We start from the raw sequence: 57,671 nt of genomic DNA, 5'->3' as shown, positions 1-57,671 counted from the left end.
GCGATTACGTAAATTGAAAGCCATAAATCTTCCTTGGGTATTGCCGGTGCGTTAAAATCTACTTATACATATAAATTCACTTTTTGTGAATGATTATTTTTGTGTAATCAAAAAAAGGTTGATGCGCATAGCATCAACCTTTTCAGTTTAGCAGCCCAATTATTAGTCAGGCTAAGGAGAGCGGGTATATCAGATTCCATCTCTTTCGATTGGGCAGCTCATGCAACGAGCGCCACCACGACCACGACCCAGTTCATTGCCAGGTATGGTTAAAACTTCAATGCCAGCTTTGTCGTATTTTTCGTTGGTGTAAACATTGCGTTCATACGCCACAACCACACCCGGTTTCACCGTCAAAACGTTGTTAGCATCGTTCCACTGTTCACGTTCCGCTTCGTAGTTGTCACCACCTGTTGTGATGATTTTTAACTGATCCAGACCAAGCGCCTGCTCTACGGCGTGGATATAGTTAGGAACTTGCTCAACGTTCATGGCTTTGCCGCCATTAGGAGTAAGACGCCAGGTTTCCAGATCGTTTCGCATGATTTCCGGGTAAACGGAGAATGTATCGACGTCCATATGCGTCATCACCGTATCTAAGTGCATGCAGGAGCGATGTTTCGGCAGATTAATAGCGATCACTTCCGTGGCCTGACCCGTTTCAAACAAGCCAGCCGCCAGATTTTCTACCCCTTGAGGAGTGGTACGTTCAGACATACCAATCAGAACCGCGCCTTTACCAATAACCAGTACGTCGCCGCCTTCAATGTTTGCGTTATCGTAGTGCAGATCTTCGTTACCGAAGTACTTAATAAAGTCCTGCCCGGCAAATACTGGGTGCCAGCGATAGATTGCGCGCAGATGGTTGGTCTCACGTTGGCGCGCAGGCATCATCATAGGGTTCAGTGACACACCGCCGTATACCCAGCAAGAGGTATCACGGGTAAACAGATGGTTAGGCAAAGGCTCAATCACAAAATCCAGTGGCTGATGCATTTTAGGCAGCATGGAAGAAGAAGCGATGGGCAACTCTGAATAGGCTAAACCACCCAGCAATACGGTTGCGAGATGTTCGTCATCCATTTCACTCAGGTAGCTACGCAGCTCACGAGCAAAAGTAGGACCGTATCTAAAGTCAGAAATCTGAGTATTCAGCAGCCATGTTCTCGCTTCAGGTACGGCAAGTGTCTCGACCAGAAGATCGTGCAGCAACAGAACTTCTACACCTTGATCTCGCAGAGTCTGGGCGAACGTATCGTGTTCTTCCCCAGCGGCTTCTACAGCTAGAACGTCATCAAACAACAGTTCCTGGCAATTAGAAGGGGTAAGGTGGGTGAGTGCGCGCTCGGGACGATTTAACAACACTCTGCGCAATTGACCGACTTCAGAGCCGACATACAGCTTACTCATTGGGTGTCCTTTCTTATATATCCATAACTGATCCTCGGGCTTAATTTGGCTTCCAGTACAGGAAGGTAGCCAGAGGATGACCTGCATTAAAATGAGGTCGGACTCACATTTATGGCAAGGATGAGAGCAAGATGCAAGTCGGTAATATAGTGATAATATCGAAGATAACCGCGTTTTTTCGGAATATATGCCTTTAAAACTTTAATTTGATAAATTTTACTTTCGTTTAACGGCGTGTTGTTACATTCGAACAGATGCCTGAATATTCATCGTGCTCTCACTCAGGCGAATGAGAATGTATGAGCTGGTGTGAATGAAGATGCATGATTCGAGCAATATGTCATAAAAAGCGTTTGTTTTATTCATTTTGACGCCATTCTGCTCTATGCACATTTGCATCATAATTTGGCGGAATAACCAGAAATTGACGTTTTAACCTTCACCTGACTTTGTTCTGTTTCAAAATTTCATTACCCAATTGTTAATATTTTGTTTATGTGACTTAGGGTCAATTTTGAAGTGCAGAAAAAATGCACGGGAATTGGGTTTGTCGGTGGTAATTTTTTACGATCCATGCCATATTTCACGCGTTTTATAACTTTGAGAGCGGAGCAAGCGAATGTCTCAACAAGATGAATACCTATCGGTAGAAGAGTTACTTGAGATTCAGAAAGAAGAAACTCGTGAAATCATCAATGCGTTACTTGAAGACGGCAGTGAGCCCGATGCTCTTTATGACATTGAACATCACCTGTTTGCGGAAGATTTCGACAAGCTGGAAAAAGCCGTTGTTGAAGCCTTTAAAATGGGCTTTGAAGTGCTTGAAGCTGAAGAAACGGAAGACGAAGACGGCAACAAGCTGCTTTGTTGTGACGCCACGATGGAGTCAGCGCTAAACGCAGAAGCCATTGATGAGCAGGTAGAAAAGCTGGTAAACCTTGCTGAGAAATACGACATCATCTACGACGGATGGGGCACGTACTACGAAGGCGAAGATGCCGCCTATGACATTGAAGACGACGAAGAATAACGTCTAACTCACCCAATTTTAAACGCTGGCTTATGCCGGCGTTTTTTATGAATTGTGGTCGGGGACTTTTCATGTACAAAAATCGCGTGCTGGTCAGACTATTGAAATTTCATTAGAAATTATGTGTCTTCTTTCATTATAATGCCCCCAAACTTGATCTGGCTCAATTTATCCATGCAACTTTCACTCGCAGGTCTTTGGCAGGTTTCTCCACTGACCGACCTTTCCATCCCGCAGGATGACATTACTTTCCCCGCGCCGCTTAGTCAGGTGTTGCCAGAATCATTGTCTGAAGAATCTATTCGCCAGCAAGAATGGCATTTAATGCACGATATCGACGTTGACGATGCAATGCTGGCTTTTCCTGCGGTAGATTTAGTGATGGCAGGGGTGGATTACTACGCAGAGGTGAGAGTAAATGGCGTTGCAGTATTTGATTGTGATGGTTCACAAAACCGATACAAGAAAGACATTCGACCTTATTTGCAGCCAGGCAGAAACCGATTTGAGATCCTGTTTCTAGAGAAAGACGACGACTGGCTGTTGGAAGAAGAACCGGAAGTGTGTGCGTTGAATCAGGAACCTGTTGTAGAAACCGATTCACGAATTGGCGTCTGGGAGATTCCTTATCTTCAGTTTATTCGCCATCTGAGACTCGACCACATTACAACAGAGCAGATCTGGCACCACGGCGGCGGCTGTGAATTCAAAGTTGATCTTTATTATCAAACCTTTGCAGCGGGACTGATTTCTGCGTCGGTGAAGTTTGACGGCATGACTTACCACATTCCAATTGATGTAAGAGCGGATCACGCCACAGCGCTGTTTCAGGTTGAAGCACCGCGCTATGCCAACCCGATTTTCCCAAGTGACAAGGATTTGTATCAGTTGGATGTGGCTTTAGACGGTCAAAGCCAACAGATGCGAATTGGTCTGAGCAAAGACTTATGCGTTACCCACTTTCCGGTTTAGCACCCAAGTATCCTCTTGAGGTTACTTGGGGATGTTTGAAGTGGTTAGATCGCCTTTGCCATAGCCACTTCGCAGGCATCATGCCCTGTATTACCCCACGGAGCATCCAGATGTTCAAATCCGAGTTTTTCATACAAAGCGATAGCGGCTTTTAAGCAAGCCGTGGTTTCCAGATAGCACTGTGAGAAGCCATTCTGGCTGGCGTGTTCCATTGCCATTTTAGCGATGGTCTTGGATAAACCTTTCCCCCTTGCTTCTGGCAAAAAGTACATTTTCTGTAACTCACACACTTCTTCCTTACCTTGCAGTGGCGCGTATCCTCCGCCACCAATCACTCTGCCATTACTCTCAATCACCCAGTATTGAGAGCGAGGCTGAGAGTAGGTGTCGTAAAGAAACTCAAGCGTTGGGTCAGCAACACTGAAACCCTCTTTGGAAGACAGCCCATGTTCTTCCGATACCTGACGAATAATGGTTGCCAGTGCCGCATTGTCGCTTTTTCGTATAGGGCGAAGTGTCAGTTCAGAGCTTGCTTCAGCTGTTTCTAAAGCGCGAGTGTAGCTTTCCAGAGCCTTATGTAATACCGATTTCTCTTCTGCCGATAACTGGTTTAGCGCAGCCTGATAACGTGCATTTTGCTGGTGGTTCAACTGAGCAAGTTGCCTTTCTCCTTTGGGAGTCAGTGCATAAAGAATGCTGCGCTTATCTTCTTTGTTGGTCGACACCTCGATACATTCTTTACTCGCGAGACTTTTCAGAGTCCGGCTGGCATTGGATTTGTCGACATGAAGCTTTTGTGCAACCTGATTAACCGTGAGAGGACATTGCTCCAGTTCAATCAGGCAGTGTGCCTGCACTGGGGAAAGTTCAACATCACCGCACTGTTTGTCTAACATGCCGAGCTGACGGACAAGATCGCGTGAAAGGGTTCGTAGAGTAGAGACATTCATAAGGCTGATTAAATTTAGTTGCGAATAGCAACTAAATTTAATGGTCAATGATTACTAGATCAAGTGGTGCATGATTACGTTAGTTAAAAGCTGTGATCCGACTCTTCTTTAGCTTGCGTTCTAATGATCAGTTTCTGATAGAACAAGTGGCTTTAGCGCTACGAAATGTCCTTTCCTTAAATAGTCATAGAAGATTGTTTTCGGTTTTTTGATTGCTTTTCCCAATTAAAAGACTTCTATCTAGTTCGCAAACATGAAATTAACTCGCATTTAGTGATCAAGTAAGTGGCTGAAAAAGCGTCATATTGGTATTTTAGTCACGCACTTATGTAAGTGTTTGTATATCAACTTAAGAAAACGTGAGGAAGCGTGAAGTTTCTTCACTTAGCTACAAAACAAATCGCTGACTTTTCGCCCCACATTTCACAATCGAAAAGCAGCTACGTCAGAATGGATAATTATGGAAGATAAAAACAAAAAGAACCCTTTCAAATTTGAAGGGGAAGGCTCTGAATTTTTTGGAATTTGGATTGTAAATATACTTTTGTCGGTGATTACGCTCGGAATCTATTCCGCCTGGGCAAAAGTGCGCACTAATCAGTATTTTTATGGTAACACTAAGTTAGATAATGATGGTTTTGAATATCACGCCAAACCCATGCAGATCTTAAAAGGACGCATTGTTGCGGCGGTGTGTCTTGTCGCCTGGAGTATCTCAAACCAATTTTTCCCAATCGTTTCATCGGTACTCATACTTGCATTTCTGGTCATATTGCCTTGGCTAGCGTGGAGCAATGCTCGTTTTGATGCAGCCATGACCAGTTACCGCAACGTACATTTCTCGTTTGCGGGCACATTAAAAGAGGCTTATATCGCGCTGTTTGGCAGAGGTTTGGTCGTGTTTGCACTCTTCATGGTGGGCACAATGTCCATACACTTTGACATTGTTCCTCTCGCAGCGGTCTTGCTACTGAGTGTCCCTTTTGCTTTTGTTTGGGTAACTGTCGGTATATCGAACTATTTTGCTAACGGTTATCGCTATGGCAAACGCCAGTTTTCAGCGGAATACACCTTGGGCGACTACATGAAGATCTACCTTAAAGCCATGCTGTTTGGCGCGGTAGTAATGATTGCTATTGGGGCTGTGGTTGCGGTTGTTGCTGGTTCTACCATCTTTACCTCGGGCTTTGATTTTGGCAATGCAAATATCTTCGGTTCAATCATTGTTATCTACATCGGTCTCTTCTTTGGTGGTGTGGTAGTGAACGCTTATAAAGCGGCACAAATTCGCAATTACACCTTTGCTGAACTATCCGTAAAAGATGCGGATAATCAAAACGATGAGTTTAAATTCGAATCTACTCTGGATACTTGGAGTTACGTTGGTTTGATCGTGACCAACTTCCTGCTTCAACTGGTGACTCTGGGCATTGCAAGACCATGGGTGATGGTTCGAACCAGCCGATACCTTGCAGACAACACGTATGTAATCGGTGACCTGTCTAACCTTGTGGTTGAAGGTGAAGAGCAAGACATGAAGTCAGCGATTTCTGATGAAATCTCCGAAGCATTTGACGTCAATATCGGGATTGGCTAATGCGTATTAAGGGGATGGCTCATCCACCTCTCAGCTCCGCAAAATCAGACGCGGAGCTGGATTTATCGCAACGCGACTTTATGTACCTTCATGTAGATGGACAGATCGTGAGTGCGTCTATCCACGACATAGAGGTCACTTCCTCACCGGGTAAACTTCCCCCTAAGATTCGTTTTCCATCTGGCTGGCTTTTTGTGCCAGAGCGAGCGGATGAGGTGAACGCGTACCTCAAGAAACACGGGCAGAAAGGGCTCCTTGGCAAGCTAGAGACCAATCTCACCGCGATTCTGGTGAGTGCTTTGCTGATCATCGGGCTGACGATTGGCACCTTCACCCACGGTATTCCCTGGTTTAGCCAGCAAATGGTGGACTGGGTACCCGACGAAGCACATGAAACGCTGGCAGACTATGTGCTTAAGTCGATTGATGAGGAATGGCTGCTGCCCTCGGAGTTGCCTGAAGATGAACAAGCGCGAATCCGGGAACGTTTTTACGCTCAGGTTCAAAGCTTGCCGCCAACAAAATTTCAGCCGCAGTTAGAGTTTCGAAAGTCTGGTGACTTTCCGAATGCGTTTGCTCTGAGCGGTGGCGTGATCATCATGCTGGATGAGATGGTAGAACTGGCCGAATCGGATGAAGAAGTTGACGCCATATTGCTTCACGAACTTGGGCATATTCATCATCAGCATGTGATGAAAAGGCTGATTTCTTCCAGTCTGGTATCAGCCACGGTCGCACTCCTGACCGGAGAAAGTTCCGGCATGATTGACACCATGGTCGGTGCTGGTGTGTTTATAATGCAGAGCGGTCATTCCAGAGAAGCCGAGCGCGAAGCGGATGAGTATGCCAAAGCTTCGTTAATCACTTTGCATGGCAGCAGTGAGCCGCTGGCGAAGATTTTTGAGCGTCTGCACGAGTCTGCAATGGACATACCCGAATGGTTAAGCACCCATCCAGATATGGAAGAGCGGATAGAAGAGGCAAGAGAGCCATAGCTGGCGCTTATCTCTAGCTCAGGCTAAATAAAAAACGAGTGCAATCGCACTCGTTTTTTAATGAAATTATACTCAAACCACCTCAAGATGCAGGATTCAGAGCGTTATCTCCTGCTTCAGTTCAAGGAAAAGAATGCAGTGGAATGACGAGTCCTTTCCAAGTTCTTTGACGATGAAATGAGGCAGGAGATACGCTCCCAAGGGCGAGTTTGCTTGGCTTTCATACTGCGTTATCGATTCTCGATTTAGAGCCACTAGATCTTCAAATCGATGTCTTGTCTGAAAACCAAGCAACTCTCGCTGAAACTAGCACCTTGAGGCGGTTTGAGTATATAGCAAATCGTTACTTACGAACGGCAATCGCTTCAATTTCAATTTTTACGTCTTTTGGCAGACGAGCCACTTCTACACAAGAACGTGCTGGGTAGTTTGCTACGTCGTGTTCGTCGAAGAATTTGCCGTACACTTCGTTTACCGTACCGAAGTCGTTCAGGTCTTTAACAAATACAGTCAGTTTTACGATGTCAGCTACAGTCAAACCTGAAGATTCAACCACTGCTTTTACGTTTTCAAGAGACTGACGCGCCTGAGATTCGATGTCTTCTGGCACTTCACCCGTTGCCGGAATTACAGGGATCTGACCTGATGTCAGTACCATGTTGCCTAAATCAACACCTTGTACGTAAGGACCAATTGCAGCAGGGGCAGAATCTGTATGTAGAACTTTCGTCATTGTTTTCGTTTCCACGTTGTTCAAAAGGTGTTTCAGTTTGCCTTGTCGTTCTCATGACGTAAAGATATTCATTGTGATACAGGCGTATGTTTTAGAACTGAGTTTCCACCAGATGCGTTACTTGATAGTCATCGTCACACACACATACATAGCGCCACTTATCAAACGTTAAGCAAGGGTGAGAGGTAGAAAACACCACAATATCGCCCACTTTCAGGTTACTGTCTTCTGGAGTCGATATATAAGTATGTTGATCCATGATATCTGTTGCTTTTAGCTCCGTGATATCCAGCAACTCGCCGTTGCGATAACGTCTCACTGGGGTTGGCAGACCGGCATCAAATGCCACGTCCCGTTTGCCTAGCCCTACGATGGCTTTTCCCGGTTCAGGAGTAGAAATCACATACGCCCACATTTCCAGTGAAGAAGTTAAGTCGCTTCCCATGTGACACGCTACACTGTTGTCCCGCGCGCTGCGGTCGAGTACTTTTTGCTGCGCATCCTGATAGATGCCTGTGTCGTGGATAAGGTAGCACCCAGGGCGGATAACCGTGGTCAAGTAGGACTGATGCATAAAGCACTCGGAAACCACGTCATACCAGGCAGACCCTGCACCTGTAAGAATCGGGCACTGACGTTTAATTAACCCTTGCTGCTTGAAAGACAGAGCCAGTTCCACAGCACTGCCAATAAAGTAGCGAATGCGGCGTTCAGAATCTTCACAATGATGAATTGCTCCTTCATAGAATTCGACACCATGAAGTTCAACGCCCGGTAACTCGTGGATCAATCCAGCCAGCTGCTGCATGGTTTCTGGGTGGCGAACGCCACAACGTCCTCCTGCCATGCCGTATTCAATAAGCAAATTAATCTCTTGCTGGCGACCGTTGAAATACTGGCTCAACTGCTCGATGTTGTCTTGTGAATCGACGCAGCAATACAATTCTATGTCTGGATTCTCAAGTAGCTGAGAAGCACGCGCCATGTTTGCTTTTCCCACTAACTGATTCGCAAGCAGGATGCGTTTCGCTCCGGCTTCAAATGCGACCCATGCCTGCTGAATGTTTGCGACAGTAATTCCCCATGCACCTGCTTCCAATTGTTGTTTGAACAGTGCAGGGCTCATCGTCGTTTTTCCGTGAGGTGCCAGTTTCACCAAATGCTGATCAGCGAAGGACTGCATCCATTGAAGATTGTTACGAACAGCAGAATGCTTGATAACGGCAGCAGGCAACATGATCTCTTCGTCGATCAGGCTGTATTTTCCAGATTCATTGGATTGAACCCAAACCCCTTTAGTACCGACGTTATCCAGTATGTCTTGGTAATTTGTAACACTCTTCATGATTTCTCTTTCCGCATCCTATTTTTTCTAACAAGGTCAAAACACCTGTGAGAACTTTACGTTATCGCGATCTTTGCTTTTTGTTGTGATAGAAAGTATCACACAAGCTTTAATAAACTGTGCGTATTCTCACTGTTTGGTAAATTCATTACTCCTAATATCGGATTCATACTGAGGCGAGTTCATTGATATTCACGTATTAACCTGAATGTTGGTGTTGATTTAACTTGCTGTTTTAACTTTCTATTTTTTGTGTGCAGAGCGTAAGTGCCAGAAGACGTAGCAAATCGATATGGTCTCTTCGTTTCACTGTATTCGGAATGTTAGAAATAAACACGGAGCCTACAGGGGAACCTAAATGCACTACGATGTGGTGTTCAGAAATGTCCATCTGATCGACGGGACAGGAGCGGATGGATACAGCGCTGATGTCGCCATACATAACGAGAAGATCGAAGCGATAGGCGATCTTGCCAACGCACAGGCGATCACTCTGATCGACGGACAGAATCTGGTGTTGTCACCCGGATTTGTGGATGTTCATACCCATGATGATACCAACGTGATCCGCTACCCGGATTGCCTGCCAAAGATCAGCCAGGGTGTCACAACGGTGATTGTGGGCAACTGCGGTATCAGCGCATCACCAGCTGTATTAAGTGGCGAGCCGCCCGATCCAATGAATCTTCTGGGTAAGCAGTCAGACTTTGTCTATCCCACATTTAAATCCTACGCCGAAGCCGTAGAGGCTGCGATTCCTGCGGTTAATGTGGCGGCACTGGTTGGTCATACAACGCTTCGCAATAATGTGATGGATGAACTTCATCGCCCTGCGTCTGGTGATGAAATTACCGTGATGAAGAATACGCTTCATCAAGCCATGGCAGAAGGGGCTATAGGGCTCAGTTCTGGTTTGGCTTACGCCAGTGCGAAACAGGCGCCCACGGAAGAAGTGATGGCATTGGCTGAAGAGCTAGCGGAATTTGGCGGCATTTATACGACACACATGAGAACCGAGTTTGAGCTGATTCTGGAGGCGATGGACGAAGCTTTTCGCACCGGGAAGCATGCCAAAGTGCCGGTGGTGATTTCTCACCTGAAATGTGCTGGGGCAGGCAACTGGGGTCGCACGGTTGAGGTGCTAGAACTGATGGACTACACCGCGAAACATCAGGATGTGTGTTGCGACTGTTATCCATATTCTGCCAGTTCTTCTACCCTCGATCTCAAACAGGTGACCAGCGACTTTGATATCTTTATTACTTGGTCGGATCCACGTCCGGATTTAGCAGGGCGAATGCTGAAAGACATCGCCAGTGAGCTGGATCTGTCTCTGATGGATGCGGCGAAAGCCCTTCAGCCAGCGGGTGCAGTTTATCACTGCATGGATGAAGATGACGTTGAGCGCGTGCTGAAATACCGGTTATCTATGGTGGGATCAGACGGTTTACCTAACGATCCTCACCCGCACCCAAGACTTTGGGGGACGTTCCCTAAAGTGCTGGGTCATTATTCTCGCGAGAGACAGTTGTTCTCGCTGCCCACCGCTGTTCACAAAATGACAGGCATGTCAGCAAAGCGGTTTGGGCTTTCTCAGCGTGGGGAAATCAAAGAAGGCAACTTTGCCGATCTGGTGTTGTTTGACCCTAGCCAGATTAAAGACGAAGCGACGTTTGAAAATCCGGTCGCAGCAGCAAGAGGTATTCACCTTGTGATGGTGAATGGAAAGATTTCATACCAAAACGGACAGGTCGCGACAACGCGGCATGGTCGAATGTTATGTCGAAATAAATAATGATGAGGGATTTGCCCTCGAAGTATCAAAACTGGAGAGTATTATGACAATTAAACGTTATGGCGTTGAAGGCGGCACAGGCACAGGTGGTCAGCACCTTCCGTTTGCACGAGCAACAGAAGCGGGTGGTTTCTTGTATGTGTCTGGTCAAACGCCAATGACGGATGGCGAGGTGGTTGAAGGCGGCATTGTGGATCAGTCTCGTCTGGCGATTCAAAACTGCGTCGACATCATGACAGAAGCTGGTTACGGGCTTGAAGATGTGGTTCACGTGAAAGTCGTGCTAACGGATTCACGTTACTTCCAGTCGTTCAACAAAGTATTTAAAGAGTTCTTTGGCGAACATCCTCCGGCGCGCATTTGCATGGTGTGTGATTTGGTGGTGGATGTGAAAGTGGAAGTGGATGTCACCTGTTACCGAGAAGACCGTCGCTGATCGAGTAAATACAATCAAAAATAGCGCCCTATACCCATTGAGTATAAGGCGCTATTTTCTTTTCTATTTGGGATTAAAGGCTGGCTTTGACCAGTTCAATCACTTTGGCGATTTCATCCTGACTGAGTGATCCTTCTTTTACAAACAGCACTTGTCCTGCTTTGTCGATCACTGCAATGGCAGAGCTTTCTTCCTGAAGTTCCCAGGTACTGGCAACCACCCCTTTCTTGTCCAGAATAATGGACGACCAGGAAAACTCCTTCTTGCTATCTTCAGCCGAAGATTTCACAAACGATCCGGTTCCCCAAATTGCATCATCCTGATTGATGATGGTCGTGGTCTGGTATGAATCTCGTGGAAACTTCGCTTCGGTAATGGCTGCCATTAAAGGCGCATTCATCTTTTTCGAACTGGAACGACCTGCAATCGCCTGAATGACTCGCACTTTGCCATTCAGATTGCCAGTCGACCATTCTGCGTATTCAATTTTATCGCCATTCAGCATCAGTTCGCCGTGGCTGGAAACGGTGGTAGAGGGCAAATTCTTGCCCACTTCAATGGTGTGCGCCATGCCCATTATCGGGGCAGCAGCAAGCACTAGGGTGGAGAGCAGTTTTATTTTCATCATGTTATCCGGCTGATTTCATTAATGAGTATTTAGTTATGGTTGTTGCGGGTGCTAAAGTAAGTCGCTGATTTAAAAGCAGGGTACTCAAGTTAACGTGTCCGCATTCACAGGTTAGCCCAAATTCGTTCTATTAAGCGAATACTTGGCTCCAATTTTGCAAATTTGAACACACAAACTCATCACAGATGGTAAAAGCGTCAAAAAAGGGATGGAGGGAATCATGGAACGGGTATTTAAGCACTATCATCCAAGACAGATAGCTAAGTTCGTCAAAATTCTGTTCAAGGGATCGTTCAGCATCGCGGGAATAGGGATGTTCTATTTCGAACAGGGCAAGGTGTTACTACCTGACATCAAAAACAAAGAAATGCTTGAAGTGATGAAGGAAGTCAATGCGACCATCGACTCCCTTTCTGGATTTGCCGCTTAAGCTATCTTTTAGCTTTCTGGCGGGAAGCACACACCTGTACCACCCAAGCCGCAGTAGCCCTGTGGGTTTTTCGCTAAATATTGCTGGTGGTAGGTTTCGGCATAAAAGTATGTCGGTGCTGGCAATACTTCTGTAGTAATGTCATCACGCTGCTCGGCAGATAAGGCTTTTTGATATTCCAGCTTTGAATCCACCGCTAACATCATTTGCTCTTCACTGGTCACGTAAATTGCGCTGCGATACTGAGTACCGAGGTCATTGCCCTGACGCATCCCCTGAGTTGGATCGTGATTTTCCCAGAATGCCTGTAGCAAAGCTTTAAACGAGATAACCTGCGGGTCGAATACCACGCGCACCACTTCTGTATGACCAGTTTGTCCGGTACAGACTTCCTCATAGGTTGGGTTTTGAGTAAAGCCCCCCGCATAACCTACCGATGTTGAGACAACACCTTCAAGTTTCCAGAAAAGACGCTCTGCTCCCCAAAAACAGCCTAAGCCAAATATTACTTCTTGCTGGCTTTCAGTCGGCTTGTCGAAAATGTTGGTTTGGTTAACAAAGTGCGTCGCTTCAACGCTCAACGGTGCATCGCGACCTGGCAGTGCGTCGTTAGCTGAAACCAAGGTTTGTTTATCTGCCATGTGGATTCCTTTCTGATGATGGTGAAGAGGTATTAAATAGCAGAGTGGTCAATGAATCAATAGAACGGTGAGTAAAGTTATCGAGCTTAAATACGTAAGGAGTACGGTTTAATTGACAAAACTATTATATTTATCTGTTCTGTTAATATTTAAAAATATTAACAGAGTAAGTTTCTATTACTTATGTAATAAATTCTAACGGACCTTAAATACTTCATGTTTAATGAATATATGACTGATTTTATTTAAGTAAGTGTTTTATATATTAAACCTTATTACAGTTTTTGATTAATTTGTCGTCTCAGTTTTTTGTTTGATCGAGATTATATACATATTCTCGGCATAGAATGGCTCGTAAAGATCGTAATATACACCAATATTTTAATAAGTTACCCAACTAGGATGTGTGTTCAACGTAATTGGCTAAATAAAAAGGAATTAATTTTGAACACGACATCGAGAGCAATAAAAACGTCATCTTGTATTTCAGAAGAACATGATTTGGTTAAACATCATCTAGAACAATTTCCCATAATTGGAACATCGGCATCGGCTCTGAGAACCAAGCAGCAAATACAGTTTGCCAAAGAAATGAATGTGTCCGTGTTTATTACGGGTGAAAAGGGCACGGAGAAAACAGAAGTGGCTCAGTATATCCATGATAATAGGCTGAATATTAATGGAAAACTGATTCGGCTCTCTCCTAATTTTAGTAGCCCAGATGTATACAAACTCTATCTGAAGAAAGCGATAACAGATGCTCAGTCAGGGACGTTATTACTCGAAGATATTGATGAACTCTCCCGAGAAATTCAGGATTTTCTAATTTATGCTTTTACCATTGATGGCTACCAAGAAAAATTAAATAAACAGAATGTTTCATTAATGGTTTCATGTAACACGTCAATATATTCATTAAAAGAAAGCAATGCTTTTCTCAGTGTTCTTTTAGAATGCAATATACCGTATATGGAGATTAATATTTCTCCTCTTAGTGAGAGAAAGGAGGATATTCCAGAACTCATTACCCATGTCATGGAAAAATTTGATCTGCAAGAAGGTACTTCCATTACGGAGGGGGCTCAATACCTTCTCAATCAATATCATTGGCCAGGAAATCTCACCCAGCTTCGAAGTCTTTTGGTGTTGCTTGCCTCCTGCAGTTATGGGGAAATTACCGAACAGGATGTGTTGTCCGTTGGTGTAATTAAAAAGACCGACTGTTCATACGATATATTTGAAACCATCTTAGAAAAAAGGTTTGAGAGGCTAGAAAACCTTCACCCAGCTTTAAAGAAAGCACTGATTTACCTCGGGGAAAACTACACAGAATCGATCAAACTGACGGACATGGCTTCTGCCTCTTACACCAGCCCTTCACACCTGTCTTTCCTGTTTCGGGAGCACCTGAACTTGTCTTTTAAAGGCATTTTGGTTCGGGTACGCATTCAACGTGCCAAACAGCTCTTTGATGCGTCACCCATGCTAAAAGTTACCGATGTCTGCCTGCAATCTGGTTTTGGCGATCTCAGTCATTTTGAAAAAATGTTTAAACGGTATGCCGGATGCACGCCTCGCCAGTATCGGGCTCAAAACAGGCAACGTCCTCAATTCTCTTTAGCCGTTTAGAAAGGATTGATTTAAACCCCTCGATAGTCCGTCGGTTTCGCCAAGTTGAAACCCAGCTGAGTGCCTAATATGAGAAGCAAGAACGGACACAAAGATTCATTGAATGGAAATCGATATAGAAAAAATGCTGCGTGAGTTTTCGCCGGTGACCTCAAGAAATATGCATCTCAATATGGTTGCTGATTCTCTGGGGAAAGCGTCAGAAAACGCCACTCACGCGCAGCAACAGATCCAAACCATATTGATCACCAATACGGCACTGGGGTCTGGATTGATTTATTCGATTGCCGCCAAAGGATCTTAGCCGGTTCTGAGGCGCACTTTGGTGTGTCTCTTCATCAAAAGGAGCACTAACTATGTCAGTGAACGGAGCCGTTACAGATTCTGTAACGCAAGTAAATACCTCTGTGGTCGGTGAAACGCCTGCTATGGCAGAAGGAAACCTGTTGCTTGCTACCAGCCATGCAATGGGCATTTCTGCACACAATAGCACGGGGGCAAACCAGCAGGCCCAATTGGTACATCAGACTTCAACCATTCAAGGCGTGAACTCGCTGTTTGCCACTGGCACAGCAGTGGTCGGACGCAGTGTTGAACTGATTTTAGAACCTCAACCAGCAGCTTAATCAATAGAAAACTAGGAGATTATTATGGCTGATACTGTAAACGCACAAGTGACTGATTCGGTCACTCAAGTTAATACAAAAGTCGTGGGTGAAACACCAGCAATGGCAATGGGCAACCTGCTTATGTCTACCAGCCACGCGTTGAGCAATGCCGCCCACAACGCAACGGCAGCGCAGCAGCAAGCACAAATCACCATGCAGGCAGCGACGGTGCAGGGTGTGAACTCACTGATGGCGATCGGTTCATCTGTGATTGGTCGTGGTGCAGAAGGCATCATTGAGAAAGGTTAATCCTTAGCTCGATTCGCAATTTCTTCAATTAACGTATTAAAAGGACGAACGTATGTCAGACGCAGCAACAGCACCGACAACAGTCAACGGTCAGGTGACCGATTCGGTTACTCAGGTAAACACTAAAGTTGTGGGTGAAACACCAGCCATGGCAATGGGTAACTTGCTTATGTCTACCAGCCAGGCGCTGGGCACAGCCGCTCACAATGCCACAGCAGGTCAGCAGCAAGCGCAAATTACCATGCAAGCAGCAACGGTGCAGGGCGTTAACTCTCTTATGTCTATCGGTAGCTCGGTCATTGGTCGAAGCGCTGAAGGCATTATCGAGAAAGACGCGTAATGCAGAAAGCACCTTTGCCTGAAAACGATGGCAAAGGTGCATTCTAAGGAGACTTGAATATGAAAGACATCAATTCCCCACCGGATCAAGAGAACTCGGCGTTTAACGCCGCCAACCAGTCGGTGGCACAGTCTTCGGCAATCGCACTGGCTGATGCCACAGACAACTTAAGAAACCTAAACACCCTGAGCACGACAGCAATTGGCACCGCACTAAGTCAGATGCTGGAAACCGGTGACACCAAATACTTTGAGATCATCGATCAAGCTCAGCGGGTCGTCACCAACGGTGCCGAAAACTTTGGTGTGGTCGGTGAGAAGGTAGCCACTGTTCTGCAGGATCAGGCTCAGTAAATGCCATTGCAGAGTGTTGCTTTGTAATCACGAAACCGTCTTATGACATGCATAACTTAAGCGTAAACAGGAGTGAACATGGAAGAGCAGGATACGCGATTTGAAAATGAGTTTGAGCATGAAGTCTCAAGCCAGACAATAGACGAATTTAACACGCTTCAGGCTTTTTCCGTTCAGCCTACCAGCCTGCTGGAAACCACTCTGGCAGATACTCTGGGTTTGTCTATGCATAACGCGGTCACCAGCCAGCAGCAATCTCAAATGACGACGGCGGCGTCAGTCACCAATGCCTGTGCCAGGCTTTTACAAACTCAGGTAAGACCCGCTCCGGTGGTTCAGGAATCGACATCCAATCCAGCTCCTCAACCAGCGGCTAACCCCCAGCCAATGTCTGGTTCACGGGCATTGAAAATGGGGCACGATGAAGAGCCGGAACTCGCAGCAGAACCTGCTGAACCCGTCGAGGACAAAAAAAACAGGTTTAACCTGCTGGGATTTCTTAAGAAAGACAAAGGAGACAGCGGTGAGTAGTGAAAAAGTGGGCAGTGAAAATGCTCTGAACTTTGACGTAAACAAGCAGTTGGAGCAGATAGAAGCGTTTACTCGTGAGCAACAGCAGGAAGTTCAGGCGATGATCGCTAAATCGCAAGCGCAGTTCAAAGTGTCTGATCCGGAAGAATCGGTCGAGAAGATCGAAACGGAAGTCAACAGCATGCTCAGCAACGTTGAAGGTTTGCTAGAGCAAGAAATGGGAAAAATTAACCAACAACTGCAGCAGTTGTTACCAAGTGAATAATGGAGTCTAGAAATGCCAAAACCTAAAGACGAAGTAAAAGTAAACGAGCAGATCACCGATTCTGTCACCCAGACCAATACTCAGGTGTTGGCAAGTTCGCCTTCAAACGCCATGGGTAATTTGTACACCTCCATGGGATTGGCAATGTCGAACCTGAATAATAATGCCACCAATGCTCAGCAGCAGGCGAATATTGGAATGCAGGCAGCAACCGTGCAAGGGGTGAACGCACTCACCGCCATCGGCACTGCTGCTCTTAGCCGGGCAACAGAAGAAATCGTTGAGAAAGATAGCGAATAAAGCTTATCCCTATGGTCAACAGACCCTAATACCCCATTTAGGCCATCCCTCTTTGATTGGCCTTTTCTTTTTGGAGAGCATCAATGAGCGACGATGGTAAGAAAGAGCTGGAACAAGTGTCGGACATGATAGTGCAACTTGCCGACTCCGCCATGTCAGACACCATGGGGTTACACATGCAAAATGCGGTAACCACTCAACAGGGAATGCAAACCGTTGCCAACGCCTCAACCTCAACCGCCTGTGCCTTAATCCTCAAGAAAGGTGGCTAGTCAGCATAAGGGCAGGGTATGGCGAGTGAAAGTACAACAGATAAAGCAAAGCAGTCGGTGGCGCAGTCGACCGCAATCGCGGTTCAGGACGCGGCTGATAACCTGCGTAACCTGAATACCATGAGCACAACAGCCATTGGTGTTGCGCTCTCAGAGCTTTTGGCTACCGGTGACCCCAAATACGTTCAGGTGATCGAACAGGCTCAGAAGATCATGGAAAAAGGGACCGCCAATTTTGCAGAACTCGGCAGTAAAGCGGCGGAAGTTGCCAAGAAGTTTGATTGATTCATTTGTCGATGAAATAAGTAAATTCACCATAAATCTCATTGCATTAGCAAAGATTACCACTCAGAGTCTCTTTTAAAATTTCCTCTTTGAGAATAAAAAACTTAACCCTAAGTTATCCCGAGTTCAGGTTACTTAGGCACAAGGAGAACCAATGCGAATACTTGAACTGCTTATGTTAGCCTGGCTGACCTTTCTGACTCTTTATCAATTCAACCAAGCCTTTAAAGGCGTCGTCGATGCCTGGTTGCGGACACTGTAAAACTAAGGTCAACAGACCCTAAGAACAACAGATCCTAAATTTTGAAGAAAATCCAGGTGCACAAAGAGTGCAGCCTGGATTTGTATATATGATGTGATTTTGAAGTGTTATTCAGGTTTGAAGAACGTTAAACCATCACGTCACAGCAGCTATCGGTAAGAATGGTGTAAGTGTCACTTCCATCAAAAACAGTCAGCGCTGAATATTCGTCATCGTCGTAACCCAGCCAGTTGAGATAGGCTTCCTGAGTCTCGCTCAATTCGGAATGTGAAACCGAATCGACCCCTTCTAACGCAAAGTTTGAACCTGTCACAACAAGCCCATACTGATCAAAGCCATTGTTTTTTAAATGTTCAGACGTAAGATTAAAATTCGAGGTTTGCGCAGTACCGACAATCACTTCGAAGTTTTTGAAATCGACGGAATCATCCGTACCAAATACAAACTTGTCGAAGCCTGAGCCCCCGTCAACGTCGCGCACAATGCCGTCTTCCGCGTTCTTCAGTTTTGAAATATCAACGAAATCATGCCCAGAGCCGGCATTGATGGTGACATCAGTCAGATGAGAATTGTTGCTGTCCACCATTTTGATAACGTCATTTCCCGCTCCGGTTGAAATATCAAAATCGTTTTCCCAAAGACTGTTGTTGGATTGAACGGAAATATAGATTTTATCGTGACCACAACCCGTCTCGATATCGCCGCGTTTAGAGTTATTGATAAAAACTTTAGAGCCACAGTAGTTATTCAGAGAGACATTCACATCCACAAAGTTTTCAAGGTAAACACAGCTCGAATCCCCTTCGACTTTCGCCTCTTTGTAATTACCTTTGTCCCATTCCTCTGTTCTGGCGTAGATTTTACCGCCGTGTCCCCAATCGTAATTGGCTAGATCAACACCTTCATCTAGCCCGAACGACCAACCTGTACCTATGATCGCCTGTGTCGCATTTTCAACTGTTAAATTTCCGGCTGTTCCTGTGCTATCTAAATTTGTAGTGCCGACCAACAGTACATCTTTCATAACAATAACCTCCATTTAAGTGAAACGACATGTTTCGAAGTGGAGTCTATTTGTTAATTTTGCGTTAGGAAATGTGTGAAAGAGACATTCATCTCAATATAGGGCGAGGGTATGACAAATTGGTTACCGTACGTTTTTCTACTTCATTTAATGGGATTAGTTGCACTGAAATTAATATAATAAAACTCATACTATAAAATTAGATATATTTAATAAAAGTAGTTTAACTGGCTGAGTTTTCAACTCTTCACCATTCATACGTTGATTACCGAATTTCCTAATCCTTTGTTTGTTGGGTTTTGAAGTGCTTCGATGTCTCGAAATGCCTCAAGCAGTAGAGCAGTCAAAGAAAAGCGTGGGACAGGCAAAAGAAGCGGGATCCAATCTCCGGTTTTTTTAGATACATTATTGATAATGGTTCTTATTCGTATAAAGTTAGTAACAAACATCACCAACGCGTAATAATAGCGGAGACCGAAATGGACCAATCTGACATCACCAAGCTACTTATTCCTCAGAGTGACTGGGCATCCCCAGATCTTTATCTGTATGAGAATGAAGATCGACTGCGCCTGAGCTTAGCTGGTGCGATTCAATTCAGTGGGATCAACAGCATCGGAGGGTTGGTTCTCGGATTTAGGCTGGTGCAATACGCGGTTGAACTGAGTGCAGGGTCGGGAGCATTACAGCGCGACGGCATCAGTATTTATACTTCTTTCCCTGGGCGCGGTACGCAAGACGCATTCGAATACACTTGCCGCGCACTGCGCGATAAGCGCTACTGCTGCGATACCACGCTTCATCATCCTGGTGCGCAATCGGGTCAACGAGGTCAATTCCTCTTTACTATGCGAGTGAATGAGCAGTCTATGGTTATGACGCCAGCCGACGGTTTGCCACAACACAGTTATTTTGAAGCAGATAGAAGATCAAAAGACAGTCATGAAGCGGCGATGAAGTGGCGTGACGAGAAAATCAACTTCGCCAACACGTTGCTGAGCCTGCCTCCAGAGAAGTGTCTGCGAGTGTTGTAACTGACCAATTGAACGTAAAAACGTCAGCGATGCTAAAGCGTAAATGCTTTTCGCATCACTGGCGTTTTACTGTGAATGTTCCGTTCCTGCCATTAGTTAAAAGGCGTCTATGTCGTATGTGAGAACCGCATGTACTTCATCAGGCATTAAGTAATCGTCAAAAACCCAAATTTTGACAAAGTCTTCACTGGCATAGCCAAGCTCACGAAGGTAGGCTTTATCAGAATGAGAGAGTGTGCCTTCTTCCATATAACCAGTGTCTTCCACGTGAAAGCTGGCTGCATCAATCACTAACCCATGTTCGGTATTACCGTTTTTGTTTAAGTCTTCAAAAGTGAGTTCAATGTGCTCGCCATAGCTCGACTGAATAACCTCAAAGTTTTTGAAATCGACCGAAGCATCCCCTCCATGAACAAATACATCGAGCCCTTCGCCGCCATCTATAACCCGTGTCACTCCTTGATCAGCATTTTGCAGTCCAGTGATATCGACCAGATCATCCCCGTTACCGGCATTAATATTTAGGCTGGTTCTGTGTGACCCTTCTGTATCCCATAGGTATATTTCATCATTTCCTGCTCCGGTATCAATGGTGAAGTGGTTGCTCCAAATATTGTTATTTGACTGCACAAACAAACCTATCAGGTCATCTCCGGATCCGGTTTCAATATGCCCTCTTTTGGCATTTTCAATAAACATTGATGTACCAGAATCGTTATTAACTGCCACATGTACATCAACGAAGTTGCTTAGATAAATAGAATCGACATTTCCTTCTACCTTTACCTCTTTATAGCCTTGCTTATTCCAGCTAACCAGTGAGGCATCGATAAGTTTCTCATCAGGAGAGTAGGGAGTTCCTACCAAACTTTCGAGGTCAACTCCCCATACACCGTGTGATACACCAGTACCTTCAATAACCTGCGTTGCGTTATCTATTGTTAAATTTTCTGCTGAGCCAGTGCCATCTGTATTTGTTGTGCCAACTAACAATGTCATTGTCATAACTCTATTCTCCATGTTTTAAGAAACGACCTTTAGAGTTTATTAATAACAATTAAGCAACTGAATTCATATTAAGTTTATTCATAGCAATTTAAGGAGCGAGGTATGAAGAAAAGGTTACAGAAAAAGGACATGCTTAATGTATTGGGTTAGTTGAAAGCCGACTAATACCAAAAACCTAATACCAGTCGAAAGTACAGCACCTTTTATGCCGAGTGTTTGAATTCAACTTTTCACGAAAGGTTGAAATGCTGGCTCAAAGCTTCAAAGCGGATCCTTGAGTAAAAATTAGTCGGGGTTTAACTCGTTCAAAACTTCCCTATAATTCAATTACCTAATATCCACTAACACGAGTAGGCGGACCCGATGCCAATCCCTGCACCGCAATGGCCACAAAGAATCATATGCCTGACAGAAGAAACCACCGAAGCGCTTTACCTGATGGGAGAAGAAGACAGAATTGTCGGTGTTTCTGCCTACACGGTACGCCCCGAAAGAGCCAAACGCGAAAAGCCCAAAGTCTCAGCATTTGTGAATGCACGTATCGAGAAAATCATGGATCTCAAACCGGATTTGGTTCTCGCATTTTCGGACATTCAGGCAGACATTGTTCGCGACCTGGTAAAGCAGGGCGTCGATGTGCACTGCTTTAATCACCGAACTTTAAGTGACACGCTGCAAATGATACGAACACTTAGCGCGCTTATCGGTGAACCTCAAAAAGGTGAAAAGTTAGTACAGGAACTTACTCAAGGGCTGGCTGAAATTAAGGCAAGCGCCGATTCGCTTACCCACAAACCGAGAGTGTATTTTGAAGAGTGGTTCGATCCATTAATTACCGGTATTACCTGGGTGAGTGAGTTAGTGGAGCTCGCTGGTGGCATCGACTGTTATCAGGAGTTTGCCAAAGAGTCGTTAGCCAAAAACAGAATCATCGAAAACCCTGAACAGGTGATAGAAAAACAGCCCGACATTATCATCGCCTCCTGGTGTGGTCGCCGTTTCCAAAAAGACAAACTGACTCAGCGAGAGGGCTGGCAGAACATTCCCGCCATTCAAAATGATGAAGTGTATGAAATCAACTCAAGTGACATTCTGCAACCCGGACCAGCCGCGCTGACGGACGGGGTAAAACAACTCCACCATATTATTAAAGACTGGAGTGAGCGGCAGGAACGATAATATCGAGTAGCCAATATCATGGAGACTGTCTCTTCAACACCACCATTTATTTGGTTAAGTACTCCATGATTTATCTGTATTTGGTGGTTGTCATAGTGGTCGGTTCTGAAAAGCGACAGATGACAACCAAGTTGTACGATTTAGGTGTTGATTCGGCATCATTCCACTTTTTTTGTAAGCCACTAAATCGTTAAGTAATAGGCACCAAATGGGTACTTATTTACAACCACTTCATTCTCTAACAATAACTGATTTTATCCTAAACATTACTTCCCCCAGATTTCTAACTAAACACCCAATTAATCATGCTGACAGGTCACTAAGGTAACCCTATAGATAACGCAGTTAGGGTCTACCTGCTTTTGTGAGAATACGTGGTTTGGAAAATTTTGCTTTGTCGATGACGGGTTAATTTTATGCTGTACCCGCTACCAATAAAAAAAACTAAAAAAGCCGATGTATCGCTGTTTAGACGAGGTAAAGCAAACCATTCACCCTTGTAAAACCTACCAAGGCAAAGTGCCTCACCTGAGTGCATTGCGGGTTATGTTACACGGTGGCTTAGGTGGGTAAAAAGCGGCGTCACCATAGCATTAGAGCAAGTGGTCACGCAGGTATTTAACGGCACGCTAGGTAAGAGATTAGACACCCAATTTGGTCTTCAGGGGTTCTATAGGGGTTGAGCGGCTGGGGAGATGCCTGTGAGTTTGAGTGGTTGTCTTTTAAGTTTTATAAACTAAGGTGACCAGCTATTTTGGGCAGTCAGATGTTTATTGAGCAAATAAAAATCAAACAGGAAAATGCTGATGTGGTAGATCGGATAAATAAGCTACAGGGAATTTTGCCAGAGATAGAAGATGTTGTGAAAAAAACAGCGGAACTGTTTTCTGTCGAAATCGGTTCTATCATTAAGGCTCGCAGGGGGCGTGGAGCAGAGAATGTTCCTCGGTGGTGCGCAATCTATCTATGTCGAGAGTTGGGAAGTCATCAATTAAACGCCATAGCTGCTGCTTTTAATATGGGCCATGTCAGCGGCGTAAACCTTGCCGTAAGTAAATTGAAAAGCCGAATTGATGTTGATCAGAAACTAAATGACCAATTAAAACTATTAACTAAAGTCCTGACCCCTTAACTTGTCTGAACAGGCCGGTAAGGTATTTTTTGCGGCTTGGAGGAAAAGGCACCCATCAGCTTTCAAAAAGTGAACTACCGTTGGTAAATTTGAGCGGTACAGCCGTCTGATAGCGAAATTAGTGGCAAGCAAACGAATAATTTTGAGCCTGGCTTACAGAGTGACTGGCGGGAAAAGGGCGTTTATTCTTCCTATCCTTTAACCTTTTATTCTGCAGGTTTTCCTTAAAAGTTGACTGATTGCTCAGGAAATAAATGAAATCGACAATGCTTCAAGACATCGAACGCATACTTATTTTATACAAAAACTTAATAAATAAGACCGAGTGCTGGCATTATGCAATCAATATCATGTGATCCTTCTTTGACATCAATATACAGAGCTATGTTATGAAAATTCGATTGATAGTATCGCCGTTAGAGGGCACTTCTAATTTGCTGCAAAATACCTTGGGAATGAATCAAAAATTACTGGATAAAAAGTCCATTGGCGTTTCACCTGATTTATTGCCAAGTGTATCTAAAACAGATGCTTCGAAACTTTGTATTCTTCCATTGTTTAAAAATAATGACCAACACCAAAGTGCTTACAAAAAATTATATGATAACGCAAACAATAAAATACCTTGGTTGGCTTCTGGAGGTGAAAAATATATCCTCTGGCAAAAATCGGATGGCGTCCCATTATGTGATCTTTCGAAGTACGACAAAAATATTAAATATGCTGTACTTGTCAAGAGTACACACAACGATTCTGTAGATGGTTTAGCTGCGTATTTTAAGAGCTTTGATTATTGGAGTGAGGCGGTTAAACCGGGTGAGAATAAAGAGCAGAATGATTGGTTGGAAGCCCGGAGCCTAATCGGTAGCTGGGCCAAAAAGGCTGATAAAATTGATTTATATGTCCAAGGGCATGGTGCGCCGGGCCGCTGGGGGATAAGCTCGGATGAAGGCCAGTATCTGAACAATGCTCAAATTTGCTCTATGCTGGAAAAATTGGAAGTGTCGAAATATGCTAACATCAAAATTAAGATAAACAGTTGTTGGAGCGGCGCCGGCGTTGACCGTGTCTATGCTTCAGAGAAATTAGCGGCAAACAGCTTTAAAGAAAACTTACACCTTAATAATGTTTCACAAGAAGATAGTTTGTGTGCTGAGCTGAAAAGACAACTTATGGCAAAGGGCATTACCAATGAATTATATGGTTACATTGGGCCTACCAGCATATTTAAAGAAAAAGGGTACGTTCAACAGGTAACCGATCATGTTGTTACTCATAATCCGTTGTTCGCCTTGCCAATGTTGGAGTCAGCAGCGAGAGAAATAGATAAACTCGATGATTTGGAAACGGAAAACCATATGGGGGTCGCCTATTATTACTATGATGATACTGGAAAAAAGCAAGAAAAATACATACGTCGTAGCCAAGCCAGATTACGCTTTTAAGGTCAGAAAAGGGGCAAGATTTGAAGAGGGAAAAGGGGTCAAGATTTGATCTAATAGCTTTATGAGCTACCTTTAACTAAGGCCGTACTGTTGAAGGTATCAAAAAATGCCTCGCCCCTTAAGATTTGAATACGAAGACGCTTTTTACCATGTGATGAACCGAGGTAGGGGGCGTCAGCGTATTTTCTATGGCGAAACCTGCTACCAAGGCTTTGTTGATTCGTTGAAGGAAGCGCATCAAAGATTTGGTTTAATCATTCACGCATACTGCTTAATGCCTAATCAGCAAAATGCCAGGAGCATTTTACAACAGCTTTAGCTGGCCCGAAGGGCGAAAGGCAGGAAGCCTGACGTATTATCATTTGCTGGTACAAACTCCCCGCGGGAACCTTAGCCGTGTATAAACCGAAGGGGTCAAGATTTGATCTAATAGCTTTATGAGCTACTTTTAACTTAGACCGCACTGTTGAAGGTATCAACAAATGCCTCGCCCCTTAAGATTTGTATACGAAGACGCTTTTTACCATGAGATGAACCGACCAAAAAAGGGGGCAGACCAACAAAAAAGGGGTCAAGATTTGATCTGATAGCTTTATGAACTACCTTTAACTTAGACCGTACTGTTGAAGGTATCAACAAATGCCTCGCCCCTTAAGATTTGAATACGAAGATGCTTTTTCCCGATTCTTTTTTACCATCAAATTCCCCTTTCCAGTCTCTTTAATCAACTTTTATTCGTTTCACATTTTCCTCTCAAATCGAAAAATTATTCTAGGCTCAAAGCGAATCGGCTCTTCTTGCCGCCTAAAACCAAAGCTTTGCAGTAAGTTTTGAGAAGCATAATTGTTGTCGAACACATCGGCATACAGCTGGGTTATGCCTTGCTGCTTGAGTTGGTGGATAAGCTGTTCGATGGCTAATGAAGCAAAGCCTTTACGTTGGTAGGGAGCGGATATCCAGTAATAGATAAAGGCATGAGGTTGTCGCTGGTCAGTGTGTAGGTAGTAGCCCGCGCAGCCGATGAGCCCGAACTCACTATGAAATATCCCTTGTCGGGTATGCGGCTTACCACTGTTTTCTAAGATGTAATTCTGCGCACTTTCAATGGAGTTTATCGGTAAGCAATTCAACGCTTGGCAAATGTCTTTGCTCATGCGCTTTAAGATGAGCGGTGCATGCTTAAGATGAATGGGTGCCAGTTGAATCGTATTTGGTTGTGGAATCACATCCGTTTTGGCAGGTTGCTTTTTAACGGTGTGATTGTTGAATTGTTTTAAAGGGCTGGCCTGCATAAATAAGAGTTTGAAAGCGCTGCAAAGCACCAAGCTACTCACAAAGTTTTAGTTGAGAGTTAATGTAGTACTAGTGAGTAGCTTTCTCTCCGCAAGTCCAATCAATAACCTAGTCTAAATAACGAAATTACTGGGAAATGGGTGGCTTGCATTCCGTTGCTAATATAAAGAAAAACACGAAATGGGCGTTTTTACCCCTTCGTCGCCCGTTTTGTGTAAGTTGGAATTACTTAGGGCTACCACCCCAACTACGCCGCACTTTCTCTTATCGTCACTGGGGTTTTGATATTCATAGTGAATGTGGTGCCTACGCCGACTTCACTGTTGCACGTTATGTCGCCGCCAATCTGGCTTAATGCATTGAACACAATGGCTAATCCGAGACCTGTTCCGCCCTTGTTGCGGTTGGTGGTGTAGAAGGGATCAAAGATGTTTTTGATCTTGTCTTCAGAAATGCCGCTGCCGTTGTCTGAATACACTATGGTGACCAGCTCAGTTTCAGGGGATTCAACCCGTATGTTGATTTGATGCTCTCCCTCTTCCTGAAAAGCGTGATTGAGCGAGTTCATTACTAAGTTGGAAATACTGTGGTAAATGGCTGAAGGGTCCGATTCGATCTCGATGGACTGGTCGTATTCCACGTTAACTGCCACATCTTTCAGGCTGGGGCTCATGGTTCTGATCGTTTCAGAAACTTTAGTTCCTACATCAAAGCGGGCGGTTTCACTGCGAATGTTTTCTGCAGACAAATTCTTAAACCTTTGAACCAGCTCTGCGGCTTTTTTCAGGTTAGACAGAAGCACTTCGTTGCTGTCTTTGCCCGAGTCGAGGAAGGCTTTCAGTTCATCTGGGCGAAGGGTTTTATCTTGTAAGGACTGGTCAATTTTCTCGATTTGCTCGTTGAAGTAAGAAGATGCGGTAATGCCGATGCCAATCGGTGTGTTAATTTCGTGGGCAACGCCAGTGACAAGCTGGTTAAGTGACGCCATTTTTTCCGATTCGATAAGCTGTTTCTGAACTCGCTTGAGATCGTCAATGGAGGTTTCCAGCGCTTCGTTCTTTTCCTGCAGCTCTTCGGCGTGCTGCTTTTTGTTGTCTACGTAACGTTTCACCAGGCTTAACACATAGGCAAGGATGACCTTGAGGATAATGGTTTCCACGATGGTCGTAAGCAGCACCGACCAGAATGCGATGGAAGAAGTGTTCTGCGCTTCGGTGTAAATCGCTTCGGTGATGCCTAACTGGTAGTCGTTGAAGTTCTGGATGGATTCCGTCAGTTGGTCGTAAGACGCTTTTTCATTGGTGGTGACATGAAGAAACTCGGCAATCCGGACGCCCTGATTGGAATACTCAATGGTTTTATCGACTTCTTTCTCGTAGTTTTTCCATTTCTTCGAAATATCGTCCAGCAAGCCTGTCGAACCTTCGTCAGAAAACTGAGTAAACGTATCGCCGTTTAACGCTTTGTTGATCTTGTCTCGGGTCTCGCTGATTTGCGATTTGATTTCTTCTTTCACCTGCTCATTGGGTGCCATTACCAGCCCCATCGTCATCTGGCGCAGTTCCGAGGCGGGCTGGGCAATGTCGGTGCCGGTCAAACTGATCTGGAAGGCAGAATCGTGCACTTGCGTGATTGAGGTTTTCACGCCTTCCAGACTGTAGATGTTGTAGATACCCTGAAAAATAAGCACCGTGGTAGTGGCGATGAAGAGTATCAAAATGCGGTTGGACAGCGATTTATCTGCCTCATCAACCTTTTCAACTTTATCGGACATGGGGCATTCCTACTGATGGTATGTGGTAATTTCAACGGGAACTTTGAGGTGTTCGGGGTATTCCCCCTCTCTCAACGACCAGTGCATGTCGGTCACTTCAATATCCCAGAGCGGGTAAATAGCCGTCGGGCTGGGAACAAATATGACCTCTTTGTTCACAGCCATAACGTGGTTTGGGCTGGGCAAGAATAGCGTGTAACCCTGGTAATACACGTACTCGATCAGCTCAGTTAGAACAGGGATGTAGCTGGCATCTTCCGATGGCGTGGCGAGAAACTCATCGAGCAGGCTTTCCATTTTCGGATCGTCGGTGAACGATGTCCAAATGTTGCCCGGACGCATCACAAAGAACAAATCCCAGGGGTTCATGATCCAGTCAAAATTTGCCCAGGCGATGATGTCGTAATAGATATCGTTTTTTCGAGCGTTGGTCGTAACCACGTTGGCAAACACGTCTGCCTCTTTCTCAACGATATGCAAATTCACGTCAATGTGGATCTGATCGAGCAGGTACTTCACGTCTCGGAACATAAACTGCGTGCTTTTGGGAGCCAGTATGGTGATAGGTAGCTTTTCGTTTGGATCGTAACCCAGACGTTTCTGATGTTTTTTGATGATTTGAATCAGCTCCTGTCGTACATCTTCATCCAGAGGGCTGTTGAGTTCAGAAAAGGTGGCGATGTTTCTGGATGCCTCTTTTACTCCGTAGAAACGTTCTCCCAGTGATATCGGAGTGAGCACACCCTCGCCATTCATTGAAAGGTTAATCAGCGCCTGCTGATCAATCGCGCGGTTTAACGCTTCTCGCACTTCCCGAACCTGAAGCAGAGGGTGCCCGCTAATGAGGTTGAATTTGGCGACGTAGTTGTTGTTAGAAGGAGAGCGAACCAGCTTCGCGTGCTGCGACAAAATAGTGGGCAGTTCATCAGAGAACGGAATCGGCATTAAGTCGAGCTTGCCTTCGGAGTTCTGAATCAAATCCAGCGCTTCTTGAGATTCTATGTCTATGATGACGGTGATTTTTTCTACTTTGGGTGCGTCTTCTCCCCAGTAGTACGGGTTCGCAATCAGCTCAGCGGTTGGGGTGTGGCGGTCGGCTTCAATGTAGCCCTTGTTGAGAATATAAGGTCCTAATCCATACGGACCGGCTTCCGCCAGATTCGGGCAAAAAGGTTTGCCGTTCCACCCGTGCTTTTTCAAGTATTTTTCTGAATAAAAAAGCAGCCAAATGGTGTCGTGCATAAAGAAGCCGTAATCTTCTTTTAAATGGAATCGCACCCGATGCGACGACAGCTTTTCCACCCGGTCAAAAATGGTGTCCATCTTAGAGAAGGTATAAGGCTCCTTCTTAAAATACTCCATGTTCATGACGACCGAATCGGCGTCAAAAGGCGTACCGTCCTGAAAGCGAACGCCTTTTCTCAACTCAAACTCGTAGGTTTTTCTGTCGATGATTTTATGAGAAACCGCCAGATCGTATTCCCAGCCCTTTCCGTCGTACGAAGGCTTGGTCAAACCAGCATTGATTGAGTGCGAAGTCGAGATATACGGAAGGTTCGGCAGGTAAGCAATCACATGCGAACCCGGCTTGAACTTACCGGTAACCTGCTCCTGAGAGACATCCTTTCTAAGCGTGAGTGATTCGGAGTGAGCCATATCCGCAGGAATCATCAAAGCCATTAAAAGGGCGCACTGGAGGCTTAAAATGGCATTCTTACAACGTTTGATGGGGCATTTCATCTCAGGGCTAACCAATGTTTCGAATCATATTAGAAAATTAGTTGAGCTTTTTAAGATGTACAACGTGAAGAGAAGAAATGCTTATATGCAACTATTCTGTATATAAGCAGACGCTGAAGCAAAAAACAGGCGAAATCAAACGCCTGTAATGCTCACTATCGGGGAAAAAAATTAAGACCTTTATGAAGGAAATGCCGTTGTGCTACTCAAACGTCTGCCTTGGGGCTAAAAGCTCGTAAACGAAAAACACTAACAGCGCACAACCAAAGGTGATCAGCACAGTAGTCATTCCTTCCGATCCCATCCAATCGAGCATAAAGCCGATCACCAGTAAGCCCGTCATACCACCCAGCGAATCCATAATGGTGTAGCTCATATTGGCGCTCATCTGATCCTGCTGACAGAAACGTTCGCCTACTGCGGTTAAACCAATGGCGTAGATGCCTCCCATCGAGCCACCCCAGAAAAACAGCAGAGTCAGTGCCAGCCAGTACTCGGTGTACACCGCCAGAGAAAGATACACTGCGCACACCACCGAGGTAAAAATGCAGCCCAGCACCACAATACTGCGGTTAAGGAACGAGGCTCCGGTACTCACAAAGATGCCAAGAGTCACGCTGCCAAACATAAACATGGTCAGCAGAAGTTGCGATTGCGATTCGGTGAGCGCGTTTTCCATTCCATACAGAGTGAGAAAAGAGGGCAGACCAAAGAAGCTGATGCCGCCAACAAACGCCGAAATCAGAATGACTTTGGCGTGGCGAAGAGCAAACCGAACCCGAACCGTCCCTGAACTGTCGGAAGATTGGGTGTTTTGTCCGGCAAGCAGCAGGAGCACAAAGGGTAGGCTGGTAATGAGTGCGCTGGTTTCCAGTTGCCATTCCGGGTTGATGTAGGGCAACTGAAGCAGCAAAGGTCCAAGTGCTAACCCGCCAGACAACGCCGCTGAAAACAGCCCCATTACTAGCCCTTTCAGTTTGCCCTGAATGCAGGTGTTTAAAGAGGTCTGGATGATCACCAGCATCATGCCTGTAGACGCGCCGTAGCAAAAAATGCCCAGCAGCCATAACGGGTAGTTCTGACTGTGCGAGAGCAAAACAAGGCTGGAAGCCCGAAGTGCCGACATCAGCAGAACAGAGGGCACCAGCCCCCATTTTTCTACGCAGCTTGAAAGCGGGCGATAAAGCAGAAGGATACCGATGATCTCAAAAGACATGGCAAACCCGATTAAGGTATTACCATAGCCTTGTTCGCTCATGGTCAAAGGAATGGTGACATAGTTAATGCCAGAGGAAAGCTGAACAAACAAAGTCGCGACAATCAGTAAAAAAGGGGCGAGGGTCGTCATGCTGAATTCTCCTTATACACTTTCCAAATCAGTTCGATTCGGTTTTCTTCTCCTGAAACCAGGTCAAAGCCCATTTGTCTCAATCGGTTGATGGTGCTCATGATCCCCAGCGCATTTGGGGTTTGCTGGGTCATGTAGGCACTGCCCGTAATGTGCTCGAACTCGTTATTAATTAAGGTATGCAGCTCGCTCAGCTTGGAAGACTCTTCCAGATAGAAGTGGGTAGAAAACGCCCAGCAGTCGAGGTGCTCTTTGAGCAAGCGGGTTTCTGCTCTGAGTGGCTCTGACTGCGCTCTTGCCAGTTGAGCGTGCAGATGAGTCAGCTCTTCCGTGATTTTATTGCTGGTGAATACTGCCTCTGACTGCAATGGAATGTGCCATTCATGGAAGCCTTTACAGCGTTGATAGGTGTTTTGATCCAGAGTGTGAAACCAGTCCTGAACTGGCTGTGTGTCTGGCTGGAAGGCAAGTGGTCTCAGGCTTTGCGAATAGTGGTAAAGCGCCCGTATTCTCGGCGTATGCTTGATGATTTCTCTGGGAATGCGTCTGTAAAAATAAGTGGTTAACCCCGAGAGCAGCACATTCAGATGATGGGCGCGAGAGAGCTTTTCTTTGGCATCGGCTTCCCGATGACGAATGGTATTGAGATGGTTGACCTGAGAGCGGCGGATCCACCAGATGATCAGCCCGACAATCAAACCAAGGAACAATATGATGATCTTGGCTTTATCAAAAACGCGTTCAATGTTCTCTAACCGATCCTGAAAACGGCTGACTTCCAGATCCATCGCCAGAATGCCGGCAAAATCCCCTTCAACACTGTAAAACGGCGCATAGGCACTGATGAAACTGCCCCACTGATCGCGATAGGTGCTGATTTCAATGCTCTGGTTTTCTAAAGACTTTTTCAGCTCTGTCGGCGCATCGTCATATAAGGTCATCAGGGCAGGGGGCGGATCGGGTAACCCGTCTCCGTCGGCATCATTCTGCGGGCTTGGGTTTACCATAAAGTACACCTCACCATCTTCAAGAATGCTGGTGTATATGTAGCGAACGTCGGTTGCTGAACGGCGGATCATTTCCATCTGCTTTGCCATTAATGCGTAGCTTTCGTCCGACGCCATGGTCTCTTCATCAAAAGTCAGGTGCGCAGCGCCATCCAATGTCGAAGCAGAAGCTTTAACGGTCGATACCAGCCCAATTTTGATCTGCTCTTCCAGTGCGTTGAGTGATTTGGAGTAAAGCAGATAGGTTGTGACACCGAGCAGCAGAATAAAGATCGATGAGCAGATAACGGCTTCAATAATGGTCTGCAAAGATTTAGAAGGTTTCATAGTTGGCTATTTACTCCGATCAGGATGGCAATTGCGGCCAGAAAAAACGTAGGGAAAATGCTTCGGCAATAAGGGATCAGCCCATGAGTTGGCTTACCTCTCTCTTCCCGAATTTTCACAAACACAATGATCAGAATGGCGGCAAAAATACTGACGTAACCCATGATGATCATGCGCTCGATAAAGGTGGTATAAGGCAGCCTTGGTAGCAGGCTACTGGTGTAAAAGGTGTAAGCCACCACCGTCAGCATCATGGTGAAAGACGTCATCAAACGCTCGGAAAACCCCTCAATCCAAAACACTGCCCAACTGGCGATCAGAATCAGCGACAGCGGAAGAATAAACTGCCAAAGGTAATAGTTCGGCTTTCGGGTGGCATCGATAGTGACCGTCAGGCGTGAATAGTCTGTGCTCTCTGCACTATCAAGATGGTGATAGCTGTGCCGGCTGACCTTCGCCGTCGAGCTGGTGTCCATTTCCCATTCGCTGATGGTTTTATTGGTCATCTCTTCCACAAACACGCTGGCGTCACCAAACTTCAGGCTTTGCTGGTCGAAAGAGAAGGGCTCCATGATGATTTCGAACGACTGGTTGTCGAAAGGAAAACGCCGAAAATCCATCTCGGTGGTGAAGGTGCCCTGAAAACGTTCGTTGTAAGTGATGCCGCCTTCATCAGTGATCACCAGTCTTTTATTTGGGGTAAGGCGCTGTCCGATAATGTTGATGAATTCAAAAGCAGGCATCCAGGAGCCGTCTTCTAACATCCTGTCGAGGTGCCGATTTTCGATTCGTCGAATACCCGATTTGGGTTTGAGCGGATGATTCGGATCTTGCCAGGTCGCCACTAAGTAACCGTCGATCTTGTAGGTTTGATCAATGGTGTTAACGCCATAGATCTTATTGATTGAAAACGACGTGTGGATCACTTGCTGAGCAAGCGACGAGAAAGGCAAAAAGTTCAGCATAAAAAGCAGAGTCAAAACGGCTTTCATTGATTCTCCTTGAAAAGTAAATGGGTGACAAAATCTGGGTGACTCAATGGGTTGCGCGGCAAAAGCTCCTGACCCGAAAAGGCATAAGGGTCAGACAGCTCCGCTAAAAACTGATCCAGCAAAGGGCGCTGTATATGGCTGAGCAAAACCACATGGCAGAATCGCTGGTGCATGCCATCCACCGGAATGTTTTCTTCCGCCAGCGAATATTTGGCGGTGATGTGGCTTCGGGGGGATGAAAACCGCACCATGTTGGCTCCGGGCATTCGAGGCATCACGATGAGTGGCTGTCGATGAGGGCTTCTCGTCGACTCCGACAAATCCAGTAGTGCCTGCTGCAAAAATGCGGTGTTACTTTCGTTCTGCTCGGCTAACTGTTTCAGCCCGACAGTGCCGAGCGAAGACAGCCTTTCCCACAAGTAAAGGGAGTACAGCCCCTGCCGGGAGCCCGCAATGGTGGAATCGCGTCCGGCGATGTAAGTCGGGCGGCTGGAAGAACCCACCTTGTACCTTTTCTGCATCAGGTAAACGCCGCAGCTCCAAGGTGCGCCCAGCCATTTGTAAGGGCTGGCACAAACCGACATCACCTCTGGGTGGCGAAATTCGTAAGGGTGGTCAGAAACGGTAAAAGGGTCCGGTTGCAGAAAGGGAGAAAAGTTTGCTGAAAGTGCGCCATCCACATGAACCCAGTACCGTCGTTTGCTCTCGGTATTCTTGCCGAGCAGCGGTTTCAGTTTGGTGAGAATCCGAAAGATGGCGTCACTGCCACCGCTGAAGGTAGTGCCATGATTTAAAAACAGAATCACAGGGTGCTGGTGCTGCAGAAAAAACTCGGTGAGCCGAAACAAATCCTCTTCAATCACTGAACCGTATTCATCAACTGCGAGCTTCTTTTTCCAGTCGCCTTCATTAATGGGGCAATATCCCAGCTTTTCTCCTGCCTGATTAAACGTGGGAATACCCAGCATCTGGCAGGCTTTGTACACCGAATAATGCGTGCTTTCTGATGAAATCAGAACAGGCGGGTTCGGCACTTCGACCGCTTTTTCATAGCCTTCTACTTCGCTGCCACTCAGGTAATCACGTGCGTTCCATAGAGCGTATAGGTTGCCTTCCGTAGACCCCATAGAAGTCACGTATCCCCAGTAATTCCGTTTGGAGTTTGGCGCGGTCATTCCCCAGAGTCTGGCGTAATAATTCAGGACTGCTCGCTCAAATTGCTTGGCATTGATCTGATAGGAACCATCTTCATAGCCGTCCCCCAAATTCAGAAGATTGAGAGACAGAAATGGCGACAGCTCGGATGAAAACACCACATTTTGATTGGTTTGGTAGCCCAGAAAGTGCTGTTTCCTGAGTTGCATCTCCTCAAGGTACTCTCTCAAAACGGCATTTTTATCCGGCTGAGGCAGCCCCAGTTCTGTAATGGATAAACAATCTGAAATACTCATAACCCACCAAGATATTGAACGAATGTCTCAATAATCTAGCGGGCAAGGTCGAATTTAACGTGGGGGATAAAATTGGGTATTCGGTGAAATAAATGACGTTTCTAACAATGTGGCAGAAACCGGTACTTTCGGTACCGGTAGAGGGTCAGGATGCCATAGCCCACAAGGCGGCGTCCTGCATACCATCCAGATTAAGAGACTGCTGGTGGTGTACGTTGGCAAGTTCCAGATCAGAAATCACTTCTGCCCGATAAGCCAGACCAAGTTCGATGCACTGGATCTGCTGGTTGCACGGGTAGTAGCTCATCTGTTCAGAAAGGGCATGCAATAAGTGCGATTCTTCTCGGTTGAAATTTAGGTGTTCAATCAGTTCTTTAACGGTTGGGTACATGGGCTTTTTCTGTTGACGTTCGTCGGTGCTGTTAATGAAGCTTTCATCCCACTGAAAGGTGGTGCCAAACAGGTAACAACGAATGGCGTGCATCAGCAGCCAGTAGCTCGCTTTGGTGCTTTTACAGATGTGTGTTTTGCTCGCTCTCCAGTAGAAATAAAGTGCGGCAACAAACTTGTTTTGGGCGTAGCTGTCCGAATCCATCAGAGCCAGCATAATGGCTTGATTGATTTTGTGCTGATGCTTCTCGGTTTGCTGAGCAGAAGCGGGCGTTACTCTACCAAGCGATTTAAGTGGTTGCCGAACCCCCTGAGTTGGCGATGGTGCGCATAACCTGCCAAGCTGCATTCCACGTTCGTTGAGCGTTCCTCCTTTAAGCCAGTCCACGTGATTCAGCGGGTTGATAGGGCGAATGCGAACTGCCTGTTTCTGAATGGATTCAGGCTGGTGGAAAGGCCCGGATTCATCTTTAAAGGCATTATCCGCTGGTGACGTTAAGTGGATATAAGCCAGTTGATAGGCAAGCTGCTGAGCAATTCCGGGCTCTGTACCTGCCATTAATGCGGCGCTGAACGCCGCATAGTACATTTCGTCTGAACGCATCGCATTACTCCTCGTTGGAGTGAGATTCCGGCGCACTTAACGCTTTAATGCTGCTGTTGTATTGCGGCAGCGATTCCACAAATCGGTTGATGACCTGCTCTGCCGTTGGCGCTTCAATGGAGGGTTCGCTGATGTAAGTGTCGACTTCTGTGCGAATGTGCCCACCTGTCAGCGAGTCTTTTTCACGTTGAATCACAATCGCGTGTACCGCCTGGCAAAATGCAAAAGCATCGGTTTTACAGTAGATTCGGTGCTGGCTTCCGGTGTTGCCACTGCCCGGATAACGCGGTGATGCGTAAGACACCATATACGGCTGGGTTGACGGATCGTTGCCGATCAGCTCTTCACAGGAAAACAGCACAAAGTCGGTAGAACGATAACGATCCATCACGTTGTTGCAGATAGGCAGATCTGCCTCAATCGCGAGATTGTAATCGCAGAAGAATACATCCACACTCGGGATCAGGCTGGAGATCATGGTATCGAACGCCTGCTGAACGCCTTCAGGCAGCTCGTCATCATCCGGCAGTTGTTCAAATTCACGCGAGGTAACGGAATACGCTGAACGCCAGCGCGCCAGCAGTTCTTGCCCGTTGCCTGCATCTCGGAATTTGTAGGCGACTTTGTATCCACCATCAAACATGTCTTCTACATCAGGCTGATCGGTCAAAAAAGCAAATTTGCGTCCGTCTGAGGCTTCGCACAGACGAAAAAGTAGTTGTCTCATCTCGGTCTCCTATTGAGTTATGACCTCCACAGGATACGTATGAGTGGTGGGTGATTCTTGGGGGAACGGACGAAAGATACGGAGTAAGTTCTAAAACTGAAAACCGCTATTTATCTGAACAACTTTACTTGCCTGAAAGCAGGCAAGCTGCAATACCGGGTAAACGGCGAAGGTGAGGTCCCGAGCTTTTGGGCTTGGGAATATACTTAGGATTAGCCTCGGTTTTTTTGGTGTCGTGATAATCAGATTCAGCCTGATGATTGCTTTGGTCAGGTTTGGCTTCTTCATCCAACAATGACGACTCATGATCCGAATAAACACACTCGATCTGATCACAGGCGATATCAACATCGGGTGAATCCGATTCAGAAGAAGATAAGGGATCGCCTTGGATATTTTCTGTATCAGGATGATCAAAAAGATCATGGTGACCTTTTTGATCATCATAGGCCAAAAAGGTTTCTTTCGGCATCCCCGTTAAACACAGCGACAAATCCTGAACGTAGCTTTTGTAAGGGTTGAGGGTATCATCAAACCGAGCGACAGAGGATGAGTCTTCAAAACTTGCTTGTGCTTGTGCGGTGCTGGGTGCCAGTTCTTCTTCTTTAGGAATAACATGGTCTTCCCGATTCTCACTGCGTTGGATTGAGGGCTCATTGAGAGGGGGCTGAGTTTCTGCCACTGGTTCTGAAGGTTCATGTTCATGCGAAGTTGGCTTGATGTTCTGGCGCTCCCGCAGCTTCAAATTGGATTTGAGCCGATAGCCATAAGGTATCCAGATTGTACGCCTTCTTCTTCGCATGATGTGTCCTTCAGAGGCTAAGACAAGACAGCCTGAGTGAGCGCATGAAAGGCTTTATTCACCACCTTTTGAACTTCCGCTTTTGCGGTGATCTGCCAAGTCAGCATTTCCGCTTCAACGATTTGTTTTTCCCTTTCCAGTTCAATAGCAAATTCTTCTTCTGAAATATCCCCGGTTTGTCTGGCAAGCAGCAAAGTTTCAATGTCATTCTGCTGTTTTTCAATGCACGACTTCAGCGCACTGCCGAGCAGGTTTTTATAAGGGGAGTTCTCTAGCTGAGAGGTAATGGTGTCAATCACTGAGTGTAGGGTGTTGTTCATGTTCGCCTCCATCTTATTGTTTCGCCAGTTCACCATCTATCAGGGCATCAAACAGCCGGCGGTACTGACTGGTTCGCCTGTTAATAATGAAGTTAGAAATGGTGTCGTTCTTTCTGTGGGTGGCTTCATCCTGCCCCCATAGGGAAAGCAGAATTCGCGTTTGTTCTAGCGATTCGGTGTTTTTTTCTCGGCGCTTTTGCCTTCTTTCCAAGCTTCGGATCTGCAAAGTGATCGCCTGATATTGCTTGGCAAAGCGATCAAATTTGCGATCTTCAATCGGCGTAAAAGTCAGATCCAGATAGAGCCTTTCCACTTCCTGATCGATGTGCTCGATCTGCTGAAGGGTTTGCTGATCGTAGCTGGCGATAAACTGCAAGGCACAGCCGGATAGGGCAATAACCAACGTCATCCAACTGACAATAAGGGCTTTGTTTTTCATGGCGCTTCCAGAGTAATGATTTCTTTTCATCTTGGTGGAAGTGGTCGAAAAGTTCTCAGGTGAACCGAGGAATTAGTTCGTGGTTTTTACCAAGTTTTCACCCAGAAGATGGCATAGCATTTTGGGTAGGAGGTATCGATATGGAAGAGTTACTCAAAGGGTTGGAGATAGCCAAAAAAGCCCTGAAAAAGCGACCACAAAAGCCCAAACTCACCCCCGAACAGTTCCTGCAGCTCGCCAAAGTAAAGAAAGAGATGGAAAAGATCTTAATGGGCAAACAGACCGTGAACGACCTGTCAGACAAAAACAAAGAAATGCTGATAAAGCTAGCAAAGACATTTATTGAAGAAGCAGCGGAGAAAGCAAAGGTGGGGGATGGAACTTAGCGCATGAATACTGGAAGCAAGAAAGTAGCAGAGGTTGGTCATTTGTCAGAGAGATAAACATGACTTTACAATATAAAAATTCTTGTGGTTGAAGAACTGAAAGTCATACTGACTAATTTGTTTATAAATAACTTTGTATATATTTGATTGATTAGTTTCAATTTAAATAATATCAAGTATATTGTCGTTTTTATCTCATTGATTAAGTAGGTTAAGAATGGAAAAGGGAAAAAAATGCCACACAAGATGACTCGTTGGGTGTCAAGAGTAGGTTTTTTTACTTGTGTAGCAACTGCTTGGTTATTTATTGATGATCCTGTTGGTTTAGCGTTTAGCTATGGGGCTTTTGTTATTTTATTTATATATGGTATCAAAAATAACGAGTTTTAATTAATGCTTTATAGTCATTGGTGCAGGGTTAGGTACTGACAATACATACTTCATATTTTCAGGAATATCACTTTTTCGATACTGGGAACGGTGTGATTTTGAATACGTTTTCTTACCTAAGTAGTCTGACACCTCTAAGTGAATCACTTACACCAATTTTTGTTGGCTTTCATATGGACCCCATATTTTTTTGTATGACATTGTGAGCTTGACTGTAGAGCCTCTAAATACTTTAGGGTACTTTACGTTTGACAAGAGCTCTCCCTGAGCAATATTTAATCCGATGTTTACAACTGCTCCTGTTAAAGCAGTCATACTGACTGTAACCCCAGTAACAGAAGCAAAAGCTATAGGTGCGAAGGTGATTAGTGCATATAATGCATAACCAGAATAGTGTATGGATTTCTCCATCTCTGCATTCCACTTTTCAGCGGAGGAAGTCGTTGGAAAAACAAAGTTAATCTCAGATTTCCTATCTGTCTTTTCTAAAGTAAAACAGCTAGGTTTATAGCCCTGACCAAGCTACCGACCACCCTCACTCCAATTAAGTTTGTTTCGACATAAACTCTCTAATTTTGATTTTTCTACTGCGGATAATATTGTTAAATTTGTCATTTATATCTCTTTGGTTACAAACTAAGTTTAGAATGGTTAAATTAAACGATAAAATATATCAATAAATATCAACCTTTATTCAATGTGGAAATATATTGATTTTATTTTCGACACTATTCACATGTTTGTTAAATTTAATACCCTCTAATTAACGTTTACATATTGGTGAGAATATTTAGTAAAATTAGACAAATAAATTAAAAAGGTGAAAAGTTTCTTAATAGGTTAATAAACCGTTAAATATTTGTCAGACTAAAAAAAGAAATACAGATAAAGCTGGAAAAGACATTTATTGAAGAAGCAGCAGAGAAGGCAAAGGTGGGGGAGGTTGGTGGATCTGAGAAAGGGAGTGACTGAATCTGTTTACCTTTTAGATAAAGGCGGTTGTAGTAGCTTGTTTATGCCCCACTCCTTGTTATGGGTAGAGCTCGCTAGTTAACCGCAGCTTCACTTTTTAATGAGCTAGGGAGAGGTCCCATTCAATTTGCCGATTTCAACCTACTGAATAATTTTCAGTCCATTCGGGTAATAAAAGTTTGCTCGCCATCCACAAAAGCCACAAAGCTACCGTGATAGATAAACACTCGACCACGTCCCTCAACTAGGCAGGCAAGCTGTGGGTTCAAATCTTCATCGTTATCCTGGCTTTGAAATGTACCCGTATCGGTAATTTCGCCGCTGAGTGTTGGCAAATATCCATAACTGCGCTTGGCTTGATCAATCAGGCTCAATTCACTGGTAGTGGAGAAGTAAGAGGGGATCGCACCAGCTTCTTCGATAAACATAGTTTTCAGTTCTTCAAAAGCGGTAATTACCAGCCAGTCGATATCGTTAACATGATGGATAAACATAGAGTTTCTCGATAATTTTGATGCGGAGATTCTACCATTATCAGGGGCTGAAAATAGTAGAAATAAAATGGCTACAGGCGGTGACTCTGTGACATTTCCAGACATTCACCAGGTCAACTTGAAACACCTTTATGTGCAGTCCTGAATTATCAAGTCAGCAAGTTCACACCATTTGTTGAGGCGTTAAACGTATCCAGCCCAACCTAAGATTTCCGTCCACCACTTGAAGGGGTCGCTACTTCGGTATTCTTTCTTATGCCATCTATCAGTCGATCCAGTAGGGTAAACATCACTTCAATGCTGTAGCCGGCGAGAAATGCTAATGCCATGGGGGAAAGGGTCATATCCCCCATTTCTGGTTTTAATAACCAGCCTGTAATCATTCCAGCAAGACAGCCTAGCGTTAGTCTGAGCCGGTAGCCCACTTCGCGGCTGGCGGTGTAGGTGAGGTTTCTCACTTGCTGAAGCAAACTTCTGAGCACAAAAATAAATGCTCCCAGTAAGCCGTATAGCAACGGCAATACGTAGTTTTGTAGCATTTGCAGCACAGACTGCGCCGCAATAAGGTTGGCTTGATATTCCAGTTCTAACTGGTTGGTTGCTTCATTGGGTATTGGCAGGTCGAACTGAAATTCCTGCCCCAGCATCCATACCCAGTTCCATTTCTTTAAAAGCTGATAATTGGCTTCAAGATCCTGGCTTAAGGGAAACGTGGCTTGGGGAAGGGAGTCTGCCAAAGTCTGGGTTAGCGAATGTCCGAACAGGTAGAACATCTGAATCGCCAGTAAGCAGATTAAGGTCATCACCGTGTAGCGCCGATACCAGGTAATGACTCTCGTTGCGCCAGTAAAGGTGACTTTGCCATCGCTGGCACTGGGGACGACGGCTTTGATGCTTTCAACCGTAACGGGATACACCTGTTTTGCCAGCCGATCAAAGCTATGTAGCAACTGGATTTCGTCTTCTGTGTTCCAGTATTTGGTGCCAAGTTTGGCGTTGGCTTGGGCGATACCCTGCGCGATGTTGGCGTCGATAGAAAGGTCCCCGTGCCGGGCAACGTAGTGCAGTAAAAGACATCCATCGCTGACAAGGAGCTGTAAGTCGCTGTCAGGTTGGAGGCTGGAGTCATTCGTTTTTGTCTTTACTTGTCTGCTCTGCACGAGGAAAACCTAATTTGATGCGTTGTTATTGAGCTTGAGGCGAGGGTATCTAGTACTGATAAGATCCCACTTCGTGGTCGAGGTAATCGAACAGCTTGCAGTGACCCTGTTCGTTATTCCAAATCGCTCTTGGGCTACAAAAGCTGAACTCGCCTTCGTTTAAGTGTTCTTTGTTTGTGAACACTTTGACAGAGGATTGAGCCTGCAATCGGATGCCTTCTGGGAAGGTGAAAGTCGTCTGGTTGCGCACGGATTCCACTCGCCAGGCTCCGATGTCTACTGTGTTGTCTGAAACGTTGGAAATTTCCACATATTCGTCGCCTTCGGTGTGCTTTTCTTCCCCGTCAAAGTAAATGTTGGTGATAAGCACGTCTGGGTAGGCGTCACCACCATACGCTAAGGTCGACACGCTTTGACCATGTGGGTTGAGCAAGGTTGCGGTATCGCCATGGTTGTTCCAGATGGGTTTGTCGGACTGAAAACTGAATTCAGAGTCGCCAGACGTCGCCACGCGAATTTTGCCGTATGGTGCCAGTACAGAGCCTTCTGGAAATTCAAATTCCTGATCCGGTGAACCTGCCAGAATTTTCCAGCTAGTAAGGTCAATTGCCAGCCCACCGCGGTTAACAATGTCGATGTATTCGTCCAGATGGTCGGTCTGCCCTTTGAAGTCGAGTTCCCCAATTTCTACCTGGCTGGTTTCCTGAATTCGGTTTAAATCTTCCCATAGCTCGTTGAGTTGTGGTTTGGTCAGAGCGGTCGCCAGCCTGCTTTCAAGAAGGGTTTTCAATTGTTCCTGAATGTATTGAATCGTCAGTGCCACGTTATTTTCCTTTTGCGTTTGTGTTTTGGTTATTTTGAGGCATCTCTGCTGTGGCATCCCTGCCAGAGCGAGGAAGAATTCAGGGAAATAAACGATGTGGCTTATAGGAAAGGGGGAAAGAAAAAAGGCAGAGGGTGACTCTGCCAAGGGGTTCTCATGGTTTTATCAGCTTGCGTGTTTGTCGTACGCAGCGAGTAGCTTTTCGTCGTAGCGGTTTTCGGCGTACGCCGGACCGTTGTAGTAGCGAGCAAAGGTTGCCCAATCCAGTTCCTGAATGGCGGTGTGCAAGCGCGAATCTGCCTTAATGAAATTCACAAAGGCAAACAGGTGGAAGCGTTCGGCAAGAAACATCTCGCGAACAAAGGTTTCGACATTGTCATAGCCCGCTGCCTGATGGTTGAAGCCCATGATCTGGTAGCGTCCATAAGATGCCGACATCAGTGCCGCTTTGCGGTTAAGCGCCATGGCGTTTTGTAGGCGCCCATATTCCTTTTCTCCGCCGACATAAAGTGAACGATCCCACTTACGAGATGAAATCTCGGGGTGAGATTCATCAAACTGGCGGTCACTGTATTTAGAGAAAATATGCGCTTCGAACAAGATGCACGGAGGACCACTGGCAAAGAAACCACTGCCTGCGGATTCCACTTCAGACACGGCTTTCACTGCCGCAACATCGCAGTTTAGCGATTCAGCCGCTTTTTCAAAGTCTTCTTCAGACAAGCCCACTTCAGGCTCTATCCGAGGTAAAAACAGGCTTGGCGCAAAGCCCAGTTCATCGGAAGCAGCTTCTGCCAAGGCTTTGTGGCTTTTGCCGTTGCAGTCGATACGACCGTCGGGATTTTTAAAGCCCAGAATACTGGCTTGCATCTGCTTGATGGCTTGGCAGGTTTTGGAGGTGTCGAAGTCATCACCAATGATGCCATCTTCGACCAGAGCTTCATCCAGCCCAATTTTGTCACTGGCTTCGTTCAGTGCTTTTTGAATCACAAGTACATCTTCCGCTAAGTTTTCACCAAGTGTGCCCACCGAAGACGTTAAAGGAAGGTCTTTCATTGTTTGCTCCTGAATGCGTAATTTCGTCTTTATTACGGTATCTGAGAGCTGGTGAAGAAAACTTGGTGGAATGGAGGGGGAAACCCGCCAGAACAGTGAAATGAGCTTTAAGGAAGTTATAGGAATTATGGCTTTAGAGTAAGCGATAATAATTCTATAAATACGACTTGGTGCAAATTCTTAGTGATAATCAGAATGAATAAATATGATATGTTCATTCCAAAAAAATTAGCAGGCTAAAGCCTCAATAACAAATCAAAGGAATTGTATGCTTCGTCAATTAAAAGCTTCGTCAGTGCTAGGGATTGCGGTTCTTCTTACTGCGTGTGGCGGTGGTGGATCTGGCTCAAACGATTCAGGTTCGTCAACTTCAGAACAGAAAAAAACAGAAGAGATTTCACAAGCCTCTAAAACCCTCAAAAACGCAACTCAACATACCCCCGAAGAGCTTAAAAAAGCCGCGTACAGCTTGGTTGAGCATGGGTATGCCGGAAAATCAAATGTGGCGCAACTAAATGAAACAGTTGTAAGGCAGGCTTCAGTTGCTGCGCTATCGTCGGAATATAGCCTCATTTTTAGAGATGACCAAATTCGTAGTCTTCTTTCTTCAAAGGATGCCGCTGGAAAGTCAGTTACCTGTGGCGGCTCAGGCTCTGTTGATATTCACTCAACATTAAATGAAGAAGGCTTAGGGATATTGTCACTGGACTTTAAAGATTGTGTGACTTCCCGTTACAGAATGACTATTTCAGGAGTGTTGGCATTATCTTCTGAGAGTAATAATCAAAAAAGTTATTATTTTAACGAGCTAGATATTAATGGAGTAAAGGTGACGGGTTATACCCAGTCACATCATTCCGAGATTGGTGAGCGTGGATATGAACAGACCGGAGAAAGCCGTCTATTTTATTCCTATAGCGATGGAAAAAATACTAAGCTAGAACTTACAGAGTCTCAGAGTAGCCCTGACTACTACACAGAGACAAATGTTGGAGTAAAAGGCACTGTATGGCTAGGTGAATCGGGGAAAGTTAACGTTTCATCTCAAGGACTAAAAGCGCGTTTTTACAATGACTTTTATGAAGGCTCTCTGAGCTTTAAAGCAGATACTGAAATCCAGCTTTCATTTTCGGATAACTTCTTTACCTATAAGAAAGATTTAGGCGGCGATGGTTCTTTTGAATTAGGCACGCATTTATCTAAAGTGAGTGGTTTCCAGTTTGCGTTGATGCAACCTGTTGACCTTTATCCACTTGACCTATTGACACAGCCACCCGCATTTACGGGTATGCCCTCACTGCTGTCATATAATGTGAGTACAGCTAACGCCATTGTTGTTGAAAGCTCGGAGTTTTCAGACCCTGATACACCGGCGGAAAATTTACAACTGAGCTATCGATGGTATATCAATGATGAATTGGTTGAGGGAGAAATAACCAATACCCTTCCCGCCTATACGGCGGCTTATGGTGATGAAGTTAAAGTTCAATCGGTCATTTTTGATGGAACGAGTTCAATAACCAGTGAATGGGCATATGTTTTCCTTAATGACACTAAGCCAGTAATCAAAACGGACAACTTACCCGCAAAAGTTTTTTCAGGGGATGAATTGCAATTTGGCGTATCGTTGTTTGATTTAGATACAAATGGTTCAGAAAGAGTCCTTATGGAATCTGGACCCGACGGTGCCACAATCAGCAGCGATGGCGTTGTCTCTTGGACTGTACCTTCCGATTCCGACTTTTTATTTCCCGTTCAAGTTTTTGAATTTACGTTTAAGTCAGTTAGTGACCAACTCTCTGAGTATGTGTTTGAATTAAAGGTAAATAGCAGCAAGGCAGCGCCTATCGCTCGTTCTGGTGAGTATAGCCCATACAAAGACAATTCTATTGTTATCGATGATTTTGATGGTGATGGTTTAAATGAGTTCCTAACAACAAACAATGGCAGGGGGCTTTACCTTTATAGTTATGATAATGGGCAATACAACCAAAAATGGATGTACCCTTATCAATTACCAAACAATGCTTGGATAGAGCAGGTTCACTATATAGATATAGATAATGATCTAAAAAAAGAAATAGTAATAGTTACCTCAAAGAATATCCTTACCTTAGAAGAGCTGTCCAGCAAGCCTAAGATCGTGTATGAAACTCCTCAGAAAATACTGAGGGCGGCATTTTCAGATACGGATGATGATGGTGTGATGGAAGTTGCCATCATACATTATGCTTGGGAAGAGAATTGGTCCAAGCTTTCTGCATTTAGTTGGAATGACTTTTCTAACCCTATAATAGCGGAGATCGATGTAGCAGGAACCACTCAGCTTGTGTATTCGAATGTTGATAATGATCAGTCACCTGAACTTATATTAAATAGCGGTTTAGTTATTGACACCTCTACATGGGCGATTCAATGGAATTACAATGGACGATTTTCTGCAGATAGAATGATCATTGAAGATTTCAACCAAGACGGTGTGAATGAAATCGTTGGAAGAGACAATTTCAGTAACTTTTCTATTTACTCTGCTGTAACGAATACTTTAATCAGTCTCTCGTCTACTCAAAGCTTGTCTCCATGTGATTTAGAGACATCTTATTCAACGATCGGAGTGAGCGAATTGTTGGTTATGAATTGTTCATATGATGGCGTAAAAGCATTCAAATTAGAAGGTGGAACTCTTTCTCAGGTGTGGCACTTGCCTACTTCTAGCCCATATGACGCAAGTTCTCTAACTATTGGTGATTTTGATAATGACAGTAATCTAGAGCTATTATGGGGGACTAACCACAGTTATTCACTCAGAGGTTTTGCTAGTGCGGATATTTCTGGCAACAGTGCTACGCTGAAACATACAAGTATTGTCAAGCCTTCGACAGCATTTAGATCAGTAGGGTGGGCAAACATTACACCTGTTAAAGAAGAAGCGCTGTTTTTGGTTGGTAAGTACGACAATAGTGATGTTAGAGATAAATTTACGACAGTAAGCTCTGAAGGCAAGGTCAACTTTAGCTCTGGAACAAGCTACACTAGTTATTCATTACTCAATACAGTGCACACCGACTTTGATAGTGATGGCTATTCTGAAATCGTTATACCTAAATTTAATTATGCAGTATCACAGATAGAGCTAATCCAACTAGATGGTGAGTTGGTTAATAATTCTCCTGATGTAGCAAGAGATAACGGTGATATTATTGTGAAAGCTTCCGATTTTAACCAGGATGGAAAGAAGGAAGTTGTGTTAGCTCATGGTACTGCGATGACGATATACGATGTAACGAACGATAGAACCATTGCATCTTATCAGCATTCACAGAGTGGTGAGCAAATTCGTGAATTTGAAGTGTACGATGCAATTTCTGGGTCTATTATTGTCTCACATGGACACAAGTTATCTCTTCTTAAAGTAACTGGAAGTTCAATGATCAAAAAGTCCACTTACAACCTCTCTGATTTCGGTTGTCGAAATATTTTAGTATTTAACCACGACTCAGACAGTAGCAAGGAAATAGCGTGTTTTTCTGATCAGACAACTGGCAAGGGTAATCAGCTTTTGGTATTCGAGATTGAGGTAAATCACCTCACTCTCAAAGAAAGTTATTCTTTAAATTTTGAAACCAGTGGTGTGGCGGTAATTTCTTCGCAACCTAATGAGCAAGGCTTTATTGTCTCCACAAAGGAATACACACACTTTGTTTCGAGCGCATCTCACCTTTATTATTTGAGGAAACTTAACCACAAAGGTGATTCAATATGGAGAAGTTCTCCGCTAATTGGTGAACCTAGTAGCCATGGTATTAAGCTACGAAATCACCCCGAAAAAGGGCTACAAGCGCTCGTTTCCACAGAGCAAGCTATGTACCAAATCAACCCATAGCACTAACTATAGCGAAGGCGAGCCGAATGGTTCGCCTTTCTTTTATTCACCATTTGGCTACTTAATTTTTTTACTACTTATCTCACACTCACCATACTTTTCTCTGTAATTAGAGCCAATATCAGTTTCCACTGTTTAAGACTAGGTAGGGGACGCAATTTCTGATAGCTTTGAGCGGTCTTGAGAAAAAGGTTGTACATTGCGCTGTCAGATATGAAGAAGATACAAGTTTCGCACCTCATTGGGTGTGGTTTGCTTACCATTGGAATGCCCGCTCTTGCTTTCGATTTAGAAATAGAGGGCTTAAAAGGAGAACTGGACACCAATGTGTCTGCTTATCTGTCGGCGATTGACCCAAGTGAATATTCCACTTCACTGCGCTTTCAGTCACGCCTAGAAGACAACATTATCAAAGCGTTAAAGGCGCTTGGACACTATCAACCCGATATCAGTTTTGTGGCGGCGGAAGATGGTCAGTCACTCACTGTGAATGTCGATCCCGGTCCTCTTGTCACCATACGAATCAGTGATCTTGTTATCTCAGGAGAAGCCGCGACCGACCCGGATTTCATCAAATTACGAGAAGGTTCTAAGCTCGGTGTTGGAGATCCACTTAACCACGCAAATTACGAAGCCTATAAATCCAGCTTAAGAAATCTGGCATTAAGAAAGGGCTATTTTGATGGTGAATTTGGGCAAACCAAACTTGAAGTTGCGCCAGAGCATAAACAAGCATTCGTCACGATAGAATTTGATAGTGGTCAGCGCTACTACTTTGGCGATGTGCAAATTTTTGGTAGTCAGATCCGTGAAAGCCGCGTGAAATCACTTGTGCCATTTGAAGCAGGCGAACCCTATCTGGCGTCTAAAATTGGCGAGCTTAACCAGAGTCTTTCTAATACCGAATGGTTCTCTTCGGTGCATGTCGAACCCGAATTAAGTTACATCGGAAAGCAGCGTGAGCTGCCGATGAACATTAACCTTGCCCCACAGTCCGAAAACCAAATCGAAACTGGATTGGGTTATTCCACCGACATCGGCTTTCGTGGCAAGTTGAGCTGGAAAAAGCCTTGGCTGAACGATCGTGGTCATAGCCTGCACAGCAGCTTGTCTCTGTCTTTGCCTGAACAGGCGATCACCGCTAGCTATAAAATTCCATTGGAAGATGTACTGCGCGAGTACTATGAAATCCAGTACGGGATGAAACGTACCGATAAGGACGAAACTAAAAGTTTAGAGCACAACTTAGCGGTGAAGCGCCACTGGAAGCTGGATTCCGGCTGGCAGAGAACCGCGTCGATACGCTTTTTGTACGATGATTCGGAAGAGCGTGGTGAATCGAGAATTTCCAAGTTTGTGTTACCGGGCTTTACCTTTAGTAGAGCACGAGTGCGCGGTGGCGCTATGCCTATGTGGGGAGACAAGCATCTCCTGACGGTGGAAGCAGGTAATGAAAGCTTACTCTCGGACACAGGTATTTTGAGGCTACAAGGCAGAACCGCCATTGTACGAAGCATTGGAGAAAATCACCGCGGCTTAGCACGCTTTGATGCTGGTGGCGTATTTGCCGGCGATTTTGACAAAGTACCGCGTTCATTAAGGTTCTTCGCGGGGGGTGACAACAGCATTCGTGGTTATGGCTACGAAGATATTCCCGCCACTCAACCAGAAGACAAATTCAGTGGTGGTAAGTACTTAGCAGTCAGCAGTCTGGAATACCAGTATCGGGTATACGGCAACTGGTGGTTAGCAACCTTCGTTGACTACGGTGATGCATGGACGGATAAACCCGACTGGAAAATCGGTGTCGGTGTGGGTGTTCGGTGGGCATCACCAGTCGGTCCCATTCGTTTAGATTTCGCTAAGGGGTTAAACCAAGAGTCTGGCGACCAATTTAAGATTCACTTTACGTTGGGACCTGAACTATGACCCGTACCGTTGCTAAATGGCTGGTGCGTCTGGCCTTGTTCATCCCTTGTCTGATCTTAGTGATTTTACTTTTGCTGGGCGCGTTGTTGTTCACTCAGCCCGGTCTCAGTCTGGCTATATGGGGAGCGCAAAAAGCACTGCCACAACTGAGTGTTGGTGAATCCGAAGGTGCCATTCTTACAGACATTGTGTTGAAAGATGTGTCCTTCACCGACCCAGACTTATTCATTGATTTAAAAGCCAAGCGTGTTCAGCTTGATTTAGATGCCGAGTGTCTGTTTGAACCGCGTGTCTGTATTGAAAACCTGATTCTAGAATCTCTCACCTTTGCATTGACGGATACTGCCCCGTCGGAAGAAGAGCCTGCACCGTCAGAGCCTGTGACTGAAATCAAACTGCCGGTTCCTGTCTCTGTCAGCAATATTCAGCTTAATAACATTGCTCTGGATGTACTTGGAAATCAGGTGCAATGGGATACGTTTTCGACCGCTATTACGATGGAAGGGCGAGAGCTGACCCTGCACCCCACTCAATGGAATAACATTGATATTACGCTGGCAGAATCTGAAGAGCCCTCAGCCCAAAAAGAGCCCTCAGCCAAAGAACAGTCTTCGGCGAAAGACTCACCTAAGCCAGCACAGGATATTGAACTGCCAGAAGTGCTTATCCCTCTGGATGTGGTTATTGAAGGCTTTGATGTCCGGGACTTTACATTGAATGGTGACTCTCCAGTTAAAATTCATCATTTAGGGCTACAAGCTAAAGCTGGCGACCATAATGTCGAGATCGAAAAACTGGAACTCGATATGCCAGAAGTCACTGCCAAAGCCAGCACCCAAGTTGAGCTTAAAGGGGATTACCTGCTGCCAAGCTTAGCAATGGATGCCAGGCTCAATCAGACGGATTTAAAAGGTCAGACGCTTAAGTTAAGTGCAAATGGCAGTGTCGCAAACCTCAACCTAAATGCGGATCTCGGTGGCGTCGTAAAAGCGCATTTGGAAGGCAAACTGGAGCCGCTAAAAGCAATTCTTCCGTTTGATGTGTCTTTGACAGAAGGCGAAGTACAGTGGCCACTCACTGGCGAAGCGGATTATAAGTCTGATATCACCAGTATCGATTTGAAAGGCGACTTAGACGGCTTCGATCTAGCCGTAGCCCTGAAAGCAAAAGGCAAAGAGATCCCTGATGTAGCGCTCGATACCGCAGCAAAAGGCACGCTTCAAAACATCAAGGTTCACTCTCTTGTCTTGAATACTTTAGGCGGTCGGGTGGCCGGTCAGGTAGAAGCAGATTGGTCTGACTTAGTGAAATGGAATACTACGCTGGGTTTAGACAGTATTCAGCCGGGTCTGCAATGGCCAGAAGCCGAAGGCAATATCAGCGGAACCATTACGACCAACGGTCAGCTTACCAAGGCAGGTGGCTGGCAAGTCAGCGTGCCATTGTTGGCTATTCAGGGGCTGATTCGTGAATATCCACTGTACATCAACGGTCAGTTGGACGCCGCTGACGTCAACATGAGTGGCGAACCCAGCATTAAGACGGAAGGGCTTGAGTTGTCGCACGGTCCTAACAACCTGTTTGTATCGGGTTCTCTCGACAAACAGTGGGGGCTGGATGTCGAGCTAAACTTCCCAGAATTTGTTAAATCCATTCCTGACTTACGTGGTCATATGCATGGCGACGTGAAGCTTCGCGGTGAGTTCAAAGAGCCGCAGGTCAAAGTCGATTTAAGTGTGAATGACGTGGAATGGAAAGATGAAGCGTCGGTGAAGTCGGTCGCTCTATCTGGTGACATTTCACCTCTGCCTGCACCAAAAGGCGATTTGTCACTGGTGGTAAAAGATGTACAGGCACAAGACCAGTACATCGATAGTGTCGATTTGCAATTTTCGGGGACTCAGGAAGACCATCAGTTAACGCTGGATGTGCTGTCTGATCTGGTGTCCACCAGTTTGAAGATTGTCGGAGGGTTAACCGAAAAACCAGAAATGGTCTGGAATGGAGAGCTGCAACGTGCAGACATTTCTTCTGAGCAAGGCACCTGGACATTGGAAAACACCGCTAAGCTCGGGTTCAACATGGCGAAAAACATGGCCACGGTACAAGCGCATTGCTGGCGACAGCAAGATGCGCAGCTTTGTGTTACCCAAGACATAGAGGCGGGGGAAAGTGGTGAAGCCAACATTGCGATTAAGAAATTTAACTTCGACCAAATCAAACGCTTTATTCCAGAAGAAACCGACCTGAAAGGCGAAGTTAACGCCACTGCTTGGGCTCGCTGGGCACCAGATGCAAAACCAGAAGTGAAGCTGTCGGTAAAACTGCCAGAAGGTAAAGTCACACAGACTCTAGAAGCGCCAATCACGGTGGGGTGGAATGGTATCACTCTGAATGCAGAGCTGAAAAACGACCAACTGACCAGCCAGTGGAACTTAGACCTTACGGACAACGGGCAGCTTACCGGACAGGCTGATATCAGTAATGTTCAGTCAGACAAGCAAACCATTGATGGCAAACTAACAATATCCGAAATTCATCTGGACATGTTAAAGCCTCTGTTGGGTGAGTTCAGTAAGGTTAATGCCAATATTCATTCAGATTTGGCGTTTAAAGGTCCTTTGCTGCATCCCAAGCTTTACGGCGATTTCTCTATCGACAAGCTGCTTGCTAAAGGGGAAATCACTCCAGTAGACGTAAATGATGGTCAGATAGTTGCTACGTTTGATGGTTATGGTGCAGTGCTTAAATCTCAGATTCATACCCCAGATGGCACATTGAATCTGGAAGGTGACGGCAACTGGGCAGATCTGAAAAAATGGCGAGCAAACCTGGCTGTATTTGCAGATGAATTAAATGTGAAACTGCCACCGATGGTTCACATTAAAGCGAAGCCGGACCTCAAGATTTCCGCCACGCCAGAGCTGGCAAAAATAGAAGGGGATATCTACCTTCCATGGGGTCGGATTGAGGTTGAAGAGTTACCACCGAGTGCGATTGGGGTTTCAAGCGATGAAGTACTGCTGGATCAGGACTTCAAACCTGTCGAAGACAAAAAGCCGTTACCGATGAATATTCAGACCAACGTAAACATCAAAATTGGTGACGATTTTGGTCTGACGGCATTTGGTCTGGTTGGCAAACTAAAAGGCGATCTGAAAGTATCACAGCGCGACAAAGGACCGTTTGTTGTTGGCGAAGTCAACATTCTGGATGGTTCTTTCCGCTCGTTTGGGCAGGATCTGGTTATCCAGACGGGTAAGATCCTGATGAACGGACCGGTCGACCAGCCGTATGTGGTGATTACCGCGATCCGAAATCCAGACAATATTCAGGACGACGTGACGGCGGGTATTCGTGTAGACGGTCCGGCTGACGATCCCAATGTCACCATATTTTCAGAGCCGGCAATGCCACAGGCGAATGCACTTTCTTACCTGATGCGTGGTCGGGATATTGATGCCGAAGCTGGTGGAAACCTGATGACCACAACGCTGATTGGATTAAGTCTGGCGAAGAGCGGAAAAGTGGTCGGGGAGATCGGTCAGGCGTTTGGGGTTCAGGATTTACAACTGGATACAGCAGGTTCTGGTGATGATTCTCAGGTAACTGTGAGTGGTTACATATTACCCGGCTTGAAAGTCACCTACGGAGTGGGTATTTTTAACTCACTTGGTGAGTTCACGGTGCGGTATCGTTTGATGCAGGATCTGTATGTCGAAGCCGTGTCAGGCTTGAACAGCGCGGTGGACTTGATTTACCAGTTTGAATTTAATTAGATTCAGGTGCTGAATCGATGGAGAGCGCAATGGAACAGCTTGTGTTTGTATATGGGACGTTACGACAGGGCGAAGAAAACCACCACTTTCTGGAAGGCTGTGAGCTGGTAGCTCAGTACCGTACCGGTCCGGATTTCGCGCTTTTCGACTTAGGTCATTACCCGGGAATGGTACAGGGACAGCAGGAAATCTGCGGCGAGATTTATCGCATTAACGCGGACACGCTCGCAAAGCTGGATCATCTTGAAGATGTGCCCTACGAATACCGCCGTGAAAAAATCTCCACGCCATTTGGTGAAGCTTGGGTCTATCTGTATCAGGATGGCAGCAAGCTGTCAGAGCCAATTGATTCAGGCGACTGGTGCCAAAGGTTTTAGGGTCTGTTGACCTTTCGAGCTGATTTTTGCAGCAATTTGTGGGTTCTTTGTACAAGGCAGCGCTTATTCGGTGTAGTCGCCCTACATCAATAAGCGGTAACACAGTAGAAAGGAGCCACAAATGCTGCCCGAAGGGTTCGGTTCTATGTGCTTTACTCTTTGTTGCAAGGTATTTGCTTAGATACTTATTTATTTCAAAACCAAGCTAAAGACCTTGCGCCGCGATTAAAACACATAGAACTCGAACAAAATTTAACCGCGAAAGGTCAACAGACCCTAGTAAAGATAAAAACGAAGATTGAAAGCCCGTCTCAAAGTGAGACGGGCTTTTGCTATTCGGAGAGTTATTTCTGCGCGCGCTCGTAAGATGTCAGGATTTCCTCTCGTGCCGCAGCGGCATCTGCCCAGCCATCTACTTTTACCCACTTTCCAGCTTCAAGCTCTTTGTAGCGCTCAAAGAAGTGCGTAATTTGTGCCTTTAAGAGTTCAGGAATGTCATTAACGTCCTGAATGTGGTCGTATTCTTTGGAAAGCTTGCTGTGAGGAACAGCAACCACTTTCGCATCTTCACCGGACTCATCTGTCATTTTCAACACGCCGACCGGTCGACAGCGAATAACAGAACCCGGTATAAGCGGATGCGGAGTCGGAACCAGTACATCGACCGGATCGCCGTCTAACGAAAGTGTGTGGTTTACGTAGCCGTAATTGCATGGGTAAAACATGGGAGCAGACATAAAGCGGTCAACAAATACCGCGCCAGAATCCTTGTCTACTTCATATTTAATCGGGTCTGCATTTGCTGGGATTTCAATCACAACATAGATGTCATCAGGCAGAGACTTACCTGCAGGTACATTATTTAAACTCATTACTGATTTCCTTTACGAATGAATTCTACTCAATTTAGCTTAAGCGAATTTTTACCGTCCGGCTATTCAACTTTAGGCGATCTGGGGGGAGATGATATTGATGAGAAAGCTACAGGAGAAGAAATAGCAAAGGTCAATCAGATGCCCCTGCTCAGGTCTAAGCAGGGGAAGGGGATCAGTCTAGATTCAGTTCGAGGAATTCTTCCACTTTGCGTACCATGTTCTTTGAACCAACAAAAAACGGTACTCGCTGGTGAAGTTCGGTCGGTTTTAAATCCATAATGCGGTTTACACCGTCTGATGCCAGACCGCCAGCCTGTTCAATCAAGAATGCCATAGGGTTGCACTCGTAAAGCAAACGAAGCTTACCATTCGGATGGCTCTGAGTACTTGGGTAGAGGTAGATACCCCCTTTAAGCAGGTTGCGGTGAAAATCTGCAACCAGAGAGCCAATGTAGCGGGAGGTGTATGGGCGACCTTCCGAAGGCTCATTTTCCTGACAGTACTTGATGTATTTCTTCACTCCGGTTGGGAAGCGAATGTAGTTCCCTTCGTTGATGGAGTAAATCAGACCGTCTTCCGGGATCATCATGTTCTCGTGAGAGAGGCAGAATACCCCCAAAGATGGGTCGTAGGTGAAGCCATGCACTCCTTTACCTGTGGTGTACACCAGCATGGTCGAAGAACCATATATGATGTAACCAGCCGCGACTTGTTTGTCGCCAGGCTGCAGGAAGTCTTCTTCGGTTGGCGGTGTACCTATTGGAGACACACGCTGGTAAATAGAGAAGATGGTGCCGACGGAAACGTTTACGTCAATGTTCGAAGAACCATCCAGTGGATCCATCAAAACCACATACTTCGCGTTTTTGTTGAGTTCTTTGTTAAACGCGACGGCTTCGTCTTCTTCTTCACTGGCAACACCACAAACCTGATCGCGGGCTTCCAGTGCGGCTTTGAACTTCTCGTTGGCGTATACGTCCAGTTTCTGCTGAGCTTCACCCTGAACGTTTTCTGTGCCAACTGCTCCGGTAATATCAACCAGACCAGCTTTATTGATTTCACGGTTTACGATTTTGGCAGCAAGTTTAATTGAACCAAGAAGAGAGGAAAGATCGCCACTGGCATGAGGGAAGTCATGTTGTTTTTCAACAATGAACTCGCCTAGGGTGCGTATCTCAGACATGTTTATTCCTTAGTTTGTTTCTTGAGCAGAGTTCTGAGCTACCGACGAATCTGACTGGGGAAGGTCAGCGTTTCTTTAGGGTTCACAGTCAAGAAACTGGGTCGCGCGAGTGAGCTCAGATACAATAACATCCCAATCTAAGTTGGGTTTCCTACCCGAATTAGTAGGGGTTCGGGGATACATTTAGTATTGTATAAGTGGAATCTTTTTAATGGTAATGAAGTAACTTGCTGATACCTGACTCATTTTAGTTGGACATCACATTTTTTGTTCACATATCACTGACACAAATCAGGCATGCTAAGAAGCAAATTCACTTACTCTAACGACGTCAAAAAAGACTAGGAATCGTAATTTATGCATATTCATATTCTGGGAATCTGCGGGACTTTTATGGGTGGCGCAGCGGTTTTAGCACGTCAGCTAGGGCATAAAGTCACGGGGTGTGACGCCAATGTTTACCCTCCGATGAGCACTTTACTGGAGTCGCAGGGCATTGAAATTATCGAAGGGTTCGACCCTTCTCAATTGGAGCCGAAGCCTGATCTGGTGGTGGTTGGCAATGCAATGAGCCGAGGGAATCCCTGCGTAGAATATGTGCTGAACAATAATCTGAGATACACATCTGGTCCTCAATGGCTACAGGAATTTTTACTGCACGATCGCTGGGTGCTCGCAGTATCCGGTACTCATGGCAAAACCACCACTTCCAGCATGCTGACGTGGATTTTGGAACACTGTGGCTATCAGCCCGGTTTTCTGGTGGGCGGCGTATTGGGCAATTTTGGTGTTTCAGCCCGTTTGGGTGACAGCATGTTTTTTGTCGTCGAAGCCGACGAATATGACAGCGCTTTTTTCGATAAACGTTCGAAGTTTGTCCACTATCACCCACGTACACTGGTGATGAACAATCTTGAATTCGATCATGCAGATATCTTCGATGACCTTGAAGCGATTAAGAAGCAGTTCCACCATTTGGTTCGTACCGTACCGGGGAACGGGCGCATTTTCTCACCCATTAACGATGATGCATTGCAGGATGTGCTGGAACGTGGCTGCTGGAGTGAAAAAGAAACCAGTGGAGAAGATGGTGACTGGAAAGCCGAGAAGGTCAAAATCGATGGCAGTGTGTTTGATGTCTACTTCCAGGGCGCATTAGTCGGCAGAGTCAGTTGGGATTTGATAGGCGATCACAATGTCGACAACGCACTGATGGCGATAGCGGCTGCAAGACACGTGGGTGTGACACCCGATTTAGCCTGTGAAGCGCTGGGGCTGTTCGTTAATACCAAGCGCCGCTTAGAGCGAAAGGGGGAAGAAAATGGCGTCACAGTTTATGATGACTTTGCTCACCACCCAACAGCCATTGAACTAACCTTAGAAGGTTTACGTAACAAAGTCGGTCAGCAGAAGATCATCGCTGTGCTCGAACCCCGCTCAAGCACCATGAAAATGGGCGTTCATAAAGAAACATTGGCAAATTCGCTTAAAAAAGCCGATTCCGTGTATCTTTTCCAGCCAGAAACCATTGAATGGTCGGTGGATGATGTTGCCAAGCAATGCTCACAGCTTGCTTATACGTCCGACAGCATTGATGATCTGGTATCCAGTGTTGTCGAAAAAGCCGAACCCGGTGATCAGATATTGGTCATGAGTAATGGGGGCTTTGGTGGGATCCATGATAAATTACTCAACGCTCTGAAATACAAGAGCGAGAAGTAATCAGAAATTCTCTAAGAAGTAAGAATGAATCAAGAAAAGAAAACCATCACTTTGGCATTTACCGGAGCATCGGGGGCACCTTATGGTCTCCGTTTACTGGAGTGCCTGTTAGCCGCAGATTACACCGTTTATCTGCTCATATCTTCCGCCGCGCGTGTTGTCATGGCAACAGAGCACGGTTTGAAGCTACCGGCATCGCCAGACGGTGCTAAAGAAAAGCTGGTGGAACATCTGGGGTGTGATGCCGATAAACTAATAGTCTGTGGTAAAGAAGACTGGTTTTCTCCGGTGGCGTCAGGTTCGGCAGCGCCAAAACAGATGGTGGTATGCCCGTGCAGTGCGGGCAGTGTCGCGGCCATCGCCCATGGCATGTCTGATAACCTGATTGAACGCGCCGCTGATGTCGTGATGAAAGAACGTGGTCAGCTATTGTTAGTGGTGCGTGAAACGCCTTTCTCTACACTCCACCTGGAAAACATGCACAAGCTCT

57 protein-coding genes (2 of these 57 only partly in view) are annotated in these 57,671 nt (G+C 45.6%); 30 read left to right on the top strand and 27 right to left on the bottom strand.

Annotation, left to right across the window (positions count from 1 at the left end):
- Both argF and arcA read right to left on the bottom strand, forming a co-directional pair.
- Positions 1-24, bottom strand: the 5' portion of a protein-coding gene (argF, locus tag INR79_RS16005; RefSeq protein WP_022610882.1) for an ornithine carbamoyltransferase. It extends 978 nt beyond the left edge of the window; only the first 24 of its 1,002 coding nucleotides appear in the window; its start codon is at positions 22-24; its stop codon lies off the left edge, out of view.
- Between the two features lie 165 nt (positions 25-189).
- Positions 190-1,410, bottom strand: coding sequence for an arginine deiminase (gene arcA, locus INR79_RS16000; protein ID WP_004398418.1), 1,221 nt, complete (start codon positions 1,408-1,410; stop codon positions 190-192).
- A 619-nt stretch (positions 1,411-2,029) separates the two neighbouring features.
- Here arcA and rraB point away from each other — a divergent pair.
- Complete coding sequence (gene rraB / locus INR79_RS15995; RefSeq protein WP_004398417.1) at positions 2,030-2,440, top strand: ribonuclease E inhibitor RraB; 411 nt, start codon at positions 2,030-2,032, stop codon at positions 2,438-2,440.
- 174 nt (positions 2,441-2,614) lie between these two features.
- Positions 2,615-3,412 carry a glycosyl hydrolase 2 galactose-binding domain-containing protein gene (locus INR79_RS15990; RefSeq protein WP_004398416.1) on the top strand — a complete coding sequence of 266 codons (798 nt, stop codon included), beginning with the start codon at positions 2,615-2,617 and terminating at the stop codon, positions 3,410-3,412.
- Between the two features lie 44 nt (positions 3,413-3,456).
- Here INR79_RS15990 and INR79_RS15985 read toward each other — a convergent pair whose 3' ends face one another.
- Positions 3,457-4,362: a bifunctional helix-turn-helix transcriptional regulator/GNAT family N-acetyltransferase gene (locus INR79_RS15985; protein WP_223095093.1), complete on the bottom strand. Its 906-nt coding sequence runs from the start codon at positions 4,360-4,362 to the stop codon at positions 3,457-3,459.
- Between the two features lie 460 nt (positions 4,363-4,822).
- On the opposite strand from INR79_RS15985, the gene INR79_RS15980 reads away from it, so the two are divergent.
- Entirely contained in the window at positions 4,823-5,959 is a 1,137-nt protein-coding gene (locus INR79_RS15980) for a YjgN family protein (protein WP_223095091.1), read from the top strand.
- Positions 5,959-6,954, top strand: coding sequence for a M48 family metallopeptidase (locus tag INR79_RS15975; protein WP_223095089.1), 996 nt, complete (start codon positions 5,959-5,961; stop codon positions 6,952-6,954). The genes INR79_RS15980 and INR79_RS15975 overlap by 1 nt, the downstream gene beginning before the upstream one ends.
- A gap of 343 nt (positions 6,955-7,297) precedes the next feature.
- Here INR79_RS15975 and INR79_RS15970 read toward each other — a convergent pair whose 3' ends face one another.
- Entirely contained in the window at positions 7,298-7,687 is a 390-nt protein-coding gene (locus INR79_RS15970; RefSeq protein ID WP_004398412.1) for a RidA family protein, read from the bottom strand.
- Positions 7,688-7,778: 91 nt separating this feature from the next.
- Positions 7,779-9,032: an amino acid deaminase gene (locus INR79_RS15965; RefSeq protein WP_223095087.1), complete on the bottom strand. Its 1,254-nt coding sequence runs from the start codon at positions 9,030-9,032 to the stop codon at positions 7,779-7,781.
- Positions 9,033-9,390: 358 nt separating this feature from the next.
- On the opposite strand from INR79_RS15965, the gene INR79_RS15960 reads away from it, so the two are divergent.
- Positions 9,391-10,827, top strand: coding sequence for an N-acyl-D-amino-acid deacylase family protein (locus tag INR79_RS15960; protein ID WP_223095085.1), 1,437 nt, complete (start codon positions 9,391-9,393; stop codon positions 10,825-10,827).
- Between the two features lie 43 nt (positions 10,828-10,870).
- A complete protein-coding gene (locus tag INR79_RS15955; RefSeq protein WP_004398409.1) occupies positions 10,871-11,263 on the top strand; it encodes a RidA family protein in 393 nt (130 codons plus the stop codon).
- Positions 11,264-11,336: 73 nt separating this feature from the next.
- Here INR79_RS15955 and INR79_RS15950 read toward each other — a convergent pair whose 3' ends face one another.
- Positions 11,337-11,888: a YtfJ family protein gene (locus INR79_RS15950; RefSeq protein ID WP_223097038.1), complete on the bottom strand. Its 552-nt coding sequence runs from the start codon at positions 11,886-11,888 to the stop codon at positions 11,337-11,339.
- A gap of 223 nt (positions 11,889-12,111) precedes the next feature.
- Between INR79_RS15950 and INR79_RS15945 the strand changes: the two genes are divergently transcribed.
- Positions 12,112-12,321 (top strand): DUF1107 domain-containing protein, encoded by a 210-nt coding sequence (locus INR79_RS15945; protein WP_022551681.1) that lies wholly within the window; start codon positions 12,112-12,114, stop codon positions 12,319-12,321.
- An 8-nt stretch (positions 12,322-12,329) separates the two neighbouring features.
- Here the strand turns inward: INR79_RS15945 and msrA are convergent, their stop codons facing one another.
- Positions 12,330-12,962 (bottom strand): peptide-methionine (S)-S-oxide reductase MsrA, encoded by a 633-nt coding sequence (gene msrA / locus INR79_RS15940; protein ID WP_004398406.1) that lies wholly within the window; start codon positions 12,960-12,962, stop codon positions 12,330-12,332.
- A gap of 444 nt (positions 12,963-13,406) precedes the next feature.
- Here msrA and INR79_RS15935 point away from each other — a divergent pair, with 444 nt between their 5' ends.
- The 11 genes from INR79_RS15935 (at position 13,407) to INR79_RS15885 (ending at position 17,854) form a co-directional block, all read left to right on the top strand.
- Positions 13,407-14,591 carry an AraC family transcriptional regulator gene (locus INR79_RS15935; protein WP_223095083.1) on the top strand — a complete coding sequence of 395 codons (1,185 nt, stop codon included), beginning with the start codon at positions 13,407-13,409 and terminating at the stop codon, positions 14,589-14,591.
- 103 nt (positions 14,592-14,694) lie between these two features.
- A complete protein-coding gene (locus INR79_RS15930; RefSeq protein WP_004398404.1) occupies positions 14,695-14,895 on the top strand; it encodes a RebB family R body protein in 201 nt (66 codons plus the stop codon).
- Positions 14,896-14,947: 52 nt separating this feature from the next.
- Positions 14,948-15,217 carry a RebB family R body protein gene (locus tag INR79_RS15925; RefSeq protein WP_004398403.1) on the top strand — a complete coding sequence of 90 codons (270 nt, stop codon included), beginning with the start codon at positions 14,948-14,950 and terminating at the stop codon, positions 15,215-15,217.
- A gap of 24 nt (positions 15,218-15,241) precedes the next feature.
- On the top strand, positions 15,242-15,508 hold the full coding sequence (locus tag INR79_RS15920) for a RebB family R body protein (RefSeq protein WP_004398402.1): 267 nt from the start codon (positions 15,242-15,244) through the stop codon (positions 15,506-15,508).
- 52 nt (positions 15,509-15,560) lie between these two features.
- Positions 15,561-15,848, top strand: a complete 288-nt coding sequence (locus INR79_RS15915; protein ID WP_022590738.1) for a RebB family R body protein — start codon at positions 15,561-15,563, stop codon at positions 15,846-15,848.
- 59 nt (positions 15,849-15,907) lie between these two features.
- Entirely contained in the window at positions 15,908-16,201 is a 294-nt protein-coding gene (locus tag INR79_RS15910) for a hypothetical protein (protein WP_022590737.1), read from the top strand.
- Positions 16,202-16,279: 78 nt separating this feature from the next.
- The gene (locus tag INR79_RS15905) at positions 16,280-16,732 is read left to right on the top strand and encodes a RebB family R body protein (RefSeq protein ID WP_223095081.1); all 453 of its coding nucleotides are present in this window, start codon (positions 16,280-16,282) and stop codon (positions 16,730-16,732) included.
- Positions 16,725-16,997, top strand: coding sequence for a hypothetical protein (locus INR79_RS15900; RefSeq protein ID WP_004398398.1), 273 nt, complete (start codon positions 16,725-16,727; stop codon positions 16,995-16,997). The genes INR79_RS15905 and INR79_RS15900 overlap by 8 nt, the downstream gene beginning before the upstream one ends.
- A gap of 12 nt (positions 16,998-17,009) precedes the next feature.
- The gene (locus INR79_RS15895) at positions 17,010-17,297 is read left to right on the top strand and encodes a RebB family R body protein (protein ID WP_223095079.1); all 288 of its coding nucleotides are present in this window, start codon (positions 17,010-17,012) and stop codon (positions 17,295-17,297) included.
- Positions 17,298-17,380: 83 nt separating this feature from the next.
- Positions 17,381-17,569, top strand: a complete 189-nt coding sequence (locus INR79_RS15890) for a RebB family R body protein (protein ID WP_004398396.1) — start codon at positions 17,381-17,383, stop codon at positions 17,567-17,569.
- An 18-nt stretch (positions 17,570-17,587) separates the two neighbouring features.
- Positions 17,588-17,854 (top strand): hypothetical protein, encoded by a 267-nt coding sequence (locus INR79_RS15885; protein ID WP_004398395.1) that lies wholly within the window; start codon positions 17,588-17,590, stop codon positions 17,852-17,854.
- Positions 17,855-18,243: 389 nt separating this feature from the next.
- On the opposite strand, the gene INR79_RS15880 is transcribed toward INR79_RS15885, so the two are convergent.
- Entirely contained in the window at positions 18,244-19,140 is an 897-nt protein-coding gene (locus tag INR79_RS15880; protein WP_004398393.1) for a hypothetical protein, read from the bottom strand.
- Between the two features lie 479 nt (positions 19,141-19,619).
- On the opposite strand from INR79_RS15880, the gene INR79_RS15875 reads away from it, so the two are divergent.
- A complete protein-coding gene (locus INR79_RS15875) occupies positions 19,620-20,174 on the top strand; it encodes a hypothetical protein (RefSeq protein ID WP_004398391.1) in 555 nt (184 codons plus the stop codon).
- A gap of 96 nt (positions 20,175-20,270) precedes the next feature.
- Here the strand turns inward: INR79_RS15875 and INR79_RS15870 are convergent, their stop codons facing one another.
- Positions 20,271-21,179 (bottom strand): hypothetical protein, encoded by a 909-nt coding sequence (locus tag INR79_RS15870; protein ID WP_223095077.1) that lies wholly within the window; start codon positions 21,177-21,179, stop codon positions 20,271-20,273.
- Between the two features lie 366 nt (positions 21,180-21,545).
- Here INR79_RS15870 and INR79_RS15865 point away from each other — a divergent pair, with 366 nt between their 5' ends.
- From INR79_RS15865 to INR79_RS15855, 3 genes are all read left to right on the top strand, one after another.
- Entirely contained in the window at positions 21,546-22,361 is an 816-nt protein-coding gene (locus tag INR79_RS15865; protein WP_223095075.1) for a cobalamin-binding protein, read from the top strand.
- A gap of 766 nt (positions 22,362-23,127) precedes the next feature.
- Positions 23,128-23,493, top strand: a complete 366-nt coding sequence (locus INR79_RS15860; RefSeq protein ID WP_223095073.1) for a hypothetical protein — start codon at positions 23,128-23,130, stop codon at positions 23,491-23,493.
- A 389-nt stretch (positions 23,494-23,882) separates the two neighbouring features.
- A complete protein-coding gene (locus INR79_RS15855; RefSeq protein WP_223095071.1) occupies positions 23,883-24,938 on the top strand; it encodes a C13 family peptidase in 1,056 nt (351 codons plus the stop codon).
- A 740-nt stretch (positions 24,939-25,678) separates the two neighbouring features.
- Here the strand turns inward: INR79_RS15855 and INR79_RS15850 are convergent.
- From INR79_RS15850 to INR79_RS15795, 12 genes are all read right to left on the bottom strand, one after another.
- Positions 25,679-26,230, bottom strand: coding sequence for a GNAT family N-acetyltransferase (locus INR79_RS15850; protein WP_223095069.1), 552 nt, complete (start codon positions 26,228-26,230; stop codon positions 25,679-25,681).
- A 248-nt stretch (positions 26,231-26,478) separates the two neighbouring features.
- Positions 26,479-28,005 (bottom strand): ATP-binding protein, encoded by a 1,527-nt coding sequence (locus tag INR79_RS15845; RefSeq protein WP_223095067.1) that lies wholly within the window; start codon positions 28,003-28,005, stop codon positions 26,479-26,481.
- Positions 28,006-28,014: 9 nt separating this feature from the next.
- Positions 28,015-29,685 (bottom strand): ABC transporter substrate-binding protein, encoded by a 1,671-nt coding sequence (locus INR79_RS15840; RefSeq protein WP_223095065.1) that lies wholly within the window; start codon positions 29,683-29,685, stop codon positions 28,015-28,017.
- 262 nt (positions 29,686-29,947) lie between these two features.
- Positions 29,948-31,093: an MFS transporter gene (locus tag INR79_RS15835; RefSeq protein ID WP_200766594.1), complete on the bottom strand. Its 1,146-nt coding sequence runs from the start codon at positions 31,091-31,093 to the stop codon at positions 29,948-29,950.
- A complete protein-coding gene (locus INR79_RS15830) occupies positions 31,090-32,427 on the bottom strand; it encodes a cache domain-containing protein (RefSeq protein WP_022551665.1) in 1,338 nt (445 codons plus the stop codon). Before INR79_RS15830 ends, INR79_RS15835 begins: the two co-directional genes overlap by 4 nt.
- Positions 32,424-33,419, bottom strand: coding sequence for a gamma-aminobutyric-acid receptor subunit beta (locus INR79_RS15825; RefSeq protein ID WP_223095063.1), 996 nt, complete (start codon positions 33,417-33,419; stop codon positions 32,424-32,426). The genes INR79_RS15830 and INR79_RS15825 overlap by 4 nt, the downstream gene beginning before the upstream one ends.
- Positions 33,416-34,870 (bottom strand): pyridoxal-dependent decarboxylase, encoded by a 1,455-nt coding sequence (locus INR79_RS15820; protein WP_223095061.1) that lies wholly within the window; start codon positions 34,868-34,870, stop codon positions 33,416-33,418. The genes INR79_RS15825 and INR79_RS15820 overlap by 4 nt, the downstream gene beginning before the upstream one ends.
- 145 nt (positions 34,871-35,015) lie before the next feature.
- Positions 35,016-35,864 carry a hypothetical protein gene (locus INR79_RS15815; protein WP_223095059.1) on the bottom strand — a complete coding sequence of 283 codons (849 nt, stop codon included), beginning with the start codon at positions 35,862-35,864 and terminating at the stop codon, positions 35,016-35,018.
- 4 nt (positions 35,865-35,868) lie between these two features.
- Positions 35,869-36,591, bottom strand: a complete 723-nt coding sequence (locus tag INR79_RS15810) for a hypothetical protein (RefSeq protein ID WP_004398372.1) — start codon at positions 36,589-36,591, stop codon at positions 35,869-35,871.
- 124 nt (positions 36,592-36,715) lie between these two features.
- Positions 36,716-37,393, bottom strand: a complete 678-nt coding sequence (locus INR79_RS15805) for a hypothetical protein (protein ID WP_223095057.1) — start codon at positions 37,391-37,393, stop codon at positions 36,716-36,718.
- Positions 37,394-37,410: 17 nt separating this feature from the next.
- Positions 37,411-37,713 carry a hypothetical protein gene (locus tag INR79_RS15800; RefSeq protein WP_223095056.1) on the bottom strand — a complete coding sequence of 101 codons (303 nt, stop codon included), beginning with the start codon at positions 37,711-37,713 and terminating at the stop codon, positions 37,411-37,413.
- 13 nt (positions 37,714-37,726) lie between these two features.
- Positions 37,727-38,152: a hypothetical protein gene (locus INR79_RS15795; protein ID WP_223095055.1), complete on the bottom strand. Its 426-nt coding sequence runs from the start codon at positions 38,150-38,152 to the stop codon at positions 37,727-37,729.
- Between the two features lie 140 nt (positions 38,153-38,292).
- Here INR79_RS15795 and INR79_RS15790 point away from each other — a divergent pair, with 140 nt between their 5' ends.
- Together INR79_RS15790 and INR79_RS15785 are read left to right on the top strand one after the other, a co-directional pair.
- Complete coding sequence (locus tag INR79_RS15790; RefSeq protein ID WP_022602232.1) at positions 38,293-38,538, top strand: hypothetical protein; 246 nt, start codon at positions 38,293-38,295, stop codon at positions 38,536-38,538.
- Positions 38,539-38,772: 234 nt separating this feature from the next.
- A complete protein-coding gene (locus INR79_RS15785) occupies positions 38,773-38,928 on the top strand; it encodes a hypothetical protein (protein WP_022602231.1) in 156 nt (51 codons plus the stop codon).
- A 1,127-nt stretch (positions 38,929-40,055) separates the two neighbouring features.
- Here the strand turns inward: INR79_RS15785 and INR79_RS15780 are convergent.
- From INR79_RS15780 to INR79_RS15765, 4 genes are all read right to left on the bottom strand, one after another.
- Positions 40,056-40,394 carry a hypothetical protein gene (locus INR79_RS15780; RefSeq protein WP_022602228.1) on the bottom strand — a complete coding sequence of 113 codons (339 nt, stop codon included), beginning with the start codon at positions 40,392-40,394 and terminating at the stop codon, positions 40,056-40,058.
- 203 nt (positions 40,395-40,597) lie between these two features.
- Entirely contained in the window at positions 40,598-41,554 is a 957-nt protein-coding gene (locus INR79_RS15775; protein WP_022551656.1) for a hypothetical protein, read from the bottom strand.
- 49 nt (positions 41,555-41,603) lie between these two features.
- Positions 41,604-42,377 carry a lamin tail domain-containing protein gene (locus tag INR79_RS15770; protein ID WP_022602225.1) on the bottom strand — a complete coding sequence of 258 codons (774 nt, stop codon included), beginning with the start codon at positions 42,375-42,377 and terminating at the stop codon, positions 41,604-41,606.
- A 165-nt stretch (positions 42,378-42,542) separates the two neighbouring features.
- Positions 42,543-43,433 (bottom strand): N-acetylmuramidase family protein, encoded by an 891-nt coding sequence (locus INR79_RS15765; RefSeq protein WP_022602224.1) that lies wholly within the window; start codon positions 43,431-43,433, stop codon positions 42,543-42,545.
- A gap of 268 nt (positions 43,434-43,701) precedes the next feature.
- Between INR79_RS15765 and INR79_RS15760 the strand changes: the two genes are divergently transcribed.
- From INR79_RS15760 to INR79_RS15745, 4 genes are all read left to right on the top strand, one after another.
- Positions 43,702-47,316 (top strand): FG-GAP repeat domain-containing protein, encoded by a 3,615-nt coding sequence (locus INR79_RS15760; protein ID WP_223095053.1) that lies wholly within the window; start codon positions 43,702-43,704, stop codon positions 47,314-47,316.
- 213 nt (positions 47,317-47,529) lie between these two features.
- Entirely contained in the window at positions 47,530-49,245 is a 1,716-nt protein-coding gene (locus INR79_RS15755) for an autotransporter assembly complex protein TamA (RefSeq protein WP_223095051.1), read from the top strand.
- Complete coding sequence (locus INR79_RS15750; RefSeq protein WP_223095049.1) at positions 49,242-53,024, top strand: translocation/assembly module TamB domain-containing protein; 3,783 nt, start codon at positions 49,242-49,244, stop codon at positions 53,022-53,024. Before INR79_RS15755 ends, INR79_RS15750 begins: the two co-directional genes overlap by 4 nt.
- A 29-nt stretch (positions 53,025-53,053) precedes the next feature.
- Positions 53,054-53,401 (top strand): gamma-glutamylcyclotransferase, encoded by a 348-nt coding sequence (locus INR79_RS15745; RefSeq protein WP_022551650.1) that lies wholly within the window; start codon positions 53,054-53,056, stop codon positions 53,399-53,401.
- Between the two features lie 344 nt (positions 53,402-53,745).
- Here INR79_RS15745 and ppa read toward each other — a convergent pair whose 3' ends face one another.
- Positions 53,746-54,273, bottom strand: a complete 528-nt coding sequence (ppa, locus tag INR79_RS15740; RefSeq protein WP_022551649.1) for an inorganic diphosphatase — start codon at positions 54,271-54,273, stop codon at positions 53,746-53,748.
- Positions 54,274-54,448: 175 nt separating this feature from the next.
- Positions 54,449-55,459 carry a class 1 fructose-bisphosphatase gene (fbp, locus tag INR79_RS15735; RefSeq protein ID WP_223095047.1) on the bottom strand — a complete coding sequence of 337 codons (1,011 nt, stop codon included), beginning with the start codon at positions 55,457-55,459 and terminating at the stop codon, positions 54,449-54,451.
- 357 nt (positions 55,460-55,816) lie between these two features.
- Between fbp and mpl the strand changes: the two genes are divergently transcribed.
- A complete protein-coding gene (gene mpl / locus INR79_RS15730) occupies positions 55,817-57,181 on the top strand; it encodes a UDP-N-acetylmuramate:L-alanyl-gamma-D-glutamyl-meso-diaminopimelate ligase (RefSeq protein ID WP_223095045.1) in 1,365 nt (454 codons plus the stop codon).
- 24 nt (positions 57,182-57,205) lie between these two features.
- Positions 57,206-57,671 carry the 5' portion of a flavin prenyltransferase UbiX gene (locus INR79_RS15725; RefSeq protein WP_223095043.1) on the top strand. 158 nt of this gene lie beyond the right edge of the window, so 466 of the gene's 624 nt are visible here — the first part of the coding sequence; the start codon lies at positions 57,206-57,208; its stop codon lies beyond the right edge, outside the window.

Source organism: Vibrio sp. SCSIO 43132 (assembly GCF_019904195.1).
In the GTDB taxonomy this organism is placed as follows: domain Bacteria; phylum Pseudomonadota; class Gammaproteobacteria; order Enterobacterales; family Vibrionaceae; genus Vibrio; species Vibrio nigripulchritudo.
This window is presented reverse-complemented; position numbering and strand designations above follow the sequence as displayed.

Bases quoted from the DNA above. Each gene is read 5' to 3' on its own strand.
- rraB (WP_004398417.1), top strand. From the start codon at position 2,030: ATGTCTCAACAAGATGAATACCTATCGGTAGAAGAGTTACTTGAGATT.
- msrA (WP_004398406.1), bottom strand. From the start codon at position 12,962: ATGGCAGATAAACAAACCTTGGTTTCAGCTAACGACGCACTGCCAGGT.
- INR79_RS15820 (WP_223095061.1), bottom strand. From the start codon at position 34,870: ATGAGTATTTCAGATTGTTTATCCATTACAGAACTGGGGCTGCCTCAG.
- INR79_RS15970 (WP_004398412.1), bottom strand. From the start codon at position 7,687: ATGACGAAAGTTCTACATACAGATTCTGCCCCTGCTGCAATTGGTCCT.
- INR79_RS15850 (WP_223095069.1), bottom strand. From the start codon at position 26,230: ATGCAGGCCAGCCCTTTAAAACAATTCAACAATCACACCGTTAAAAAG.
- INR79_RS15825 (WP_223095063.1), bottom strand. From the start codon at position 33,419: ATGAAAGCCGTTTTGACTCTGCTTTTTATGCTGAACTTTTTGCCTTTC.
- INR79_RS15955 (WP_004398409.1), top strand. From the start codon at position 10,871: ATGACAATTAAACGTTATGGCGTTGAAGGCGGCACAGGCACAGGTGGT.
- INR79_RS15865 (WP_223095075.1), top strand. From the start codon at position 21,546: ATGCCAATCCCTGCACCGCAATGGCCACAAAGAATCATATGCCTGACA.
- INR79_RS15885 (WP_004398395.1), top strand. From the start codon at position 17,588: ATGGCGAGTGAAAGTACAACAGATAAAGCAAAGCAGTCGGTGGCGCAG.
- INR79_RS15785 (WP_022602231.1), top strand. From the start codon at position 38,773: ATGCCACACAAGATGACTCGTTGGGTGTCAAGAGTAGGTTTTTTTACT.
- INR79_RS15945 (WP_022551681.1), top strand. From the start codon at position 12,112: ATGGAACGGGTATTTAAGCACTATCATCCAAGACAGATAGCTAAGTTC.
- INR79_RS15990 (WP_004398416.1), top strand. From the start codon at position 2,615: ATGCAACTTTCACTCGCAGGTCTTTGGCAGGTTTCTCCACTGACCGAC.
- INR79_RS15895 (WP_223095079.1), top strand. From the start codon at position 17,010: ATGCCAAAACCTAAAGACGAAGTAAAAGTAAACGAGCAGATCACCGAT.
- INR79_RS15800 (WP_223095056.1), bottom strand. From the start codon at position 37,713: ATGAACAACACCCTACACTCAGTGATTGACACCATTACCTCTCAGCTA.
- INR79_RS15870 (WP_223095077.1), bottom strand. From the start codon at position 21,179: ATGACAATGACATTGTTAGTTGGCACAACAAATACAGATGGCACTGGC.
- INR79_RS15890 (WP_004398396.1), top strand. From the start codon at position 17,381: ATGAGCGACGATGGTAAGAAAGAGCTGGAACAAGTGTCGGACATGATA.
- INR79_RS15950 (WP_223097038.1), bottom strand. From the start codon at position 11,888: ATGAAAATAAAACTGCTCTCCACCCTAGTGCTTGCTGCTGCCCCGATA.
- INR79_RS15855 (WP_223095071.1), top strand. From the start codon at position 23,883: ATGAAAATTCGATTGATAGTATCGCCGTTAGAGGGCACTTCTAATTTG.
- INR79_RS15915 (WP_022590738.1), top strand. From the start codon at position 15,561: ATGTCAGACGCAGCAACAGCACCGACAACAGTCAACGGTCAGGTGACC.
- ppa (WP_022551649.1), bottom strand. From the start codon at position 54,273: ATGAGTTTAAATAATGTACCTGCAGGTAAGTCTCTGCCTGATGACATC.
- INR79_RS15930 (WP_004398404.1), top strand. From the start codon at position 14,695: ATGGAAATCGATATAGAAAAAATGCTGCGTGAGTTTTCGCCGGTGACC.
- INR79_RS15830 (WP_022551665.1), bottom strand. From the start codon at position 32,427: ATGAAACCTTCTAAATCTTTGCAGACCATTATTGAAGCCGTTATCTGC.
- arcA (WP_004398418.1), bottom strand. From the start codon at position 1,410: ATGAGTAAGCTGTATGTCGGCTCTGAAGTCGGTCAATTGCGCAGAGTG.
- INR79_RS15840 (WP_223095065.1), bottom strand. From the start codon at position 29,685: ATGGCTTTGATGATTCCTGCGGATATGGCTCACTCCGAATCACTCACG.
- INR79_RS15980 (WP_223095091.1), top strand. From the start codon at position 4,823: ATGGAAGATAAAAACAAAAAGAACCCTTTCAAATTTGAAGGGGAAGGC.
- INR79_RS15790 (WP_022602232.1), top strand. From the start codon at position 38,293: ATGGAAGAGTTACTCAAAGGGTTGGAGATAGCCAAAAAAGCCCTGAAA.
- INR79_RS15920 (WP_004398402.1), top strand. From the start codon at position 15,242: ATGGCTGATACTGTAAACGCACAAGTGACTGATTCGGTCACTCAAGTT.
- INR79_RS15985 (WP_223095093.1), bottom strand. From the start codon at position 4,362: ATGAATGTCTCTACTCTACGAACCCTTTCACGCGATCTTGTCCGTCAG.
- INR79_RS15845 (WP_223095067.1), bottom strand. From the start codon at position 28,005: ATGTCCGATAAAGTTGAAAAGGTTGATGAGGCAGATAAATCGCTGTCC.
- INR79_RS15835 (WP_200766594.1), bottom strand. From the start codon at position 31,093: ATGACGACCCTCGCCCCTTTTTTACTGATTGTCGCGACTTTGTTTGTT.
- INR79_RS15745 (WP_022551650.1), top strand. From the start codon at position 53,054: ATGGAACAGCTTGTGTTTGTATATGGGACGTTACGACAGGGCGAAGAA.
- INR79_RS15795 (WP_223095055.1), bottom strand. From the start codon at position 38,152: ATGAAAAACAAAGCCCTTATTGTCAGTTGGATGACGTTGGTTATTGCC.
- INR79_RS15755 (WP_223095051.1), top strand. From the start codon at position 47,530: ATGAAGAAGATACAAGTTTCGCACCTCATTGGGTGTGGTTTGCTTACC.
- INR79_RS15815 (WP_223095059.1), bottom strand. From the start codon at position 35,864: ATGCGTTCAGACGAAATGTACTATGCGGCGTTCAGCGCCGCATTAATG.
- INR79_RS15925 (WP_004398403.1), top strand. From the start codon at position 14,948: ATGTCAGTGAACGGAGCCGTTACAGATTCTGTAACGCAAGTAAATACC.
- INR79_RS15965 (WP_223095087.1), bottom strand. From the start codon at position 9,032: ATGAAGAGTGTTACAAATTACCAAGACATACTGGATAACGTCGGTACT.
- INR79_RS15910 (WP_022590737.1), top strand. From the start codon at position 15,908: ATGAAAGACATCAATTCCCCACCGGATCAAGAGAACTCGGCGTTTAAC.
- INR79_RS15860 (WP_223095073.1), top strand. From the start codon at position 23,128: ATGTTTATTGAGCAAATAAAAATCAAACAGGAAAATGCTGATGTGGTA.
- INR79_RS15975 (WP_223095089.1), top strand. From the start codon at position 5,959: ATGCGTATTAAGGGGATGGCTCATCCACCTCTCAGCTCCGCAAAATCA.
- INR79_RS15805 (WP_223095057.1), bottom strand. From the start codon at position 37,393: ATGCGAAGAAGAAGGCGTACAATCTGGATACCTTATGGCTATCGGCTC.
- INR79_RS15765 (WP_022602224.1), bottom strand. From the start codon at position 43,433: ATGAAAGACCTTCCTTTAACGTCTTCGGTGGGCACACTTGGTGAAAAC.
- INR79_RS15810 (WP_004398372.1), bottom strand. From the start codon at position 36,591: ATGAGACAACTACTTTTTCGTCTGTGCGAAGCCTCAGACGGACGCAAA.
- mpl (WP_223095045.1), top strand. From the start codon at position 55,817: ATGCATATTCATATTCTGGGAATCTGCGGGACTTTTATGGGTGGCGCA.
- INR79_RS15880 (WP_004398393.1), bottom strand. From the start codon at position 19,140: ATGAAAGATGTACTGTTGGTCGGCACTACAAATTTAGATAGCACAGGA.
- INR79_RS15750 (WP_223095049.1), top strand. From the start codon at position 49,242: ATGACCCGTACCGTTGCTAAATGGCTGGTGCGTCTGGCCTTGTTCATC.
- INR79_RS15960 (WP_223095085.1), top strand. From the start codon at position 9,391: ATGCACTACGATGTGGTGTTCAGAAATGTCCATCTGATCGACGGGACA.
- fbp (WP_223095047.1), bottom strand. From the start codon at position 55,459: ATGTCTGAGATACGCACCCTAGGCGAGTTCATTGTTGAAAAACAACAT.
- INR79_RS15780 (WP_022602228.1), bottom strand. From the start codon at position 40,394: ATGTTTATCCATCATGTTAACGATATCGACTGGCTGGTAATTACCGCT.
- INR79_RS15875 (WP_004398391.1), top strand. From the start codon at position 19,620: ATGGACCAATCTGACATCACCAAGCTACTTATTCCTCAGAGTGACTGG.
- INR79_RS15760 (WP_223095053.1), top strand. From the start codon at position 43,702: ATGCTTCGTCAATTAAAAGCTTCGTCAGTGCTAGGGATTGCGGTTCTT.
- INR79_RS15905 (WP_223095081.1), top strand. From the start codon at position 16,280: ATGGAAGAGCAGGATACGCGATTTGAAAATGAGTTTGAGCATGAAGTC.